38 protein-coding genes (1 of these 38 running past the window's edge) are annotated in these 57,671 nt (G+C 44.3%); 22 read left to right on the forward strand and 16 right to left on the reverse strand.

The window, feature by feature from the left end; genetic code table 11:
- Positions 1 to 365: IS110 family transposase (locus L5M71_RS17610; protein WP_263220674.1), on the reverse strand; the 365-nt coding region annotated here is incomplete at its 3' end.
- 137 nt (positions 366 to 502) lie between these two features.
- On the reverse strand, positions 503 to 709 hold the full coding sequence (locus L5M71_RS17615; protein WP_219233616.1) for a helix-turn-helix domain-containing protein: 207 nt from the start codon (positions 707 to 709) through the stop codon (positions 503 to 505).
- 131 nt (positions 710 to 840) lie between these two features.
- Between L5M71_RS17615 and L5M71_RS17620 the strand changes: the two genes are divergently transcribed.
- The 3 genes from L5M71_RS17620 to L5M71_RS17630 all read left to right on the forward strand — a co-directional run bounded on the left by L5M71_RS17620 (position 841) and on the right by L5M71_RS17630 (position 4,824).
- A complete protein-coding gene (locus tag L5M71_RS17620; protein WP_263203809.1) occupies positions 841 to 1,380 on the forward strand; it encodes a response regulator in 540 nt (179 codons plus the stop codon).
- Between the two features lie 4 nt (positions 1,381 to 1,384).
- Entirely contained in the window at positions 1,385 to 2,800 is a 1,416-nt protein-coding gene (locus tag L5M71_RS17625; RefSeq protein ID WP_263209150.1) for a DEAD/DEAH box helicase, read from the forward strand.
- 332 nt (positions 2,801 to 3,132) lie between these two features.
- A complete protein-coding gene (locus L5M71_RS17630; RefSeq protein WP_263203811.1) occupies positions 3,133 to 4,824 on the forward strand; it encodes a KAP family NTPase in 1,692 nt (563 codons plus the stop codon).
- A 588-nt stretch (positions 4,825 to 5,412) separates the two neighbouring features.
- Here the strand turns inward: L5M71_RS17630 and L5M71_RS17640 are convergent.
- Complete coding sequence (locus L5M71_RS17640) at positions 5,413 to 6,519, reverse strand: PIN domain-containing protein (RefSeq protein WP_263203812.1); 1,107 nt, start codon at positions 6,517 to 6,519, stop codon at positions 5,413 to 5,415.
- Positions 6,520 to 6,831: 312 nt separating this feature from the next.
- On the reverse strand, positions 6,832 to 7,425 hold the full coding sequence (locus tag L5M71_RS17645) for a DUF6988 family protein (protein WP_263209152.1): 594 nt from the start codon (positions 7,423 to 7,425) through the stop codon (positions 6,832 to 6,834).
- A 170-nt stretch (positions 7,426 to 7,595) separates the two neighbouring features.
- Between L5M71_RS17645 and L5M71_RS17650 the strand changes: the two genes are divergently transcribed.
- Complete coding sequence (locus L5M71_RS17650) at positions 7,596 to 8,486, forward strand: tyrosine-type recombinase/integrase (RefSeq protein ID WP_263209155.1); 891 nt, start codon at positions 7,596 to 7,598, stop codon at positions 8,484 to 8,486.
- Positions 8,483 to 9,568 (forward strand): IS91 family transposase, encoded by a 1,086-nt coding sequence (locus tag L5M71_RS17655; protein WP_263209157.1) that lies wholly within the window; start codon positions 8,483 to 8,485, stop codon positions 9,566 to 9,568. Before L5M71_RS17650 ends, L5M71_RS17655 begins: the two co-directional genes overlap by 4 nt.
- Positions 9,569 to 9,827: 259 nt before the next feature.
- Here L5M71_RS17655 and L5M71_RS17660 read toward each other — a convergent pair whose 3' ends face one another.
- The 5 genes from L5M71_RS17660 to L5M71_RS17680 form a co-directional block, all read right to left on the reverse strand.
- A complete protein-coding gene (locus tag L5M71_RS17660; RefSeq protein ID WP_263209159.1) occupies positions 9,828 to 10,589 on the reverse strand; it encodes a DUF1883 domain-containing protein in 762 nt (253 codons plus the stop codon).
- Positions 10,590 to 10,825: 236 nt separating this feature from the next.
- Entirely contained in the window at positions 10,826 to 11,650 is an 825-nt protein-coding gene (locus tag L5M71_RS17665; RefSeq protein WP_263209161.1) for a hypothetical protein, read from the reverse strand.
- Between the two features lie 163 nt (positions 11,651 to 11,813).
- Positions 11,814 to 12,203 carry an H-NS family nucleoid-associated regulatory protein gene (locus tag L5M71_RS17670; RefSeq protein WP_263209163.1) on the reverse strand — a complete coding sequence of 130 codons (390 nt, stop codon included), beginning with the start codon at positions 12,201 to 12,203 and terminating at the stop codon, positions 11,814 to 11,816.
- A gap of 581 nt (positions 12,204 to 12,784) precedes the next feature.
- Positions 12,785 to 16,732: an NACHT domain-containing protein gene (locus L5M71_RS17675; RefSeq protein WP_263209166.1), complete on the reverse strand. Its 3,948-nt coding sequence runs from the start codon at positions 16,730 to 16,732 to the stop codon at positions 12,785 to 12,787.
- Positions 16,733 to 17,402: 670 nt separating this feature from the next.
- Entirely contained in the window at positions 17,403 to 17,660 is a 258-nt protein-coding gene (locus L5M71_RS17680) for a hypothetical protein (protein WP_263209168.1), read from the reverse strand.
- Between the two features lie 460 nt (positions 17,661 to 18,120).
- Here L5M71_RS17680 and gloA point away from each other — a divergent pair, with 460 nt between their 5' ends.
- Entirely contained in the window at positions 18,121 to 18,531 is a 411-nt protein-coding gene (gene gloA, locus L5M71_RS17685) for a lactoylglutathione lyase (RefSeq protein ID WP_006087315.1), read from the forward strand.
- Between the two features lie 158 nt (positions 18,532 to 18,689).
- Here the strand turns inward: gloA and msrQ are convergent, their stop codons facing one another.
- Together msrQ and msrP are read right to left on the reverse strand one after the other, a co-directional pair.
- Positions 18,690 to 19,352 carry a protein-methionine-sulfoxide reductase heme-binding subunit MsrQ gene (gene msrQ / locus L5M71_RS17690; RefSeq protein ID WP_105252441.1) on the reverse strand — a complete coding sequence of 221 codons (663 nt, stop codon included), beginning with the start codon at positions 19,350 to 19,352 and terminating at the stop codon, positions 18,690 to 18,692.
- Between the two features lie 46 nt (positions 19,353 to 19,398).
- On the reverse strand, positions 19,399 to 20,433 hold the full coding sequence (gene msrP, locus L5M71_RS17695) for a protein-methionine-sulfoxide reductase catalytic subunit MsrP (protein WP_263209170.1): 1,035 nt from the start codon (positions 20,431 to 20,433) through the stop codon (positions 19,399 to 19,401).
- A gap of 253 nt (positions 20,434 to 20,686) precedes the next feature.
- Between msrP and rmuC the strand changes: the two genes are divergently transcribed.
- From rmuC to L5M71_RS17745, 10 genes are all read left to right on the forward strand, one after another.
- The gene (rmuC, locus tag L5M71_RS17700) at positions 20,687 to 22,261 is read left to right on the forward strand and encodes a DNA recombination protein RmuC (protein WP_113939637.1); all 1,575 of its coding nucleotides are present in this window, start codon (positions 20,687 to 20,689) and stop codon (positions 22,259 to 22,261) included.
- Between the two features lie 81 nt (positions 22,262 to 22,342).
- Positions 22,343 to 24,268 (forward strand): transglycosylase SLT domain-containing protein, encoded by a 1,926-nt coding sequence (locus L5M71_RS17705; RefSeq protein ID WP_263209172.1) that lies wholly within the window; start codon positions 22,343 to 22,345, stop codon positions 24,266 to 24,268.
- Between the two features lie 239 nt (positions 24,269 to 24,507).
- Positions 24,508 to 25,212 carry an EAL domain-containing protein gene (locus L5M71_RS17710; protein WP_131524978.1) on the forward strand — a complete coding sequence of 235 codons (705 nt, stop codon included), beginning with the start codon at positions 24,508 to 24,510 and terminating at the stop codon, positions 25,210 to 25,212.
- Positions 25,213 to 25,397: 185 nt separating this feature from the next.
- The gene (locus L5M71_RS17715; RefSeq protein ID WP_028760026.1) at positions 25,398 to 26,309 is read left to right on the forward strand and encodes an AAA family ATPase; all 912 of its coding nucleotides are present in this window, start codon (positions 25,398 to 25,400) and stop codon (positions 26,307 to 26,309) included.
- Positions 26,310 to 26,380: 71 nt separating this feature from the next.
- Positions 26,381 to 27,487, forward strand: coding sequence for a DUF58 domain-containing protein (locus L5M71_RS17720; RefSeq protein ID WP_263209174.1), 1,107 nt, complete (start codon positions 26,381 to 26,383; stop codon positions 27,485 to 27,487).
- Complete coding sequence (locus tag L5M71_RS17725) at positions 27,484 to 29,655, forward strand: DUF3488 and DUF4129 domain-containing transglutaminase family protein (protein WP_263209176.1); 2,172 nt, start codon at positions 27,484 to 27,486, stop codon at positions 29,653 to 29,655. Before L5M71_RS17720 ends, L5M71_RS17725 begins: the two co-directional genes overlap by 4 nt.
- Before the next feature lie 155 nt (positions 29,656 to 29,810).
- The gene (recC, locus tag L5M71_RS17730) at positions 29,811 to 33,626 is read left to right on the forward strand and encodes an exodeoxyribonuclease V subunit gamma (protein ID WP_263209178.1); all 3,816 of its coding nucleotides are present in this window, start codon (positions 29,811 to 29,813) and stop codon (positions 33,624 to 33,626) included.
- A complete protein-coding gene (gene recB / locus L5M71_RS17735) occupies positions 33,623 to 37,411 on the forward strand; it encodes an exodeoxyribonuclease V subunit beta (protein WP_263209181.1) in 3,789 nt (1,262 codons plus the stop codon). The genes recC and recB overlap by 4 nt, the downstream gene beginning before the upstream one ends.
- Positions 37,408 to 39,606, forward strand: coding sequence for an exodeoxyribonuclease V subunit alpha (gene recD / locus L5M71_RS17740; RefSeq protein WP_263209183.1), 2,199 nt, complete (start codon positions 37,408 to 37,410; stop codon positions 39,604 to 39,606). The genes recB and recD overlap by 4 nt, the downstream gene beginning before the upstream one ends.
- 95 nt (positions 39,607 to 39,701) lie before the next feature.
- Positions 39,702 to 40,097: a hypothetical protein gene (locus tag L5M71_RS17745; RefSeq protein ID WP_263209185.1), complete on the forward strand. Its 396-nt coding sequence runs from the start codon at positions 39,702 to 39,704 to the stop codon at positions 40,095 to 40,097.
- A 164-nt stretch (positions 40,098 to 40,261) separates the two neighbouring features.
- Here the strand turns inward: L5M71_RS17745 and L5M71_RS17750 are convergent, their stop codons facing one another.
- Positions 40,262 to 40,732 carry a GNAT family N-acetyltransferase gene (locus L5M71_RS17750; RefSeq protein ID WP_263145773.1) on the reverse strand — a complete coding sequence of 157 codons (471 nt, stop codon included), beginning with the start codon at positions 40,730 to 40,732 and terminating at the stop codon, positions 40,262 to 40,264.
- Between the two features lie 321 nt (positions 40,733 to 41,053).
- Here L5M71_RS17750 and L5M71_RS17755 point away from each other — a divergent pair, with 321 nt between their 5' ends.
- Positions 41,054 to 42,067, forward strand: coding sequence for a D-alanine--D-alanine ligase (locus tag L5M71_RS17755; RefSeq protein ID WP_168825124.1), 1,014 nt, complete (start codon positions 41,054 to 41,056; stop codon positions 42,065 to 42,067).
- Positions 42,068 to 42,269: 202 nt separating this feature from the next.
- Here the strand turns inward: L5M71_RS17755 and L5M71_RS17760 are convergent, their stop codons facing one another.
- From L5M71_RS17760 to L5M71_RS17775, 4 genes are all read right to left on the reverse strand, one after another.
- On the reverse strand, positions 42,270 to 44,534 hold the full coding sequence (locus L5M71_RS17760; RefSeq protein ID WP_263209187.1) for an EAL domain-containing protein: 2,265 nt from the start codon (positions 44,532 to 44,534) through the stop codon (positions 42,270 to 42,272).
- Positions 44,535 to 44,682: 148 nt separating this feature from the next.
- Positions 44,683 to 45,897 (reverse strand): RsmB/NOP family class I SAM-dependent RNA methyltransferase, encoded by a 1,215-nt coding sequence (locus L5M71_RS17765; RefSeq protein ID WP_113939628.1) that lies wholly within the window; start codon positions 45,895 to 45,897, stop codon positions 44,683 to 44,685.
- A gap of 143 nt (positions 45,898 to 46,040) precedes the next feature.
- On the reverse strand, positions 46,041 to 47,312 hold the full coding sequence (locus L5M71_RS17770) for a sugar MFS transporter (protein WP_263209189.1): 1,272 nt from the start codon (positions 47,310 to 47,312) through the stop codon (positions 46,041 to 46,043).
- Between the two features lie 141 nt (positions 47,313 to 47,453).
- Complete coding sequence (locus L5M71_RS17775) at positions 47,454 to 49,076, reverse strand: alpha-glucosidase family protein (protein ID WP_263209191.1); 1,623 nt, start codon at positions 49,074 to 49,076, stop codon at positions 47,454 to 47,456.
- Positions 49,077 to 49,571: 495 nt separating this feature from the next.
- Here L5M71_RS17775 and L5M71_RS17780 point away from each other — a divergent pair, with 495 nt between their 5' ends.
- The 5 genes from L5M71_RS17780 to L5M71_RS17800 form a co-directional block, all read left to right on the forward strand.
- Positions 49,572 to 52,394 carry a TonB-dependent receptor gene (locus tag L5M71_RS17780; protein WP_263209194.1) on the forward strand — a complete coding sequence of 941 codons (2,823 nt, stop codon included), beginning with the start codon at positions 49,572 to 49,574 and terminating at the stop codon, positions 52,392 to 52,394.
- Between the two features lie 120 nt (positions 52,395 to 52,514).
- Positions 52,515 to 54,755, forward strand: a complete 2,241-nt coding sequence (locus L5M71_RS17785) for a glycoside hydrolase family 13 protein (RefSeq protein WP_263182254.1) — start codon at positions 52,515 to 52,517, stop codon at positions 54,753 to 54,755.
- Positions 54,752 to 56,923 carry an alpha-amylase family protein gene (locus L5M71_RS17790; protein WP_263209196.1) on the forward strand — a complete coding sequence of 724 codons (2,172 nt, stop codon included), beginning with the start codon at positions 54,752 to 54,754 and terminating at the stop codon, positions 56,921 to 56,923. Before L5M71_RS17785 ends, L5M71_RS17790 begins: the two co-directional genes overlap by 4 nt.
- Positions 56,924 to 57,066: 143 nt before the next feature.
- Positions 57,067 to 57,450, forward strand: a complete 384-nt coding sequence (locus L5M71_RS17795) for a VOC family protein (RefSeq protein WP_113939623.1) — start codon at positions 57,067 to 57,069, stop codon at positions 57,448 to 57,450.
- A gap of 185 nt (positions 57,451 to 57,635) precedes the next feature.
- On the forward strand, positions 57,636 to 57,671 hold the beginning of the coding sequence (locus L5M71_RS17800) for a hypothetical protein (protein WP_263209198.1). 174 nt of this gene lie beyond the right edge of the window; 36 of the gene's 210 nt are visible here — the first part of the coding sequence; its start codon is at positions 57,636 to 57,638; the stop codon falls past the right edge of the window.

Here is a 57,671-nt window from a genome sequence, read left to right on the forward strand (position 1 = left end):
TAATGTCTAATGTCTTGTTGCTCAACAGTTTTAACTGGAACCATGTGGATATTAGGTCTGAAAACCGCTTCGCATATAGCGAGGGCATCGTTGGCATCATTCTTTTGGTTTGCAACAAATGGCTTAACATGTTGAGCAGGGATCAATTGCACTTGATAACCAAGAGCTTGAAATTGTCTTCCCCAGTAATGCGCCGTACCACAGGCCTCCATAGCAATAAGRCTACCTTCGGGGAATTGTCTAATTTTATCGAGCAGCTTGTTTCTGTTAACCTTTTTGTTASTCATGACWGAGTTATCCATAAGACAAACACAAACTTGAAAAACATTTTTGGCTAAATCGATACCAATAACTTTAATATCCATGATGGAAACCTCCAGAACTATTTGTCAGCTTCAAGCTTGGCATAATACTGCAAGCTTAGGTGCTGAGGCGTCCATCACATCACTACAAGCAGAGCTGAAGCGGCAATTCTCACTTGGCAGGAATCATTTAGATGTGTCTATGGCAAGAGTGCCCTTATGTCACAACTCAAGGCTTCCGCCAACTGATATGCCTTTTCGAGCGTGATGTTTACCTCTCCACGCTCTATTCGCCCCATATAACTGCGGTCTATCTCAGTTAGTAGCGCAATTTTTTCTTGGGAAATGCCTCGCCGTTTACGTTCTTCTCGTAATTTAGCCCCAAATTGGATTGCTAAGTCTTTCATTTTTCATCTCGTTAAAGAGAAAGACTATCCAAAGTTGCGGCTTATAATGCCACGGATTATAATCCGCATTTTGAAAGCAATGCTCTTCTAATGCCTAGTTGGAGCACTAAACAGCCTCTTGCGAGAACGTCATGTCTAAAGTCTCAATCAAAATATGCCCTACTTTGCATACCATTCTCCAGGACGAGAGCTTCAACAATTTTCAAATTAAGAGTTTACGCGACGCTTATCTTGCTGCTTCGACTAGCGGTATAACGGTCAGTAAAACCTACAATTTCACTTATCAACAGGTCCACAGACTCGTGAAAAAGGGGCTCTTAGATAAAAATGTAGACCCACAGTCGAAGGAAACGACTTATCAAAAGACAACGAACTTTTTTCAAGCGAATTTCATCCTGCAAAGCGCAAAAAAATCCGAAGCCGTACAGGTAACACCTACAAATAGGGAAAAGCATAATACTATTAAACAATTAGAAGAGCGGCTCAAGCAGTCAGAAATCGATTTACTTACGAGCATAGGTGAGTCGGAAGAGTATATGCGCTTATACCAATCCTTTCCTGAAATGAAAGCTCATCTCGAATCACAGTATTTGTTGGCTCGTGAAACGAGCTCAAAACTGCTAGGTCAAATCAAAGCGATTAAATCAGCTATTACCCATCAGCAAAAGTAACTCCATGCAACTTAGACAATGGCAATCTGAGTGCGTCAAACGCGCTCTAAGGCACTTTTATGGTGCTCACAGACATTTCCTTTGCTTAGCAACACCTGGTGCAGGCAAATCAATTATGGCCGCCGAAGTTGCTGCGAGACTATTTGAGGATGGTCTAATCGATTTTGTGTTGTGCTTCTCTCCATCAGTGAATATCTCTCAAGGGATGAAACAGACATTTTCCAATCGTCTGGAGTGCCGATTTGATGGCGTGATAGGTTCAGTTGGTTGCTCTTATACTTATCAGGGGATGTTGGCTTTTAAAGAGGATTTCTGGCAATTACTGAGAAGGAATAGAGTTCTCGTTGTCTTTGATGAGATCCATCATTGTGCAGGTAGATCTCTTGAAGATGCAAACGTATGGGGGGAAGAAATCCTACTCAACATACAGGCCCAAGCGCAGTACACCCTAGCGTTAACGGGCACGCCTTGGCGCTCGGACCAAGCACCGATTGTTTTATCTCGATACACAGATCCAGATAACCTAATTCAATGTGACTATGTTTATGGCCTTAAGGAAGCAGTTGCCGATGGTGTATGCCGCAGCCCTCACATTGTACTAATTGATAACGACAAAATTTTAGTTACAGATGAAGAAAACGAAACAAAGACTTATGGCTCTTTGGATGAGTTATTGAAAAGCTCATCAATCCCTTATCAGTCGATCATCGAGAATCATGAGGCGATTCAACATATCTTAGCGTTAGCAACAAACAAGTTAAGAGCCATAAAACAGTCCAACCCTAATGCCGCCGGACTTATTGTTGCTTCATCTGTATCACACGCTGCGGATATCTTGAACACACTCAAAACAGAGTTTAATGAAACAGCTCAGATAGTTACCTACAAAGAGGATGATCCATCTGCCAAGATAAATGAATTCAGAAACAGCACAACTAACTGGATCGTGAGTGTAGGTATGATAAGTGAGGGGACTGATATCCCTCGCCTACAGGTTTGTTGCCACCTTAGTCGAGTAAAAACTGAGCTTTACTTTAGACAGGTTTTAGGTCGTATTTTACGCACTAATGCTTCGCTTAATCAGCAAGCTTGGCTATACACCTTTGCTGAACCAAAACTTGTAGAATTTGCCAGTCGTATAGCAGAAGAAATACCTGATATCCCAGTGATATTTAGCGAGCCAATTGAGATAAAGCTCAAACAAGAGTTACCCGAACCCCTTGATATGACAGTGAAAGCGATGTCACCTTCTAACAGCAATATTCTCAATACTGGCAGGCTGTCAATCGATACACAGACACAATCGTATTCTATAGAGCTTTTATCGCGGGATATTTTAGGTACACCAACATCATTATCATTTGAACTTTTAGGTGGTTTTAGAGAAAAAGTTGTCTCAACTTTTAACTCACCGTTTTAAGTCATAACATCTGAATTATAGTTCAACCACTTTTCTCGACACTTTGAGTTTTATGGTGACACCATAAAGTTCAAAGTGATTCACAACTAGAAAGCTTTTGGACAAAAACACGTTAGAGTATCCCCTCTATCACGAGTCACTTAGATGAGAAAATATATCTCAATTTATCTAATTCGCTCCGACCACTTTATCTTATGACTTTAAAAAATTTGACAGCCAAGTACATACTTTGGTTCGCAACAATAATTAAGTGATTGTTTTTTTGTAACTCAAATAAGCAGTTTGTAGTATTGTGTCATAGAAATTGCTTTTTGAATTGAATAGAGGTTTGTATGACATCGGAAGTTAAGCTTGATTGGTCAGAGCCGAAGAAAATTGAGCTGGGCGATGGTAAGTTTGAATCCTTGCCAGCCGATAAACTACAGCGTCAGGAGTATGCAGATTTCATTGCAGACTTTCTTTCAAAGCAAGGGTTCGAAGAAGCATCTGGAGATAAGAAAAACTATGTACTAAATCTTAATGCGGAATGGGGTTCTGGAAAAACGTACTTTCTTCGTAGGCTATCTGAAGACTTAAAGGTACATCACCCTGTTGTTTATTTGGATGCTTGGAAGCAAGACTATTCGGAAGATCCATTGATGACAGTTGTTTCTTCAATGATTAGCCAACTCAAAAGCCAAGCAAGATTAACTGGTGTCGATGAGAACACATTTGAAGCCCCTAAAAAGCTATTGGGGCTATTGAAAGCTGCTGCACCCAGTATTGTAGGGGCTTTTGTAAAAAGGTATGGCGGATTTGATCCTATTGAGCTTTGGGAGAATAGTCAAACTGAGGACGTACCACCAAAATCTACTGCTGATGCTGGTTCGAACAAAGTGGATATGAGTGCAACAGCTTCTCAAATGGTTAAGGAACTACTTCGCCAACATGAGGATAAATCTGAGGCGATTGAAAGCATTAAACTTAATGTAGAAAACTGGGTTGAAGCAGTAGTTGGATTGGACACGGCTAGAGATGATTACAATAGAAAGTATCCAGCATTTGTATTTATTGATGAATTAGACCGCTGTAGACCTAGTTATGCGGTAGAAATGCTGGAAGTTATTAAGCATATATTTGATATTGCAGGTGTTGTTTTTATCGTCGCCACAGATACTGCGCAATTACAGCATGCAGTTAAAGCCATCTACGGAGAAGGATTTGATGCTAGAACATATTTAAGTCGTTTCTTTAATAGCAGGTTTACTCTAAAGCAGCCTACTATAGATAGTCTGATTTATGCCCACTGTGATTGTGAAAAACTTTCAGGACAATACATAAAACAAAATCGTATTGTTGTATGGCCTGAGTGTGAGAGCTACGAGCATAATATAAGTAATATCAATTCTGTAATTTCATGTTTTGGTCTTCCAGCTAGAACCATAATTCAGATAACAGACAGGATTATTGCTATTTTAGGCCATATGAAAAGCGGTAGTAAGGTTGACTTATTGATGTTGACAGCACTTATGAGCCTTAGAGAAAAGAATGAAGATGTGTATGAAGCAGTAATCTCTTATAAGTTTGGACTTAGCAAATGGTCAGATGGTAATAGGGTTAAGCTAAATAGATATTTAACTCAGAACTATGACTTTAAAAATAGAAATATCATGCTTAATGTGGATTCTAATGTGCCTTACGACTCTCTACTTGATCAAAGCCTAACTCAGTACCCTGATGCTGTATATAAAGCTAATTTGTCGCATTATATGAAAGATATTTTCAGCATATATTTAAAATCTGTGGAATCCGGTTATACCGGCAATGGGGGGATAGGGCGTCACCTTTCGACAAACATACCACTTAAAGAGAAGTTAGCTCAAAAGGTATGTACTTATCCAGCTAACAGGAACTCACATGAAGATGAAGATACTTCAAATGCGTGGTTAGATTTCTACCATAGTCTGTACAAACTCGAAGATGTCGATATTACCTATTATCAAAATTTAATAGAGTTAGCTTCTGCTCTTGAGTGGGATGACTAGCAATAATTTCGGTCAATTATAACCACTATCAACTAACCTAACCTTATGCGCCAGATGTGAGTAAGTAGCTGAACAATAATTACATTGTTAAAAAAGAGACCTCTAAGCATTACTTCTTTTAATCATTACAGAACTAAAAAAGCGATGGGATCAGGTCTTGTATTTTGCACCTCACATTAGATGAGGTATGACAAAAGCTACTAAATAGGACATGAACAAACTTTGACTCTAACTTGTAGTAGATTATCAAACTTGGCCACAAAATTGGAGTTTTAGGCATGAGGAAAAGTAAGTCAATTTGCAGGGTTTGAAATTGGGTTCAATTCCACTCATTCTCACTTTGGGGCAAAAGTGCGTTAGCCCAAAGCCTGCGTAAAATGATGGTATTCACCAACACGGATTGGGACAAAAGTGAGCTAAGTTTTTTCTCTAATTCGTGGAGTTCGGATTAAAATATCTATGGGTTAACACCACATTAAGGTGTGAGCAACGCAATGCCCAAGTTTCTGCATACCACCTTAAATACTAAATGCAACGCATAGTAAAAATGCCACGCGTTGCGAATAGCTCTTAAATGCTTTATTAGCTTTATTTAAGCCAAACTTCATCAATATCGATTTGTTCAACTTCTTCGGTTGTTAGATTAATTACCCCACTCCCTGTGAAGTATGTCCTCGGATATCTGAACACGTTCGTAATTTCTTCATAAACTTCAGCATTGATAAACACATCGTTTATACCAGTCTTATTTATAATATATTCACTAGTGTTCAATGTGAACTCCAAGGTACAACGCCTTAGGTTAAAAGAGTATTCAAACGCTACCTTGTCATCTTCTATTTTGAAACACCTGTAAATTGACGGATCTTCCATCCCTTCCCAAACATCAAATCGTGAAGATTTCATAACATCCAGATAATCAGTTTTCCAGCCTGAAACTGAGAAAATTTCTCTTATTTGACTAATTTCTAGATTATTCATAAAACTAATAGCAAAGTTCTCGAATTCTTCTTCAATTACCTCGCCATATCTCTCTTCTAGACCATTACTATCTTCATGTACAAAGCCATGCAGATCTTCATTTACATTCTCACCGATAAACTGCTTTAATGACGTATATACTTTAAACTTATTACTCAAGTTTAACTCTGCCAAGTCATCCGATAAGTCTTGGTGTAGTGAAAAACTCTCGCCATTTTTGACGAAGAAATCTGACGAATTATTCGTTATTAAAATTATGTCATCTGATACAGAATGTTCGGATACATAATTTATTAGTGAATGCCAAATTACTGCATCACGATAACCTTTTTCATTTTCTCTAAATGGTCTTTTCGCAAGAATAGCTTTCTGTACTAACTTTTCATTGTTTACACTTTCGCATGAAATTGTTTCAAAATTAGGAAAGTAGCCACGAACAATAGCCCCAAAGTCATAAGGCTCAATTGGAAGCTGGCTCATATCAATTGTGAAATTCGATTCTGTAAACTGTCCTACTTTACTTGCTAAATTATTCAGATCTTTTTTTGTCTTTTCTAATTCGACCCTAAACTTATTCTCAGTTTCTTTTATTACAACGTCAGAAACAAGCAACATACAGTCAGTATTAAGTACGTAATTAGAAAGAAGCTGAAAATGTGCCGCTCTAAGCATCCAATTATTAAAAAATATATTTGTATCAATAAAAATTTTCATAACAACTCTTTTAAAAAACGTTTCCACAAAAAATTGATGGAAATGAATTTACTTTGGCAGAATAAGTCAGGCTTGTAGTTGGCCATAACAATTTACTGTAGGTGAATAATATCTATTAGACCACAGGCATCGATATGCCACAAGCTCAAAAAAAACCAGCCAGCTTTAATTATGAAAAAAGTTGAAATGTCATTTCGGGAGAAATTCTACAGCCTCAACGCCCCAATCAATTGAGCATCCCGTTATGACCAAAGCTTTAGAATGATTTTAAATACAACCGCTAATGTTAACTGCGTCAATTGCACTGGTTTGCTATGGTTGTTTTTCGATGATATTAAAGTACTTTTCAAAAAAAGTGAGTGATAATTCTGGCTGTTCAATAATGATACATAAATCTAGTATGGATAGCAGTGATAACTTACTGGATTCAGCTAAAAACCAAATTGAGTGTTCCGAAAAGTTACGACCGGTGACTTCATTACCTTGAGTACGAGTTGCAATTTGGAAAAAACCACCGTGAGTATAGTCATTCATAGCTTTCCATTTTCCCTCTTTGTAACGCTTTAGTTCTCCATTTTGATAGCCTTTTGTGGTCTCAACTTCGCTTATCAATGTGTTAACTTTTAATTCTAAGTTCTCACCATCGATAAACTTTCCTATATCAGCATCAGTAGCGCATCGCAGAAACCACAAGCCTCGAAGCATCGCTTCAAATTGGCAACGGAGAAGAGCAAAAGATGACCCAAGCAAGTTATATTTAGCCAAAGTTAAGATTGATTGATGGTGCTCTAAACTCAAATGTAACAATCCCATAGCAACACGTCGCCTTGGATTGGGTTCATAACTAACTCCATCAAGTTGAACCTGATAATAAGTAGACCAACTTTCAAATTCTTCAATTTTCATAAATATCCAACGTCTCAAGCAGAGGCGCCAGCATTGCTGGCATTCTGCTGCCTTGACTTGTTGAACGAAGCCGCTTTGCGGCAGGAACAAGATAAAGCCATCCTTTTGCCCCTCATCCTAAATACTTGCTAGACGCGACCTGCTTCGGTCGCAAACCTAGGAGTATCATCATGGACATTCACGAACAACAACGCTTTGATTTACTTTATGAACAACATCTTACCAACTTAACCTTGCAAGGCAAGCGGCCTGCAACCATTGATGCCTATAGCCGAGCTATACGCCGTATTGCGGCATATTTTGACTGCTGCCCCGATACCCTGACCTCCGATGATTTAAAGCGCTATTTTGCCGACTTAATTGCCTCACATTCATGGAGCACCGTCAAACTCGACCGCAACGGCTTGCAGTTTTTCTACTTTCACGTCCTCAATAAATCTTGGCAGTGGCTTAATATTGTTAAGCCTCCACAGGTGAAACACCTGCCCGATATCCTCACGCCCTGCGAGGTCGCGATAGTTATCAGCCTCACGCGCCAGCTGCGTTATCAGGTCTGTTTCTTAACCCTGTACAGCATGGGATTGCGCCTTGGTGAAGCGATTTCATTACAGGTCGGGGATATTGATGCAGGACTCATGCAGGTGCATATCCGTGATGCTAAAGGTGGCAAGGATAGACTGGTGCCTTTACCTCAACGCACCTTGTTAGCCTTACGCTATTATTGGCGCACCCACCGTCATCCTCACTGGCTATTTCCGGGTAAAGATAATCAACCTGATTCACTCATGGACAGAGGCGGGCTTCAAAAAGCCATGAAGCAAGTCATTTTAGAGTGCAACATTCATAAAGCCATCAGCCCGCACAGTCTACGCCACAGTTATGCCACCCATTTACTGGAGCAAGGACTCGATTTGCGCTCAGTGCAAACACTGCTCGGCCACCATAGCCTGAATACCACCGCCCGTTACACGCGGCTCACTGATATCACCCGTAAAAATACCTGTGAGGCGATTAACCAACTGACCAACGGCTTAGCTTTGAGGTGGGAGTGTGGGTTATGAGCCAGTTTATCGATATTTTACGCCAACATCTGGCGGATTTTCGGCGGCGTTATGCCCATCAAATCACCCCAGAAATACATGCTGCTATCCATGCCATGCTCAGCTGTCGTTGCAACACGGCGAGGGTGAGTTGCTGGGATTGTCAAACCTGCGAGCAACAGCTTGAGTTTCCGCTCTCTTGCGGTCATCGCAGTTGCCCACAGTGCCAACATGGCACAACATGTGACTGGCTGAGTAAACAACAAGCCAAGTTATTACCGGTGAATTATTTTATGGTGACCTTTACCTTGCCGTTTGAATTAAGAGCCATAGCGAAGTCGCAACCCGAGCCGTTCTATCACGCCATGTTTACCGTGGCAGCGAGTGTACTCAAAGACTTTGCCGCACGCTCCCCTAAGCTCAGTGGTGACATCGGCTTCACCGGCGTACTGCATACTCACAGTCGGCGCAGAGACTACCATCCACATCTGCACTTCATTATCCCAGCAGGGAGCTACCACTCAGGCAAGCGGCAATGGCGCAAGTGTCAAACCCATTACTTATTTAACGCCTTTAATCTTGCCAAGGTGTGGCGAGCACGTTTACTGGCTTATCTGAGTGACACGCTTCAGCTTAAACTGCCACATCAATCCCACTCGAAATGGGTGGTCGATTGTCAGTTCGTGGGTAAAGGCGAACCTGCACTGCAATATCTGTCGCGCTACCTTTATCGGGGCGTTTTACCCGACAGCAGTATTTGTCGTCATGTCGATAATCAGGTGAGCTTTACCTATCAAGACAGTCAGACTCGCTGCCAACAAGTACGCAGCTTGCCCGCGGTCGAATTTCTGTGGTTGATATTACAACATGTGTTACCCAAAGGATTACGGCGAGTACGAGACTATGGCTTACTGCGAGGCAATGCCAAAAAGCTACGGCAACAAATCCAACTGATGTTGGCTGTCGCAGGTGCAGTGTTCCCCATGTTACCTGAGGTCAAACGTACCTTAGCCGTGCGCTATTGCCCTTGCTGCCATCAAGCTATGCATTTTATGGGTGTTCATATGCGTCATCGACCGACAGGCGCTAATATCACCGCCTAAGGCGAGAAGTATAAGGATAACGGGTTAACCAAACTGAATGAGGACTCGATAACAGCTTGATGAACAAGTGATAAAAATATTAGCTCGTTCGCTAAGGGCGGGTCATGTCTGCAAAAAAGTCTCTTTCAAAGTACGACCTTAGCACCCTCAAATTCTCAATCAGCTATTTGCATAATAAAGTGTCAACAATCAACATCGGGCTTGTTCAACACTTGGGATAAGGTCGCGGCTACGCGCGGCCTATCCTTATTTGTTATGTTTATGATTTAATAAGCTCTGCAATTTCTATAGCAATCTCCTCAATGGTGTGAGTTGCCGTACTTCGAGCAACTTTATCTGCAATCGATGGGCTAAAATCTACTACTTGTTGTTTTGTTATGTTGTGCCAAATCGGTAATAAGACTTGCTCACCTGACACTGTTCTAGTAACAATTCCATCAAGCTCATAGTTGGTCCAGCCTTTCTTTATAAATGAAGGCGATAGAACAACAAGCCCTACTTTACTATTTGCTAGACCTTTATCTATTTTTTGCCTCAGACTATCCCCAATTCTAAGTGTCATTTCGTCATACCACACATTCAGCCCTTGAACTATGAGAGCATCTGCTAGAGGGCGAACAAAATCATCTTTATCTTCAGATGCGTGTGAAATAAAAACGTCATGAGTTTCTTCACCAGATTCTGTTGGCGGTGGAATATTGTCACGAACTAAGCTTGGAACTTCCGATAGAGGTCGATCTTGAATCGTAGGTAGTGCACCTGGAAGTATTTGTACAGATGCCTTAGTACTTCCTTTCAATCCTTGCATATCAATTGCAACATGCCAGTGACCAGAATTTGGGATTTGTAGTCTCAATGGCGATTTTTTTGCTAAGCCACCTATATAGCTGTGCCGTCTTCCATTTTTATAATTGCTGAAATCAGAACTATTCATTAAGCGAACGTTAGCGCCACTAGTCAAAGTAACCTCAACAATTTCACCTGCTTTCCTTTGACCTAAATCATTATGAATGAATTGCAATTTTGATTACTCCTAATAGGACATAACGTATGATTGGTACGCATGCGCGTTTACCTCATTAAACCAGTAAAAACGCGCATAATTAATTACTTGTAATAAAAGGAACTTATCAGCTTTTTATCAAATACACCATGCTGAAAAATACGCATACACATTTTCCAAACCTAGCAATCAGAGGAGATGGTCATTAGCTTTAGTGACGGAATTTTCTAGGGTTCCGGTGTAGAGCCCCTGATTTAAGCTGGGAGTTTAATCAGCCGATTTATATCATGGCACCAATAGGCTGATCTGCTCTCAGTGACAATTGCATAGTTCAGCATTGATATACCGTCAGCGGAAGTCATATCTACCGGAAATTTTTCTGGCAGCAAGACGGTACTTGGGTTGATAAGTACAAAATGAAAGGGCGGTTCATCTGGAAGTGCTATTTCCAAATCAGATAAGCGGTGAACCATCCAGCGTATGTTCTTTAGCCCCAAGCTGACACATTCATAATCACACCACACTTTATGGCTATTAACTTCATGATCTTCTAGGGCAGGCACCGATAGTCGGCCTCCTTTCTTCTCTAAATGTTCTCGAATATATTGAGGTATATCTGCCTCTCGCTGATCAGTTTTTGCAATCCACTCTGAGATAATTTCCGGAGGGAATTGAGGTTCTGGGATACCATAAATCTTGTGAACTTCTCTGCTGCTACGGAGATAATTTGGACGAACTTTCCAAGAGGCTAGAAAATTTGAAATCGCAATACAGTCATCTTTTGATAAATGATCAACTCCAGAAGCTACACTCTCACGAACTGCATAAAACTTTGTCTCTATCGCGGTAAATATTTCTTCCATTCTGGTGTTCCATGCGCGGAGAGAAATTGCGTAATCGTCGTTCCTTTCGTATTTTATCAATTCAACATGTGCAAAGGGTTTAACTACTCTGTATATCTTGTTTTCTTTAGTTGAAAAATGCCTCATCAAGCCATTTGGCAAAAAATGTTGCCTGAAGGTTATCTCAAATGGATTGCCTTTAATTATTCCAAAATCATGAGCTTTTGTCTTTCCCATTATATATCTCTAGAATTGAACTGAACCTGCGATATACTACACTTAGTGTCATTACTAAAATTAGGTCAACTTAGAAAAAACTTAACGGTTCAATCAGTTACGTTAAAAATCGTTTTGGGGCAGAACAGACTTTCATCAGTCTGTTCTGTTAGAGACGAGGAATTTAGATTAAAAAGTCTTCGATTGAACGGCCATTTTCAATCTGTTGTTTGAAAACAGTTGGCATTCTACCTTGCCCTGTCCAAGTGACAGTTTCGCCCTCAACTACGATTGAATATTTAGCTGGACGTGGTGCTCTTGTGCTTTTTACTTTAGCAGTAACACCGCCAAGATCATCAAGTGATAAACCAGCTGACTCAATCATCTTCTGAAGTTCTGCAATTTTAGCGATACGCTCAGCATTTGCTTCAGCTTCAGCATTCGCTTCTTCTTCTCTTTCAACAACGATCTTGCCTAACTTTTCGTACACATCTTTTAGTTCAGCAACAGATAACTCTTTAACAGAAGCTTTTAAACGACGAGCATGAGTTAAGATCTCTAAAAATTCAGACATTGTATTTCCCTAATAAGTTTGTATCGCAACAATATAGCTGATTTTCAATTTGTAATGAATACACAAAGAGATTCAAATTAATAGAAGTAAAGTGCAATTTTCGCGAGTTATAGCGCTTAATCGACGTATTTTGCGCATTATCGTGACAAACTTGTCTCAAACTCATCTTATGCAGAGAATATGCATAAATAGTCACATATCTATCAGTCTTTATTGTTTCACTCTTAATCAGCAGAGAAAATGCGATAGCATGACTGAATAGTAAGTAACTCGTTTTGGGACAAAATCACTTAGAGTATTGATTCTAGTTAACCTGTCTTGGATTAGAAAAAGTACCTTTATCATGCAAAGTACAAAACCTCCCCCCCCGAAGCCCGCTTCATTTCAACACCTTATGATAAGTAAGGTTAAACGGAAAAATGTACTGCATTTTAGCAGCTTTGTTTCCTAATAGTGAAATCCAATGTTTTTAGGGTTTGAATCAAAATAACATTCTGATTACAGATAAACGACTGACTATGAAACAAAGGTTTTAAGCGACATACTGGCGCTCAGGAAGCACTCTGTAGTTATTTGTGCTTTTAGGAAACAAAGCCCTTTATAGCGACTCCAATAGATACAATAATTACTCCTACGATGATTTTCCCTAAAAAACTTTCGTGCCATTTACTAGCTTTAATCGGATCAGGGATATTTTCAGTTTTATTGCTGTCTTGAGTAATTTTTATATCCTTATTGTTGTCGCCTATAACAGAATTAGATACTGGTCCGTTGAAGTTATTACTCACATTATTCTCGATTTTAGTCAAAAGTACGGTTGATTCTACACCAAGGTTTAATTCCTGAGAATACTTATTAAAAGCGGTTTCTGTCATAGCTTCTTTATCTGCATCCTCTATCACTCGCTGTAAAGCTAAATGCTCTATCCATGACCTTCTGTAAGGGACATCATTCCACATCTTAGCAATATCCATCAAAGCTTTATAAGTTTCTTCACCTGGGATTTCTTTCAATGAATTAAATAGGTCATTTCTAGCATCTTGAGCATCGTCTCTTGATGTCGGTGAATAACACTCCCCGTTTGTCCTATCTATATCATCTTCTTCCCGTATGTATAGATGCATCAATTTATATAACTCCATAGTTGAAGTAACTGTATGATGTGACTTCCTGCCACTCAACTCGTCATAACTACGCTTATTAGATAGCTCAGAAAGTACGGATATAGCTAAGTTAGTAGCATCTTCATTAGTTTGTTTTTTTAGCTCCGCACTTAATAGTGGTACACCTTTTACTGCATCCGAACTAACTAATATAGCCCACCACATGCCTTTAAGGTTGTCGAAATTATTATTAATTTTATACTCAGACAAGCTAGCAAGCTGTTCATTGGATATATATTTTGATGCAGTCAATATGCGTAAAACATTTTTGTTAACTTGATAACTTTGGTTGTTTAAATCAGATATAAGGTCAAACAAAGGCCGAGATAATGTTTCAAACAAGTAATGACCATTTACTAGCATTTGCCCTAAAACGTAACGACCTGAATCAGGCTCTCCACTATTAGTTAGCAACCACTGAGTTTCTTGCATTAATATTGATGAAACTAACAAAGGGTGAGCTATAAATAACTTCTCAAACCAGCTTGGTAACGCGTTCATTTCACAAAGAGCTAACTTCACAGCTTGCTTTACTTCTATTTCAGATAAAGACGCCTCCCAATTATCAATAGTCTCATTTTCAATACCGACACCACTTAACGCGAAGATAAAACCATAAGTAGCAGAGCTTAAATCATTTCCCTCTGACTTTAATAACGGTGCATTATAAGAGCGCCAATAAGAAATTGAAGCGTTTTTATACGCTAAAGCAACCTCGCCTCCAAAATCAGGAGTCAACAACTCCCAATTTAAGCAACACCAGTGATTGTTATCTTTAGATTTGTTCCTTATACAGTTAAATAAATAACTTTGAAAACCATTTATCTGCCCCGTCACAGCATGCCTTATATCTAAGATAATTTCAGGCTTAGCTTTTATTGAGAAAACACTTTCAATAAAGTTATTCTTTCTTAACTCTTCTTTTTCTTCACGCTGCTTTGAAAATTTTTCCTGTTGAGCTTCGTGTTCTTTATGCCACTCTTCTTTTACAGGGTTTAAGAACCCCTTTAAAAGAGCAACACCACCATCAAACTCATAGGATGCACTATTAAGTTTTTCAAGATCTTCTGAAGCTAGACCATTTTCTTTTGCTAACGCCCACGCCAACGAAAAGGCGATACACTTGTCATCTCTAATCGACTTAGACATAACCCATTTTATTGCCTGCTGAAAGTCATCGTAGTTAAACCCCCAAAACTCCTGATAAACACGAACTTGAAACCACATATCAACGGACTTAGGGTTTGGGGATTGTTTATTCTCCTCTTCTACCCTGCTCCTTTTTTTAGCTACATCGTGCCAAAAAAGTTGATAGTTAAGTTCCTTCCAGTTTTTAACAGCTTCGGGAATCTTTTCCTCGTGTTGACTATAGCTGCCGCACTTATGGTAGACCTGAGCTCTTGATATGAGTTCAAGTACGTTAGTTGATAAATGTGATATTTCTTTTAATTTAATGACCCTAAGTAAAGCTACCTCTACACAGCCAAATAACCATTCATATCGCTCAGATACTAAACACATATAGTGCTCGGCATATGGCTTAGTATCAATCATGCCAAACAATGAGTCTATTACAGTTAAAATAGAGTCAAAGTTTAATCGTTCGATATAGTTTTCAACTGATGACTGTATAGCTCGATAGCTGTATTGATTGGGCTTGACGATACAAGGTAATATTCCTAACAATTCCTTTGTTTCTAATTGATTCCCGTATTCATCAAGTATCAAACAAGCTAGAGATTCATTATTAGTATCTAAAAAATCGGCAAGTAATTCACTTGCATTAGCCTTAATCACATCTGGCCTCGCCACTTTCTTTAATAGCCTTACAGCTAAAGTTTTAGATAACACATCCATTTCAACTGCTTTTGATATTTCACATGCTACATCCTCACACTCTTTGGCTTCAACACATAAAGCCATTTGCAACAATATTTGCCTTAATTGTTTATTGCTTGAGTATCGTTCCAATAGACTATGAAATATGCTCCCCATATCAGGGTGACTGAACCTAGCAATAGCATTAGCGTCAAATGAAATAAATGAATCATCTGTTGCGCCAATCATCTCACAGAACTTTTCAAGTAAAGTTTGACGCTGTTCTATTGGTAACTTAGAAGGGTCCCCCTCTTCTATAAATACTTCCGGCGATATATTTGCCACTACTTCAGCAAAGCTATCGTTCATAAGAGCATACCACGACAATATGGGCTTTAATGTCTGTATAGGAACTTCTATACCGTAAGTAGTACTATAAAATAAAGAACGAAGCTTATTGTCGCTACCTTTACTCGCATACTTTATTGACACCCATTGAGCAGTTAAATACTCCCTTAAGAGTCTATTTGCAAAGCTGACAGTGCCATATGCAGAAGGCTCAAATACAGCTCGATTAAGCAATGTAGTGATTTCATCATTAGTCCAATCAGGAAGGACTTGATGAATATTGAGAACATCATGATAAACCTTTGCGTCAGGAACAGAAATTTTAGACTTTTTACCAAAAGTTAATGCCGCCGCAATCTCTTGTACACCTTTAAGGACTTTTGATAAAGATAAATCACACTTATCACGACCGACCTCTATTAACTCTAGCTTAATAGTTAGCAGGTTTTGCAATAACTCGGAGCGAGAACCAATTCTTTGATTTTTTTTCCAAAACTCAACTACCGATAGCAAATCTAATGGTTTTCTAGTAAAAAACTCAGCTTCTTTGCCTTTTACCTCCTCCATAAAGATATCAATATTTTCAATACCTTTCTCTAGAGAAAAGATACGAATTTGTTCATAACTTAAGTCGGAAAAAGAATATACCTTAAAAGAGGAGTTAGACTTATCATCATGATTTTTAAGTGATAACAAGTTTTCAACAAATTCAAAATCAGTTTTTGGCCGCCAAGCTGAACCTCTGGATGTTATGAATATTTTTGCTCTACTTATTCCTTTGTTTATCTTTTTGCTAAAGCAGCGAAGTGCTTTTTGGAAGTCTTTTTCATTTGCAATTTTTGCCTCATCAACTGAGTCTAAAAAAAAGTAACCATATTCTTGACCTGACAACCAAGTATCAAAAAGAGATATATCTCCAAACTCAAAAGCACCTTCAAAGTTATCCTTTATGTCTTCAATTTTTATGAAAAATGAACACTTTTTCTCTGCTGAGAGTTTCTTAGCTTGCTCTCTTATTTCAACAGTTTTACCTGAACCAGCCTCAGCCAAAATAATTATTCGGTCTTTATTTAATAAGTCATCCCAAGAATCTCCATTTTTTGTTCCAAGAGAATAAAAATCCGAAAGATCTTTCTCATCACTTAAAGATGTTGGTATTTCATTAAACAGCCGGTTAAGTTCTATATAAGAGTTAGACATACAAGTAAAGTCAAAGTTGTTAGTACAGAAAACTTACCACATTTTAGACAGTTAGCACATATGGCTTCTTAAAAACGCAATATATTATTTATCTTGGCGGTATGCTAATAAGTCATTCACGTCTGCTGACGGACAAGAAAAAAGATAGAACAGACATAACTTTTAGGTTGAACGTGGCCCTTTTGCATTAGCTTTTCTATAGTCAGGCCTTAACTCCCCTTGTTTATCTTTTGAACAGCGAAAATCATTTTGGGGCATCGTCGAAATAACTTCAGCCTATCCATCGCCAAGCGAGAGTTCAGCCATAAATTGAAGTTCAAATCAGTCTACGGAATCGGTGTCGATTCACATCCTTTCAGCAGGGTGATGGTTTTCACGCAGTGAAGCCATCGCCTTGCTAAGCCTTCAGGGAAGAAATCTTATAGAGTGCTCGTTCTAATTTGCTACTCTTTTTGTAAAGAATAACGGGCTTAAGTTTTTAAACATTTTGCTCGTTACAGCGCTTTGTTTACAAAACTTACATTTTTCGTAAAGGATGATTGTGACTGAGATGGAATTTAACCCCTTATATAAGCCACCTCACTCACTCACCCACCAAAGAGAATGCATTTTTAGTAAATATAATGCTACTTTAAAGAAAAAATTTATCCTGAAGATTAACCCAAACAAGTTAGCCTTGGCATTTCTTCTCGAGCAAGCAGACTAACTCTTCATATTTTGGCCCTTGCCCAAATTGCGGCAAGGCCACTGCAAAAACCACAAGTCCAAAGGCCATATAAATGGCGAACTCATTGACCCACAAACCAGATATAGTCAGCACAGTACCCAGCACAACTAATGCAATAACAGCTAACCGCACTTTCTGCGCCATCTGTACTTTTCGCTTGGCCGACGCAATTAATGCTATTTCAGTTTCGCTAAACAACATCTTCAAATCCTTGTTAAGTTTTACATGCATTAAATCACAGACAAACAAAAAGCCGCAATAGCGGCTTTTTTGCTTAACTTGGAACTGGGTTAACTCAAACTTGTATTAGTCGTTAAAACATTGAAACAAAGAACGCACTGAAAAATAAAGCAATAACAACTGTGGTGCCTAAAGCCATTTTAAGTTCGGTGTTCATCATTCACTCTCCTAGTTGGTATGGCTACATTATTATCAACCCAGTGATAAAAACCCATGTTTGTCTCCGTGTTTTGTGAGCGATAGCCAATTTATCGGCAATTTTCTCTTCTAAATCCTGAAAATCCCTCTTACAGACAATCATTTCCCTATCCTAAGCGTTAATCTTGGTCAAGCGCTGTAAAAACAATGGCTGACATTTATCGAGGTCCATCTACGGATTTTTGGTATACTCCACCCCGTAATCTATTTAGAGAGAGGACCTATGTCGCAACTATTACATACTATGATCCGCGTCGGTAACTTAGAACGCAGTATTGCTTTTTATACTGAAGTGCTCGGCATGAAACTACTTCGCACCTCTGAAAATCCAGAGTACAAATATTCTTTAGCTTTCGTGGGTTACGGTGAAGAATCCACAGGCCAAGCCGTGGTTGAACTCACCTATAACTGGGGCACTGACAAATACGATTTAGGCACAGGCTTTGGCCACTTAGCGATTGGTGATGAAGATATCTACGCCCGTTGCGCAGCGATTGCCGCAGCCGGTGGCAAAGTGACTCGTGCCCCTGGTCCTGTCGCAGGTGGGACCACTGAGATTGCCTTTGTTGAAGATCCAGACGGTTATAAAATTGAGTTTATTCAAATGAAATCAGCGACTCAAGGTTTAGGTTAAGTCCTGCCTACTGGCCCCGAAAAGTAGCTGAGCAAGACTATTTATTCAGCGAAAAATGCCGGATCTTCATTCGGCATTTTTGTTTTTATACTTTAGATCTCACGTTAGCCACAAAGAAACATAAATCAAGCCAGTGATTTACTGCTCGCGCCATGCGTCTAAACCGACTTTATCGAAGCTTTATCTTGTGTCAGCTTTCGCTCGGTTTTGTTCGCCACTTTCCGGCTGAAATGACGTTTAAACCAAGGCGTACGCCACAGCAGCAACACACTAAAACCTACGATATAGAGACTTGGCTCGATGATTTCCGATTTTACCGACCAGTAAAAATGGATTGGCGCTAATATCGCGACTAAATACACCCCATTATGCAAGGTCTGCCAACGACGCCCCATCTTACGCATCAAGGCTTTAAACGAAGTGATCGCCAAAGCGGTGACGATAAGATAAGCCACTGCGCCGACTAAAATATACGGCCGTTTTACTACCTCGCTAAACAGTAATTCCCAAGCAAACAACAGATCTAAACTAAAAAAGGCCAATATATGCAAGGTGGCATAGGCAAACACATATAAACCCACTAAACGGCGGGTCTGCATCAACAGCCCTTGCTTGGTCAACTTGGCAATCGGTGAGATCAGCAAGGTCGCCGCTAGTGCATTTAATGCGCCTATGCCTGTGTAGTGAATAATGTGCTGCACGGGATCGCCACCCGCACGGCCAAGCACCACTGTAAGCACAAGGTAGACGATGGGCACTAAACCCAACAAATGAAATAACGCTTTTAGCCAAAACAAGTGCTTAGCGGTTAATCTCAACATAGCTTGTCCCCGTTTAATGGCGAATATCCAAACAACAAACCAATCATCAATAGTATTTCCTCAGATCCATGCCGTCATACAATGAAGCCACAAACTCGCCGTAACCGTTGAACGGCTGGGTATCGATGCGGGTTGCTGAAAACAATCCCCCCTCGCCGATACGACGCTCTGTGGCCTGCGACCAGCGCGGATGATCCACTGCCGGATTAACGTTGGCATAAAATCCATACTCGTGTGAGGCAAGCTGATTCCAGCTGGTCGGCGGTTGTTTATCCATGACGCGAATTCGCACGATTGATTTAATACTCTTAAAGCCGTATTTCCACGGCACCACTAAGCGAATGGGCGCACCGTTCTGCGGTGGCAAGGTTTTACCGTACAAACCCACAGACATTAAGGTTAAATCGTTCATAGCTTCTGCTATCGTGAGGCCTTCAACATAGGGATAATGAATACCTCCACCCATTAATCGGCTCTTCTGCCCCGGCATTTGCTCGGGATCAAAAGCGGTTTCGAAGGCGACATACTTGCCCTTACTGGTGACGCCAACCTTTTTTAATAACGCCGCCAGCGGGAACCCCACCCAAGGGATCACCATAGACCAAGCTTCAACGCAGCGCAGGCGATAGTTACGCTCCTCAAGCGGGAACATTTTAGTCAGATCATTAAAATCTAAGGTCATGGGCCGTTCAACTTCACCTTCGATACGCAGTTGCCAAGGATCGACTTTAAAGCCTTGGGCATTATTGAAGGGATCTTGCTTATCCGTACCAAATTCGTAGAAATTATTATGCTGCGTCACTTTATCAAATGGGGTTAACACATCGGCGTCACCGTACTGCTTATTGGATTGAAACGTCAGTGGCGTAGTGATAAATGAGGACTTAGGTTGATCGCCAAATAGATCGAATAATCCAGCCTGCACATAACCGGGCACGCTGGCACCGATAGCACCGAGTCCCATGGCTTTTACAATTTGCCGACGCGAGCGAAATACCGCTTCGGGCGTCACTTGGTTGTCTTGCATGTGCCACTGCGCTTTTTTAAGAATACCTGGGGTAAAACGGGAATTTTTAGCCAATTGACACCTCTACCATCCAATGATTAAAGTCACCGAGTTGCGATAAAAACCTTCTCTGGCGCTCGTCTGTATCGCTCACTCTTATATAGACAGGTAAAAGCCAGAAAAACTTTCCACCCGCGAATAAATTCACCTTAAACGTATAAGACTTGCTCATTCAAGCATTAAGCGCAGATATAGTTGATTAAAGGGCTTGAAGCCAGTTGGGGGGCATGCGAACCTAAGCGCCAAAGCTAAAGGAGTGCTATTGATCATGCCATTTTCTCAATCTTTTTCTGTCGCCGAAATCATCGGCCTTCTCGCCATTGCCTTCTTAGGCCTGTTAATCGGTGCTCTGCTCAATCAAAAACTCACCCGCCAACGCTGGCAACTACACAAAGACCAACTTGAGCAAGAAATGCGTCAAGTAAATGAAGATGCAGAATTATCCTTAGCACAACAGCAAATTTTGGTCGATGACAAAGAAGCGCAATTACGTCAATACCAGCAACGCCTTGAGCTCAAAATTGAACAACTGGGCAAAGCCGAGGCCTTAGCCGAACGCGTGCCCACCTTAGAGCAGCAATTAAATGATAGCCAGCGCCGTCAGTTAGAGATCCAATTAGCCCTGTCGAAATCCAATGCCATGCAGCAAACCATTCAAGCCAAGGCCGATGCCCAGCAAGAATCGCTGCAGGATAAAATTGCCAGCTTAGAATCGGCCGAAGTGCGTTTACAAACCCAATTTGAAAACCTCGCAAACCGTATTTTTGAAGAACGTAGCGAAAACTTTAAGCACCAAAATGCCAGCCAACTCGAAGGCGTACTTGGGCCATTAAAACAACAGCTTGAAGGATTCAGACAGCAAATTCGTGAATCCTACACCCACGAACAATCCGAGCGCAGCGCCCTCAAACATCAGCTTGAGCACTTAAGGGAGCTCAACCTTAAGATGAGCCAAGATGCTATCAACCTGACCAAAGCGCTCAAGGGTGATAACAAGCAGCAAGGTAACTGGGGTGAAGTGATCCTCGATCGCGTACTGCAAGAAAGCGGCCTACGTGAAGGCCATGAGTACCATACTCAGCAAGATCTCAAGGATGATAGCGGTAAACGCTTTAAGCCGGATGTGATTGTGCATCTGCCAGAAAATAAGGATGTGGTCATCGATGCTAAGATGTCGTTGGTCAGTTATGAGCGCTACTTCAACAGTGAAGATCCGGCACTGCGCCAACAGGCGATTAACGAGCATGTCATTTCAATTCGCAGTCACATTAAAGGCTTAAGTCAAAAGGATTATCAACATCTACATGGGCTTAAGAGTCTCGATTATGTGTTGATGTTTATTCCTATCGAACCGGCATTTTTACTGGCATTGGAGCATGATCCTAGCCTAGTCAATTTTGCCCTTGAGCAGAATATCATGCTCGTTAGTCCAACGAATTTGTTGGTGGCCCTGCGCACAATTAACAATATTTGGCGCTACGAATATCAAAATCAACACGCACAAACCATTGCAAAACAAGCGGGTCGAATTTACGACAAGTTATGTGGTTATATTGAAGACATGGAAAAACTCGGCCGCGCCTTAGATAATGCGGAGAAAACCTATCACAGTGCAATGAACAAGCTGTCATCGGGCAAAGGCAATCTAGTGCGTCAAGCCCATTTGATGCAACAGCTCGGGGTCGATACCAGCAAACAACTGGATAAAATGCTGCTAGAAAAAGCGCTCAATGAAGCCCAGGACGATAACGACACTCAGGATGACGACGCTGAACTTAATCTGTCGCATACCCGAGATCCTAAGGACACAGAACTCGAGCCTGTCGAGTGCAATGATAGATAACAAGAATTGAACACCCATTAATTACCTCAAATCGATACGGACATGTCGATTGATACCTTGATGCCCGGAGGCAAATGCTCCATGTGCAAAGCAGTTATAAATGTGGTTATATCCAGTGCAATATTGCTCGCAGGCGCATTGAATGCCCCTGCTGCACTTGCGTTAACGTCAACGCAGAAAACCTTTCTTGAGGCTGAAAAAGCCCTGAAGAAGCAAGATTATGCAACCTATAAACCCCTACGGGCAAAACTAGGTAATTATCCGCTCGCGATTTATTTAGATCATGATATCGACATAGGTGCTCTTAATGCCTTACAGGGTTATGCAGCTAAAGCCTTGATTGAAAAATATGAAACCACACCCATGTACAATAGGTTGCGGTCTAAATATTTAAACAATGCTGGTAGCCAAAAACGCTGGAATGATTATCTTGCGATCACCCCAGAAGCGCCTACCGACATCCGCCTGCAGTGTTATTACTATGAGGCGAAACTCGCCAAGGGCGATCTAAAAACGGCTTATGCGGCCGCACAATCACTTTGGGTATTTGGGGGTTCGCGACCAAAGGAATGTGATCCTCTTTTCAACACATGGACCAAAGCGGGCAAACGCACACAAGATGTCGTATGGGCGCGAATGATGCTGAGTTTCGAGGCTGGCGAAACGAGTTTACTGAGTTATTTATCGCAAAAAATCACCACCCATAGTAACGAAGCTAAGCGTTTAGTCGCTGTCTATAAAGATCCCAATAGCCTGCGCCATACCGAAAAGTTTAAAGATAAAAATCCCATTGTCGGTGACATAGTTGCCGCAGGATTAAAACGCCTTGCCCGTAAGGATCTCGACCAAGCCATTAATTTGTATGAACGGTATCAAAAGGCCCATCGTTTTACCCCAGAACAAGCGCAGCAGCTGGATAAATACCTTGTTCGCCGCATTTTAATTGAACAAGATGATAACTATAAAAACTATGTCGACAATGTGCTCACTGAGCTGAAAAATGACGACTTATTTGAGCGCCGTTTAAGATGGGCTATCCGCGATCACGACATGCGCAGTATTGCCCGTTACTTGAACCTACTCCAACCAGAAACCTTGGCAAAGGAACGTTGGCAATACTGGCTTTATCGCACCAATGCCAAAGAAGCGCCTGAAAGCGCCATAAAAGCGCTCGCGACAATCAGTAATGAACGTAATTTTTACGGTTTTGCTGCTGCGCAGTTCTTAAATAAACCAGTATCACTCAATCAAAGCCCTGAGCCTGTTGTTGATGCCAGCAGCCAAAAGTTAACAGATGATCTGGGTTTTGTGCGCGTGCAAGAGCTGATGGCGCTGGACCGTTATTTCGATGCTCGCTATGAATGGATGTCACTACTAAAACGCAGTGACAATACGATGCGAGCACGCTATGGACGCTATGCCCATGAACAGGGCTGGTACGATTTTGGGGTTGAAGCCAGTATTCAAGGTAAGTTGTGGGATGATATTCCTCTACGCTTCCCTATGGCACACCAAGCCGGTTTTGAGCACGCCAGCAAAAAGCATAGGGTTAACATCGATGAGATCCGTGCGATTAGCCGCCGCGAAAGTGCATTCTATCTTTATGCGACCTCGGGCGTAGGTGCCCGTGGTCTAATGCAAATTATGCCTGCCACGGCCAAAGCTACCGCCAAAAAACACGGGGCCAGATATAGCGATCCAAAGGATCTCTACAGCGCAGAGCTTAACCTCAATCTTGGTAGCGCTTACTATGCCCAGCTATTGAAAGAGTTTAACCAAAACCGCATCCTCGCCACGGCGGCCTATAACGCGGGTCCCTCTCGCGTGCGTCGCTGGTTATCAAACTCTGATGGCAAACTCGATGCCATGGGCTTTATCGAGGCTATTCCCTTTACTGAAACCCGTGAATATGTTCAAGCCGTCCTCAGCTATCGATTGATTTATGAGGCGCAAAAGCAAAAAGCACAGCCATTATTCAGCGAAGCTGAGCTTAAGTTTGCTTACTAACTCGTGACATGAAAAGGAACTCGATACTCAGCCGCATCGAGTTCCTACTTTTCAGCATACCCTAGGGTAAAGCTCATGCTTTAACCACCAAAAATTCTAAATGTTATTCTCTAAATTCAAATAATTAGCAAAGCGAATAATTATTCAGCAATCACGCCGTTTTATCGAAAACTTGTTTGCACTGAAGGGCGTTAAATGCGAATAATTAGTATTAAAGCATTAAGAATCCCATTACACCCATGATTAACCTTAGTTCGTTAACCCTTAGCTGCGAATACCAACCCTTTGTCAATCCTCATACTTTAGCCATCGACGGCTATGAAGCCTTAGCACGCTTTTACTTGCCTAATGGTGATGCGGTTGCACCTAATATTGTGTTCGAGCAATTGCATGAATCCACAGAAATACTCGCTGCAGTTGAATATCAAGCCAAGGCATTTCAACTCATCCATGCGCCGAGTCAGCAGCGAATTTTTATCAATGTTGATCCCCACGCCGTCGATGGACCACATACCGCCAAGCTCATTCGTTTGCTGTCCCACTATGAACGAGTCACGGTCGAGATCATCGAAAACACCTGCATTAACGATGCTCAGCTGGCCAGTCAATTATTCACTCAATTTAAACAAGCTAAGATACATGTGGCGCTGGATGATATTGGTGCGCCCCACTCCATGCTCAGTGTCGATCTGATGATGAACGTGGATTATCTTAAGTTTGACCGCCATTGGTTAACGCACATAACACACCCCGAGGGAGCCCAATTATTAATTGCATTGGTCAACTTTGCCAAAAAGACCCACAAACAGTGCATTTTAGAAGGCATAGAAACTGAAGCTCACTTAGCCTTTGCGCGGGATATCGGTGTCGACTTTGTCCAAGGCTTTTTGTTTAAATCCTGGTTTATTCGCCCCACCAGCAGCCAAGTACTGTGCCTTACGTAAGATCAGGCTAAAACGGTTTACATTCGCGCCACCAGCCCACTCAAGACCAAACCTAATGCTGTCGAGTAATTGATTTAGCACTAGAAATGCCACTGGATATACGGGCGATGATCCGCCATAGTGATAACGCACATCAGCTTGCAAATGCACCTTAAGCACACTTCCAAATGTATTAGGAGTCGCCCGTGGCACAATCTGGGATCAGCGAATTACTACAACAACTCGAACAAGTATTGCTGGGCAAGCCTAGGCAAATTCGTCTCGCTTTAGCCTGTATTCTCGCCCGTGGGCACCTGTTGATTGAAGACTTACCCGGTATGGGTAAAACCAGTATTTCCCATGGTATAGCCCAAAGCTTAGGTTTGAGCTATCAGCGGATCCAATTCACCAGTGACATGCTGCCTGCCGACATTCTCGGCGTATCGATTTTTGATAAACATCAAGCACAATTTATCTTTCATCCTGGACCAATTTTTAAGCAGATGATTTTGGCCGATGAAATTAATCGCGCCAGCCCTAAGACACAAAGCGCTTTACTCGAAGCGATGGCCGAACAACAAATTTCCGTCGATGGCATCACCCACAGATTGCCCAATCCTTTCTTTGTAATCGCGACTCAAAATCCCACCGATCAATCCGGTACATTTTCGCTACCAGAATCGCAGCTCGACAGGTTTATGATGCGTCTTTCTATTGGTTATCCAAGCCACGATGCTGAACTCGCTATGCTTAAGAGCAATCATAACCACTTAACCTTAGATCAATTGCCCCAATGCCTGACACCGATGGCCTTAATGCAACTGCAAGAGCAGTGCGACAAGGTCAGCGCTTCCGATGCCTTACTCAATTATATTCTGGCCTTAGTGAGTTTTTCCCGTAGCCAAAGTGATAGCGTGGGGTTATCACCCCGTGCCACCAAAGCGCTATTACAAGCGGCTAAGGCATGGGCCTTTTTAGAAGGTCGACATTATTTAGTCCCCGAAGATGTGCAAGCGGTATTTTGTTGTGTAGCGGAGCATAGACTCAGAACCAGTAGCCAATTACAGGGTGAAGCCCTATCTGAGCGAATTCTCGCCAGCGTTAACCCTATTATGTAGCAAGATACTGTAATGAGAAGATATCGCTAAAGTATGCAGTTAACGCATTAAACCAAGGAAATGACTGAGAAGTGAAACGACTGATACTCCCGACTTTCATTCCGACGTTAGTCCCGATTTGGCAACGTTGGTTAGCAAGACGCTTGCCACCGAGTCCCGAAATAACCTTAAGCCATCGCAGCATTTTTATTCTGCCGAGCGGTTTTGGGTTAGTTTGGCTTGGTCTGGTTTTACTTTTATATCTATTCGGCACTAACTATCAAAATAACTTAGTCATTGGCCTCAGCATCTTACTCCTAAGCCTCTTTAATACCTGCATTCTCTACAGTTACAAAAATCTGGCTGGCTTACATTTACGGGCCACGACGCCGCCCGAAGTCTATGCGGGCGAAACCTTAACCTTTCCCGTCCTCATCAGCACGCACCATAGTGGCCATAACATCCAGCTTAACTATCCGCATAATCGCACTTATACGGTGCAGAACCTTGGTACAGATGAACAACAAGCGCTCGTGCCCTTCGAGTATCATCAGCGGGGTCAAGTGTCACCGGGGCGGCTCAAAATTGAATCCTTCTATCCCTTAGGGCTTTGCCGCGCCTGGTCGCATGTGGATTTAGCCATTAGTCACTTAGTTTTTGCCCAGCCGATTGAAGCGCCGCTGCAGCTTGAGTCTGATCATACTCAGTCTGAGCAAGATCCCCTGCTACTGGCGGGTAAACATGTGTCAGGCATCGATGAGTTTAAAGGACTTAAACCCCATGTGCTCGGCGAGTCCCTCAAACAAGTGGCGTGGAAACAGTGGGCGCAGGGTCGAGGCATGCTGACTAAAGAATTCCAGCAGCCCCAAGGTGATCCCGTCTGGTTAAGGCTCAGACCCGATGCCAAACGCCTCGAAACCCAATTGAGTCAGCTAAGCTGGCAAGTCAATAAACTCACGCAACTTGAGCAGTATTTTGGCTTACATCTGCAAAACCCAATGGGAGACGATGTCTTGATCCCGCCCGCGATAGGCAATCACCACAGGATCGCCTGTCAAAAAGCCATTGCCTTATATCCACAATTAGCGCCTTCAACGGCGAAGCCCCCATATCAGTCATCAGTCGCTAATCAGCCACAAAAAACGAATCAAGCTCCCCGCAAGCAGCATCATATCCCTACTTCGAGGGAGCAAGTATGAAGTTAGCGGCCAATAGCACGACACCGCAAATCGGCGACAATATTAGCCGCCAGACACTTTTTTGGTTATTGATCACCAATATTGCGGTATTAAGCCCACTATTTGATAAAACCACGCCTTGGACTTTGGGCATTTGCGCTATCTGTTTGCTGTGGCGTGTGGGGATTTATGTCGGCAAAGTGGCAAAACCACCGCGTTTTTTGGTGACCAGTCTTGCAATCGGCGCCGCAACCACACTGGCACTCGTTTCAAAGGAAATAGGCTTACTCAATGCGCTAGTGAATCTGCTGCTGTTAGGTTATGCCTTAAAATACATTGAAATGCGTAATCAAAGGGATGTGCGCGTTGTCGTCCTCGCGGGCTATTTTATTATCGCGCTGACCTTTATCGACCATCAATCCCTGCTTAATACCGCACACTTGCTCGTGGTGACGTTGATCAATACCTGCGTGCTCGTGACTTTGTATCAAGATAAGCAATCCTTAAAACACACGGCTTGGCAAGGTGGCAAATTTTTACTCCAGAGCCTTCCCCTCGCGCTGCTGTTATTTTTAGTGTTACCGCGTCTTGCACCGCTCTGGTTAGTGCCCAACATGAAAGAAGCGCAAACGGGCTTGTCCGATAGTCTGGCGATTGGTGATATAGGTAAGCTCACCCGTTCGACTGAACTTGCCTTTAGGGCGAGTTTTACCAATGCAACGCCCATTAATGCCGAGTTATATTGGCGCGCCCTCGTGATGGAGCACTATGATGGTGTCACTTGGCGCCAAGACGCGGGGATTAAACAGTTGCAAAAAGATGCGCTGCTGTTTCCTCCCTCACGGCCCAGCCCAGCATTGATGGTCAATAATCCTGATCCCATGAGTGATCCCATCAGTAAAAGTCCTGCTCCGATAAGCAGTGAAGATCAAGAGACCGCATTAAGTAAGCAAGATAAGCATAGTATTCGTTATCAAGTGATTGCTGAGCCGAGCCACCAGCCGTGGTTATTTGGTCTCGATGTGGCCTATAGCCAAGATGATAACGTGGTCAATATGCCCGACTATCGGCTGTTGGCGCTGCGCAATATCGATCAGCGAATGAGTTATCAAGTGGAGTCTTGGCCTAAGGCGAAGATGGACCTCAAGCTATCGGCGCGGCAAAGGCAGATTAACCTCGAACTGCCGAGCCAAAATAATCCACGCACTTTGGCGTTAGCTGAGCAGTTTAAGACTCAGTATCCCGCGCCTAAGCCACGACTATGGGCCATGATGGGCCACTTTAATAGTGAGCCTTTTTTCTACACTCTCACGCCGCCTCCCCTTGGGCCGCAGCAAGTAGATGATTTCTTATTTGAAAACAAAGCCGGTTTTTGCGTGCACTATGCCGCAGCCTTCATTTTTATGGCGCGGGCCACAGGTTTACCCGCACGTATGGTCACAGGCTATCAGGGTGGGGAATATAATCCGCAAGCGGGTTACTACAGTGTGTATCAATATATGGCCCACGCATGGGCTGAGGTTTGGCTCGAAGATAAAGGTTGGGTGCGTTTCGACCCCACCGCTATGGTGGCGCCCGATCGTATCGAGCAAGGTTTCGACGCCCAATTTGATCCCGAGCAGAGTTACCTGCAGGAAAGCCCTTTTAGTAGCTTACGATTTAAATCCATGCCTTGGCTCAATGAGTTAAGACAACGTTTTGCCAGCATAGATTATTACTGGAGCGTGTGGGTACTGGGTTTTAACCAAGAGAAGCAAAATCAAGTGCTCAGTGGCATTTTAGGCGATGTGACTCACACTAAAATCGCGGTCTTTATGGGGCTCTGTATCAGCCTTATCGTGCTCTATATTGCCTACAGTGCGGGCTTATTACATTTTAGAGTTCAAGGCGATCCCATTAGTACTCGTTATCAACAGCTCTGTAATCGTCTCGCACACCATGGCATTAAGCGCAAAGACAGTGATGGACCAAATCAATTTGCGCAGCAGATTATTGAGGAATACCAACACAGTACACCAAAGCTTTGCACGCTGTTCCAAACCTTGACACAAAGTTATGTGGCGCTGAAGTACCAAGATTTACCGGCTAAAGACTATCAAGCGCATTTAACCGCATTTAAAGCGGCGGCGAAGCAACTCAACTGGTTATTGCTCAGAGCCAAAGTGAAAGATAAATTCAATCTAGCCTAGCATTTGTAAACTGAACATTAGCCGGCCAAGTTTCATCAATTCAAGGCTCAGTAAACACCTAAAATTGCGAGTTAACTCCACAGAAGCAGCAATAGTGTTGAATCTTATAAATCAAACACATAGAATTGTTTTACTGTCATCATGCCGAGTTGCACATGCTAAAGTTAATCCAGTCCAATCAGATGGAAGTGCTCTGCGCCCATTTAGCCGCTTACCTGACCCAACCCCTTGCTTTTGCACGTCTACTGAGTAACGAGCATATTCTGGTGCAGAGTCCTGGCATGTCGACTTGGCTGCGCCTCGAAATCGCCAAACAGAATGGAATTGCCGCCGCATTGGAATTCCCGCTGCCATCGAGCTTTACCTGGCAGTTGTGCCATGACTTATTGCCCAATGTGCCCAAGGATAACGCCTTCACTAAGGCGGCAATGACGTGGAAGCTGATGCAACTCTTACCGCGCATGTTGCAAAATGACGCCTTTGGGCCATTGAGACACTATCTAAGTCATCAGCAATCCAGCACAAATGCCGCCGACACGAATGAACAGCACAACACGAGTGATATGACGGCTGACGACATTAAGCTGTACCAACTCTGTGGCCGGATTGCCGATATCTTCGACCAATACTTAGTGTATCGCCCCGATTGGATTTTAGCGTGGGAGCAAAACGAGCAGCCCGACTCACTCACCAAGCCGCTGAATGAAGACCAATGCTGGCAACCCATTTTATGGCGCGCGCTCATTGCCTTTAACCGTGATGAGCTTAATCAAAGCCATTACCACAGGGCCAACCTGCACAGTGACTTAATTGCCGCGCTGAATCATCCCGACACGTCACTCGCCAAATTGCCACAACGCCTATTTGTGTTTGGCATTTCCTCAATGGCGCCGCAAACCCTTGAAGTGCTTTACCATCTGGCAGGCCGTATCGATGTGATCGTGCTGGGTTTAAGTCCGTGTCAGCACTATTGGGGCGACATTGTTGATCCCCGTAATCGGGCTCGCATAGCGGTGCAATATGCGGGTAAACGCCAATTAGCCGAACTGTGGGAAGATAAACTCGAAGTGGGCAATCCGCTGCTTGCCAATAACGGCAAGATGGGCCGTGAATTACTCGATATGCTGCTTGAGCTCCCCGCCGAACACTGCGACTTTGGCGATGATGTGTATTGTGAACCCTGTGACGATCCCAACTCGCCACATAGTCACGCCAGCATGCTCCACGGCGTGCAATACGATATTTTAGAGATGCAAACCTTAGACAGAGTGCTAGGGCCAGATGCCGAGCTGTACCAAAATGTCGAGAACAGACGCCTACTAAAGCGCGACGATGAATCCATTCGAGTCAAGAGTTGTCACAGCCCACTGCGGGAAATCGAAACCCTACACGATCACTTGCTTGAGTTGCTCAGCAATGATATCGACCTGACGCCTAAAGACATAGTGGTGATGATGCCCGATGTCGCCGCCTACGCGCCCTATATCGATGCCGTCTTCTCGGCGAAGCAAGGCCTGCATTACATTCCCTACGCCATTGCCGATCGCGGCGCAGCGCAGGAATCACCGCTCATCAATAGCTTTTTAAATTTACTAGGGATTAATCAGAGTCGCTTCGGTCTGACCGACATTTTGAGCATACTCGAAGTGCCCGCCATTTTGCGCCGTTTCCAACTCGATGACGATGAATTGCAACTGATCCGCCGCTGGTTAGATGAAGCGGGCGTACGCTGGGGTCGCGATGAACAAAGCCGCCTTAAACAAGGTGTGCCAGCGTTTGAGCAAAACTCTTGGGCCTTTGGTATTAAAAGGCTGATTTTAGGTTACGCCTTGAGTGACGATGCGCCGCTCTACCAAGACCATCTTGTCGTCACTGGCATCGAAGGCCAATCGGCGCAGGCGTTAGGTAAGCTACTCAATTTTATTGAAGTGCTCGATGAAACGGCGCAAATACTCGCCCTGCCACAAGTGGGCGCACAGCGTTTAGCGGAATTAACTGAGCTACTGGATGCCTTCTACGACACAGATGAAGACGAGCGCGAACAATTACAGGAAATCCGCGATGCCATTGCCGCCCTAGAGCAAGAATTACTGTCGGCGGGCAAGCCCTTTGATACAAAAACGTTGGATACAAGCCCGTTAGCGCCGCTAGCCCAAGAGAACAAAAGCGGACTGAGCCTCAGTATTGAAGTGCTGCAACAGTGGTTTAATCAACGCTTAACCGAATCTCGGGTCGGCCAGCGTTATCTTGCGGGGAGCGTGAACTTTTGCACCTTGATGCCGATGCGCTCGATTCCTTTTAAGGTCGTGTGTTTACTCGGCATGAACGATGGGGTTTATCCTAGGGTTCAACATCCCGTCGGCTTTGATTTAATGGCGCATTTCGGCGCCCGTAAAGGCGATCGCTCCCGCCGCCTCGATGACAGATATTTGTTTTTAGAAGCCTTATTGTCGGCGCGGGAACAACTGTATATCAGCTATATTGGCCGCAGCGAACGGGATAACTCTGAGCGTATCGCCTCTATGCTCGTCTCTGAACTGATTGAATATTGTCAGCTGTGCTATCTACCTGAAACGCTATTGGCTCAATCGCAAAACGCTTCAAGCCCCATAGACCCAGAGGATGCCGAAAAAGCCCTCTATAACGCAATTGTCAGCCACCAGCCGCTGCAACCCTTTGATCCCAAGTTGTATCAAGCCACAGTAAAAAATGATGACAAAGATGGCTCAAACATAGATGGATCAAGCAGAACCCAAAATAACTCGGGCATAGGCCAAAGTTACAGCCTGCAATGGTGTCCGCCCAATGCGGACGCTGCGGGCACACATGCGGGCCGCTTTATCGGCGTGCAAACTCGCATCATGCTCGAAGCGGATGAACAAGACTCAGTGCCAGATACAGAGGCACAGCCCGCTTCTGTGCACGAACAGCAGCAAAGCAAGCAAGTGGATGTGTCGGCCCTGATCCGTTTCTTTCGAAATCCAGCGCAGTACTTCTTCAACCGTACGTTAAAAGTCGATCTCAGCCTTAATATTCAGGCCGATGATAATGACGAGCCCTTTAGCTTGAATGCCCTAGAGCGCTATATGTTGCAGGCCCAGTTACTCGACGATGCCATAGGCCAAGGCCTAACTGAGCCCGATATTGAACTGATTAAACGCCTCAAAGCCAGTGGCACTTTGCCCATGCAGCCCTTCGATGATTTGCTACTGCGCCAATATCAGCATGATATTAAACCTTTGATTGGCAGAACCTTGTTCCTCAAGGGAGAACAAGCCAGCAGTCACGCCGATATTAAACTCGTGTTTGACTTGCCCATCACGGCGGGTAACTCCCAGCAAGTGTTACTGCAAGGCCGTATTGATGACATAAGTCCTAAGGGATTAGTCAATTACCGCCCTGGTAGCGCCCACGGCCGCGATGTGCTGAGGTTGTACCTTCGCCACCTGTGTTTAATGGCAATGGGCCACACACATGCAAGCTATCTACTCGACATGGGGCACTTCCACGCCTTGGCTCCAATCACTGCTGAGCGCGCCCATGTGTTACTGGCCGATTTGTTGGTGTTGTTTTACCAAGGCCAACAACACCCACTATGTTTTATGCCGCGCACGTCACTGGCCTACGTCAGCTGCGAGGGTGAGCACGATGAGCGTTTGCAGCAAGCGTTACCCGAATGGTTAGATGAGCAGAGTCAATTGGGTGAAGCTGCTTTTGGAGAAGGAAATGAGCCCCATTACCAGCGATTATTCAGCTTCCCGCGGGATTTCTCTGAGGATAGCTTTGGCGCATTAGCCGAGCGTATCTATCGCCCTATGGTGAGTTTATATCTCAAAGACACGCTGGCTCAGCTTGAGGAATTTGCGCTAAACGATGGCATGAGCCAAGGCCCTGCTAATGAACACGCGACTGACACACAAGCTCTCGCACCACATTTGAACCGCAATAGCGCACAGGGAGAGCAAGCATGAGTGAACAAATGCCGTTGAACACGCAAGCCTTACAGTCTGCACCACAAGCGCTTGATCCTCTCACTCTGCCCTTTGGCGGTAGTCGTCTTATTGAGGCCAGCGCTGGCACAGGTAAAACCTACACGATTTCAGGTCTTTACTTACGCTTATTGCTTGGTGATGGCATTCCTGCGCCGCTCACCTGCGAACAAATTCTCGTAGTCACCTTCACCAATGCGGCCACCGAAGAGTTAAGAGATCGTATTCGCCGGCGTATTCAAGTCGCCTTTAAGTGCTTCTTAGGGCTAACGATTGCCGATCCCTTTGTACAGGCGTTGTATGACAACACCCCAGAGAGTGAACGCGCCATTGCCTTGAGACGGTTCGATCTCGCCCTTAAATCCCTCGATGAAGCGGCGATTTTTACCATTCACGGTTTCTGTCAGCGAATTTTATCGGATCTCGCCTTTGAGTCTTCCTTACTGTTCGAATCGGACTTTACCTTGGACGACAGCGAATTTTTGCACCATGCCGTGCGGGATTTTTGGCGTGAGGCCTGTTATCCGCTGCCCGATTACTTAGCGCAAATCATTGCCAAGGAATTTGGCGAGCCCGATGGTTTAGTCAAACAGTTGCGACCGCTCCTTGGCGCCAGTCAAGCAAAGCCTCTGAAACCCGCGCTTAAGTTTGATGCCTTAGCCCTGTCACTACGCCAAAGTTTAGAGCGCTTTAAATTAGCTTGGCCAAGGGGACGCGATGGCTTATTGGCATTGCTACACAGTTTGCCACTCAACGGCACCCGCTTTGGCAAAGCAACGGATAAGTACCCCAAGCTCGCCGCCATGTTCGATGCATTAGATAACTGGCTCGCCTTCGGTCATGGGTTGCCGCCGCTGAAAGAGTTAGAAGCCTTATCGCTGTCTGAGTTAAAACTCAACAAGGGCGGCGTCATCCCAAGTGTGAGCGAAGCACCGCTGATGGATCATATGGAGCAACTCGCCACATTGATTGCCGCCATTAAACCAGCATTTTTATATAGCGCGAAACTCGGCATAAGCGAGCGATTTGCCCAGCAAAAACAACAAAAAAATGTGCTGACCCCAGATGACTTACTCACGACATTAGCGAGCGCGTTAAACGCCAATAATGAAACCTTGCCCAAAGCCGTAGCGACACGTTTCCCCGTCGCGCTTATCGATGAATTCCAAGATACCGATCCGCTGCAATTTGCGATCTTCTCTGGCATCTACCAAGGCCGCTACTCGTTTGAGCAGCAAGGTGTAGATACTACAGAGAACAAGCTCAGCCTGTTGATGATTGGCGATCCTAAGCAAGCCATTTATGCCTTTCGCGGCGCCGATATCCATACCTATATTGAGGCCCGTCATCATACGCAGGCCCACTATCATCTGGATACCAACTACCGCTCAAGCGCAAACATGGTCGCTGGGGTTAACCATCTGTTTAGCCAGCATCACGATCCTTTTATCAGTCAGTCGATCCCCTTTGATAGCGTGAAAACGCCCAGCAGTGCTAAAGGGAAAATCCTCACTGAAAAAACCGCAAACCCCGCCGCCTTAAGATTAAGACTCTTAAGCGAAAGCGCAGAAAACGGCCTCAACAAAACCACCGCCAGACACTTGCTCGCCGAAGATGCAGCAGCGGAGATCACCCGTTTACTGACAGATGCCGCCAATGGCGAATGCAACAGCCCGAAAGGAGCTTTGATCGCTAAAGACATCGCTATCTTAGTGCGGGATCGCAACGAAGCGGCGGTGATGAAAACCGCATTGAGTAAACGCCACATAGGCGCAGTGTTTTTAAGTCGTGACAGTGTGTTCGATACCCTTGAAGCGCAGGAAATGGCGTTAATTTTGCGCTCTCTAGCGAATCCTAAGGATGAACGGGCATTGCGAAGCGCCCTAGCCACGGCATTATTAGGCTACAGCGCCGAGCAAATTCATGCCTTTAACCAAGATGAAGAACACAGACAGCTGTTATTAGAGCAGTTTTTTAACTTGCACCAAGTGTGGCAAAAACGCGGCATCATGCCCGCGCTATTAAGCCTAGCCAATAGCACTAAGCTGATTGACCGTTTACTGCACACCGCCAGTACGCAAACCGATGCACAGGAGCAAGATGCCACCAACGGCGAGCGCCGCCTGACGGATTTTCGCCACCTCGCCGAGCTATTACAGCAAAAAGCCACCGAGCTTGATGGTATTAGCGCCCTGCTCAATTGGTATGAACAGCAACTGATTGATAACACGGGCACCGATGAACAGCAGCTGCGCCTTGAAAGCGAGCAGAATCTAGTGCAGATCGTTACTATCCATAAGAGTAAGGGCCTTGAGTACCCCGTGTGTTTTGTGCCCTTTGTCAGCCTAGCCCGCGACAATCGCCGCCGCCCGACGCCTATGCTGTACCACAGAACCAACGATGCAGGTGAGCAAGAGCTAGTATGGGATATCGAAGGCACGGATGAGGGTTGGGAGCGCGCCAAACAAGAAACCTTGGCCGAAGACTTGCGCCTGTTATATGTGGCGCTCACTCGGCCTGTGTATTTGTGTTACTTGTATATCGCCAATCACAGTCGTCAGCTTAAAAATGGCCTTAAAAGTCAGCTGCATGAAACCGCCATCGGCTATCTACTCGGCATAGGCGACTCAGAATGTGACTTTGCCCGTATCTGCAATGCAGCGCAGCAGCTCGCACAAGATGTGGAAGCCATAAGTATTAATAAGGTGCCCGATGACATAGACGAGCGGCCATTGCCCTCAATCCAAGACGTAGCACAAATACTGAGCGCGAAAACCTTAACCCGCCAATACTGCACGCCGTGGCGAGTCGGCAGTTATTCAGGCCTAGTTAAAAATACCAGCCATGGCAAAGCCGCTCCGGGCGCCGATGATGAAGCATTAGGCACGCTTGAATATATGGCTGCGCAAACACTCTCTATTCCTGATGAGGCAAGCCATGAGCTGCAGGATGGCATGCTCAATCGCTTTAACTTTGAGCGCGGCGCCAATGCCGGTAGCTTTATGCATTTAGTGTTAGAAGAGATTGATTTTACGCAGGCAGAAATCGACTTACCGCTGCAATTGCCTAAAGCCATGCTGCAATACGGTATCGCGCCCGAATGGCAAACAGTATTACATACTTGGTATTTGGATGTACTGCATGCACCGCTCTGCGCGATACCGCACGCCTTAGAGTCGCAAGTCACGGGGCATGTAAGCGCCGTCAAACCTGCTCATCCAGATCTGTGCTTAGCCAAATTATCGCCGCAGAATACCTTAGTCGAAATGGAGTTTTATTTACCCTTAAGCGAACTTAAAGATACTGAGCTCAATGCGCTACTGCAGCAGTTTGGCTATGAGTCGACACTTAAGTTTGATGATCTCAAGGGCATGCTCAAAGGCTTTATCGATTTAACCTTTGAATACCAAGGTCAATATTATATCGCCGACTATAAGTCGAATCATTTAGGCGACAACATCAATGCCTATCATCAGAGCGCGCTGCAAAGCGCAATAACCGATCACAGGTACGATTTGCAGTACATTCTCTATTCATTGGCGCTACACAGGTATTTGAGTTTACGCCTGCCAAGTTATGACTACGACAGCCACATAGGCGGTTGTTATTACTTGTTCTTACGGGGAATGTCGGCTCAATATCCCGGCTATGGTATTTATTACGACAAGCCGCCGAAGGCACTTATTCTCGCGCTAGATTCACTTTTTAATGACAATTTATTTCACAGCAAATTGGCTCGTGCAATCGATACAGGAGTCACGGCATGATGCGCTCAACCCAAGGGCTAAATGCACATTCACTCACAGCGGCGAAATGGATAGACCATGGCGCAATTCAGCTTACAGCGCCGCTGCCAGAGCTGTTAAAACAGTGGGAGCAAGAACGACTGCTCACACCGCTCGATCGGCATTTCGCACTCGAAATAAGTCTCTTACATCCAAGCGACAGCCAACAACCCTTATTTATTTTGCTATGTGCGCTATTAAGCCAGCAATTATCTTCACAGCACAGTTGCCTAGTGCTAGCCCATATTGTGCCACTCAATCCCATGGCCGAACAAAATAGCCATTGTAAAATCACCTTAAGCCTCGAAGCACTCACAGAGACCTTACAAACTTTTGATGCTGTCGGCCAAGCAGGCAGTAACAAACCGCTTATTTTTGATAATGGCAGACTCTATTTACAACGTTATCATCAATTTGAAACCTCAGTCGCCGCCTCATTAATCCGCTTGTCCGGAAGCGTATCTAGGCAATTATCTGAAGAAGCAAGCCACCAAGAGCAACCGCAAATCGCTAAGTTGAGGTCACTGTTAGATCAACTGTTCCCTGCCAATGTGCTCGCGCCCCATGCACTCACTACCAATGTACTAACTAACAGTGAAGACACAGCACCCATTGATTGGCAAAAGGTCGCCACGGCCACAGCGCTGGGTAAAAAACTGTCGGTGATCACTGGCGGCCCAGGGACGGGGAAAACCACCACTGTAACTAAACTTTTGTTATTGCTACAAATGGAATCACAGCAGGAAATCCGTTTAGTCGCGCCAACGGGAAAAGCGGCGGCTCGCTTAAGCGAATCAATCAAAGCCTCAAAAGCGCGTCTGGCGAAGGAACTCAGCGCCCATGCTAATGTTATTGATGAAGCTCGCAATAGAAATAGCCAAGACTTTTTAACGGCACTTGGGCGTATTCCAGAGGAAGCATCAACCTTACACAGACTGCTTGGGGTGATCCCCAATTCGCCGCACTTTCGCCACCATCAAGGTAATCCGCTTAGGCTCGACTTATTGATTGTCGACGAAGCCTCTATGGTCGATTTGCCCATGATGTATAAACTGCTCAGCGCACTGCCTGAGCACGCCAGTTTGATTTTACTCGGCGATCAAGACCAACTCGCCTCGGTTGAGGCGGGTGCTGTGCTCGCCGATATTTGTGCGGGCCTTAAAATACCAGTTGTTCCCAATAACCTTGCGCAAAATAACATAGCGTCAAACAGCCCTGCTCTGTGGCAAATGCGCTATTCCAAAGAACAAGCCCAGCGTCTGAGTGCTTTAACGGGTTTTGAGTTAACGCCCTATACCAGCGACGCCCCTAAACTTGGCGATAGCTTATGTATGCTAATGCACAGCCACAGATTTAAAGGCGATGCGGGGATTGGACTGCTCTCCAGTGCCGTCAATCGCGCAGATCTTCAAGGCATTTTGCAGGTATGGCAACAGGGACCTGCAGAATTGAGCTGGTTAGAACACAGTATGGTCGTAAGCCAAACCCAAGCCAAAGTGAGCGAGCCTGCTAATAATGTGGGACTCAATTCACTTCTGGAGCAAGCCTGCCAGCAATATGGCGCTTATCTCGGTGCCTTGAATAGCCATGCAAGTAATAGTGATTTAAGCAAGCATCCAAGCACAGCAGACATCATTGAACGCTTTAACCAGTACCGTATTCTATGTGCTATGCGCTCGGGCGATTATGGGGTTGAAGGCATCAATCAGTATGTGACTCAAGCACTGGCCAATGCCAAGCTGATTAAACCGCTACAGGAGTTTTATCTGGGTCGGCCAATTATCATCCAAAGCAATGACTATAACTTAGGCCTGTTTAACGGTGATATCGGATTGATTTTGCAGGATGAAGATAAACCCGAACGTTTAATGGCGCACTTCATCAAGGCCGATGGCAGCCTGTTAAAAGTCTTGCCAGCCCGTTTGCCCAGCCATGAAACCTGTTATGCCATGACAGTACACAAAAGCCAAGGCAGCGAATTTAGCCGTGTGGCCTTAGTATTGCCGCCGAGCCCCAGCCTAGCCCAATGGCAACTGCTGACCAAAGAGTTGGTCTACACCGCCATCACCCGCGCTAAAGTCCACTTTACCTGCTTAGGCACCCAGCACGTATTCGAGCGGGCCAGTAGCCAAGCAACCCAACGCGCATCGGGTCTTGCCGACCGCCTTTGGGGGTGAATGAAGCTTTGTGGTCAATGGGGAACACTTTAGGAACTACATTTTAAGATATGACTTTTAGATTTACTCTAACCATGAAACTAAGGATTTAAACATTGATTAAAAAGGACATTATTATACTTAAGGATCTACAAGCCGTTATTGCCTTGTTTGACGCCATAGCACCAGATGCCGCTTTACCTAAACGTTATTATGAAAAAACCCGCTATATCCAGTGGTCAGTATTTAAAGACATGCAGGTATATGCACTCGACTTTGAGCCCTATTTAACGATTAGCCAGCGTTGTAATATGACGTATTTTGGCATACATCAAAGTACGCGACGTTTATACCTAGCACAGTGTAATGATGCTGGACACGCACCGCGCTGGGAAGCGAGACCAGTGACCTTAGCGCAACTGATGGATGTAGAGTTAATGGTAAATTTACATAAAAATCATGCCTATAACTTAGGGCTAAACATCTGTTTTGATCTGAACTACTTACTCTGAGCTTTGGTATTAATGTACAAATTCGGATGACTAAATATCGGCTGTGGGCCAGGCAATATCAGTTGCTAAAATCAATTTGAAATTATCAATGTCACCCGCAACGTTTTTCCGGTACCCGAAGGCACAAGGACAACGGATCTGTTTATGCTCGCTCGAGCCAAGAATTAGCCGTTTTGTTCGCTCAACACTAAGCTGTAGCGAAAGGACGTTTTGGTAAACCCTATACTTTCATAGTATTGCTGTGTGGCAATGCGCTGCATCGATGTAGTGAGTTCGAGTAACTGGCAATTCTCTTGCTTTCCCCTTTCTTTCGCAAAGGCAATCAACTGAGAGCCAACGCCCTGACCCCGCATGTCGGCATCCACCACAATTGCGGTTATACGACAGATACGACTCAAGGCGGGGAAATAATCAAAGAACATCAAGGCCATCACAGCGACAACTTGCATGTCACCCTGCGCATTATGTTGCTCATACACCAGTAATTCATCACTGCGGCACAAAGAATCATGCTGATATTGGCTTAACGTCTGGGCTAAAGCAGCATGGGGCAAAGAATAACCGAGTTGCTCAAGTAATACCTGCACACTATCTGTATCCTGTAAGCGGGCTAACCGAATGTTTTTATTCACCATGAGATACCATGCTGTAATCTGCCTAAAGTCAATGTCACTCGTACTGGGTTGCACAGTTTAGATGACGGTGACGAAGCAATAGTCCAACGACATTGCCATCTCACGCCACAAAAATCAAAATAAACCCGACAAAGGCACTACCCCATATTTGCAATGCGATGTAATGCGTTAAAATTCACCACTTAATAGCCATCAGTCAGCAAAACCTTGCACTCATAGGGGCAAGAAAACTAAGATGACAGCGGCTGTACTATAGGATGATATTCGTATTGCCACAGGCCGATGTCATCCGATTTTGCTCACTTTGAGGAATCACTCACAATGTCTAAGATCAACCTGCTTTTGCTGTGCGGCGGCGGAAGTGCCGAACACGATATTTCACTCATGTCGGCCAATTATTTTGAAACCTCACTGGCAAAATCCGAGCAGTTTTGTGTATTGCGAGTCGAACTGGATAAATTTGGTCAATACCGCACCGCTGCGGGTGATGATTGTGAACTGACCAATAGCCGTGAAATTCGCTTCCGCGATGAGAGCAAAGCCCCATGGCCGGTCGATTACGTCATTCCCTGCATTCATGGCTATCCCGGCGAAACAGGTGACATTCAATCCTATTTTAACCTAATCCAACTGCCCTATTTTGGCTGTGAGTCCGAGGCTAGCAGTAACTGCTTTAATAAGATCACCGCTAAAATGTGGTTCTCGGCCTTAGGTATTCCGAATACTCCGTATATTTTTCTAAACCAATTCGATGATGCAGCAATAGAGCAAACCCAAGCCGCATTAGCACTATGGGGATCCATCTTCGTCAAAGCGGCCTCACAGGGTTCCTCTGTTGGTTGTTATAAAGTCGATGACAGCGATAAAGTCGCTGGCGTGCTTAAAGATGCTTTCGGCTATGCGCCCTATGTTATCGTTGAAAAAACCATTAAAGCCCGTGAGTTAGAAGTCGCAGTATACGAGTACAACGGTGAAGTGGTGGCGACAGTACCAGGTGAAATCATCTGTGATACCAACACCTTCTACACCTTCGATGAGAAATACGCCAAAAACAGTAAAGCACGCACCGATGTGGTGGCACAGCATGTGTCAGCTGAGATCAGTGAACAAATCCGCGCCTATGCAATCAAGGCTTTTAAAGGTATGAAATTGCGTCACCTGTCGCGCATCGACTTTTTCTTAACCGCGGACAATGAAATTTTACTAAATGAAATCAATACCTTCCCAGGTTCCACGCCGATTTCTATGTTCCCCAAAATGCTGCAGAATCACGGTCATGACTTTACTGAATACTTGAGTCTAGTGATTAACAGCCAGATAACCGCTAAATCTTAGCGCTCGCCACCTGACTCAATGTGAACGCAGAGACTCAGTACAGCACCTGTTTCCAGTAATAAAAAGAGCGCCTCGGCGCTCTTTTTATTACATTTCAATGCATTATATCTAAAACTTGAATTCTTACCTTACATCTAAACCCAATATTAAAATCAGACTGTCACTGATTAAGCCGCCCTCACATCTAGGTCAAACATCAAGGTTAAACGTCAAAACCCTTATGTAGCTCAGCTTGCTTTGCCAACAGGGCAAAGAATGCAGCTTTGGGCATAGGCTTATAAAATAAATAGCCTTGAATTTCTTGAATATGATTTGCCATTACAAATTTTAGCTGGGACTCAGTTTCTACCCCTTCTGCCGTCACAGTTAAATCTAACGCATGGCTTAAACGCACTATGGCCTCCACCAACGCTTCGTGACGTTTGCCTTCATCTAATCTGTCGATAAAGCTCTTATCGATTTTAATTTGATCGATAGGGAAATTAGCTAAATAAGATAGAGATGAGTAACCCGTCCCAAAGTCATCCAAGGAAATTTTAATCCCTTTAACTCGCAAACCATTAAGTACATCAATAAGATACGTATGCTGCTTCATCAGCAAAGATTCAGTGATCTCAAGGGTTAATCTGTCATAGGGGAAATCTGTCACCTCAAGTTGCTCGGTAATCGCAGCAAAGGACTCCACAAAGGCATCTTGTAGTTCATGGGACCAAAACTCAAAGGTCGAGACATTCACCGATAAATTAATGGGCCAATTTCGCTCATGCATCTCTAAAATAGTCTGCATAGCACCAAGGCGAACATCTCGACCAATATCAACAATTAAACCACTGTTCTCAGCGATGGGAATAAATTCATCGGGTGGAATAAACGTTCCCTCATGCTGCCAGCGCAGCAGCACTTCAGCACGGACAATCAGTCCAGTGGTCGCATTGACTATGGGTTGGTAATAAAGCTCGAAGGTATGCTGATCTAATGCCTGCTTAAGCTGATTATGAAGGCTAGCAACACGCTCGGCATTTAGCTGCATTTGTTCAGTAAAAAAATGATATCGGTTGCGACCATTTGCCTTAGAAATATACATGGCCTGATCGGCACAATTTAACAACTGTTCAAGATCGAGGGCATCTTCAGGAAAACGTGCAATCCCTATACTTACCGAGCTATAAACGCCTTTTCCATCGGCTAGCACATAATGTTTTGCCACATTTTTGTTAATTGTATCAGCAATTTGTGCCAACTCTTTCTGGTTAACAACCCCAGGTAATAGCAAGGCAAACTCATCCCCTCCTAAGCGTGCAAACACCATAGTGTCATCGACACACTCGCTGATCTGTTTAACCACTTGCACTAACAGTGCATCACCTTTGTCATGGCCATGGGTGTCGTTGACTTGCTTAAAGTTATCTAAATCCATCAACATAAAACTAAAGCCGGGTGTCAAACTATCGGAGGTAATTAACGCTTGGATCTGCTTGAATAACGCATTGCGGTTAGCAAGTCCGGTAAGAGAGTCATTATTGGCCTGATACTTAATCAGCTGCGCCGCTTTCTTACGTTCACTAATGTCTGAAAATAGCCATGCAAAACAGGGTTGCTGACCATTGGACTCTCGGAAGGTTGTGACGATAAGGTCAAGATAAAACTCCTCGCCATTTCCCCTAAGACCCACCAACTCACCCTGCCACATTCTGTCCTGAGCTAAATGCTCAAATAACCCCACTAATTCATTAGATTGGGATGATGCTAAAAAAATCTTAGGATGAAAATTAGCGATATCAGTATCTTGAGGGATAACTATATGTCTGAACGCAGGATTAGCATAGAGAACTGCATCGTCAGAATTGGAAATAACCAGAGCAAGGGGTAGTCGGTCAAAAATTTTCACAGCTAAATGCTGAAATTCCATTGCACGACTGCGTTCAATGGCTAAACTCGCCAGTCTTGCCGCCTCTGAAATGAGTTCTAAATCCTGCTCTGTCGGTGACTTTATCGTATCATAATACATGGCAAATGTGCCTAGCACTTTACCATGAGTATCTTTGATAGGTTCTGACCAGCAAGATTTAAGACCTGCACGCAATGGCAGTTCTTTATAATTAACCCAGTAAGGATGTTGGGCGATATCTTCAACGATGACACGCTGCGCATAATAGGCTGCCGTGCCACAAGAACCCACGTTGGGGCCAATTTCGACACCATTAATGGCTTGATTGTAACTGTTGGGTAAATTGGGGGCCGCACCTAATAACAAACGTTTACCGTCAACACTGAGCAGTAACACAGACCCTCTGGTTCCTACTTTTTGAGCTTCGATTTTTAAGACTAAGGCGTGCAAGATTTCATGTAGCGGTGCGCCATTGAGCAGCATAGAAAGAATACTGCTATAACAAGCTATGCTGACATTGTGGGCGAGTTTAACGTCTGCATGATCGAGCAGATCTGGAAGGTTAACGCCGTACGCCATAATTTCCTTAAGAGCAAAGTTGCAATATAAATACTGATTAACAATGTTAAATATTTATAACTTATAAGAAATTCTAGGCACTAATGTTAATTAAGTAAACCCTTTACCTGCGAGGTAAAAGGTTTACTTTAGTCTAAAAAGCAATGCTTTATTCTTGAATACGTTCAAGTTTGGCAAGGTAAAAGCCATCAAAGCCGCTATCGGCTGGGCTGATACTTTCATCCTCAATCAGGCGAAAGTTGGGGTTCTCGGCTAAAAACGCATCCACTTGACCGCGGTTCTCGCAAGGGAAGATAGAACAAGTCGCATAGACGACTATGCCACCGACTTTGACCATGCGGCTATAACTGTTCAAAATGTGTTTTTGCAGTTCCATTAACACGGGTAAACGCTCTACGGTATCACGCCATTTTGCATCGGGATTACGCTTTAATACACCCAAACCAGAGCAAGGCACATCAAGCAATACTCTATCGGCACTGAGCTTTAAGCGTTTAATGGTTTTACTGCTGGCGATAACACGGGTTTCGACATTGTGTGCCCCATTACGACGGGCACGCTCTTTGAGTTTGTCGAGTTTCCATTGCTCCACATCCATGGCCAACAAGCGTCCTTTACCCTGCATTTGCGCAGCTATGTGTAAGGTTTTACCGCCCGCACCCGCGCAAGCATCAATAACTTTCATGCCTGGCTTAGCATCAAGCGCCGCAGCTACGCGCTGAGAGCCCGCATCCTGCTGCTCGAATAAGCCATCTTTAAAGCTTTGGGTACGGAACAAGGCTGAATCGGAGGTCACTTCAAGGGCTGAATCGACCCCATCAACACAGAGCGTGCTCACAAACTCGGCGGCAAGCTTAGCGGCCAGTTCATCACGATTCACCTTAAGGCCGTTAGCGCGTAAAAAACGTTTCGGCGCAGTACTTAACGCGGCGCGCTCTTTTTCCCAAGACTCACCTAGTTGCTCACGGCCCATAACATCGAGCCACTCAGGGCAACCGTCCCACAATACAGGCTTAGTTTTCGCTTGCTCGATACGCTCAGCTAAACGCACCTCATCAACTTGCAGCGAATATTGCATTTTAGGCAATTCAAGCCCATGGAATAAATGCCAAGCATTAAGCAATTTAGAGCCAAAACGCTCCATCTCATCTGGGCTGATTTCCGCCAGATAACAATATAAATTTAAACGACGTAGGATATCACCCGTCGTTAATGCGATACGCGCCTGCTCGGCGGGTACTAATTGCAACCCAGAAAAATGCTGAGAATAGGCCCGATCTAAGGGTTTTCCTTGGCTCAGCACCATAGTTAAGATACTGATCACTAATTCGTTCGAGCTGGCAGAAAGCGGAGAATTCAACATTTAAAAGGTCACCATGAATGATAAAACCGGAGGATCATAGGAGGTCAGGCCCTAATACGCAAGCGCGCTGGCGCCGAGTTAAGGTTAAAGCCATAAAAAAAGCGATCCTAAGATCGCTTTTTTGCCACAGTCAGTTTAATCCATTACATTTTTGAGCCTTTAGCCCCGTAGAACAGGATAAACCCATAACAAATCACGGGCAGAATAAAGGCGAGCTGAACGCCAAGATTATCCGCTAACATGCCCTGGAATAAAGGCAAAATCGCGCCGCCCACAATCGCCAAACACAGAATGCCACTGCCCTGTGAAGTGTGTGGACCTAAATCACGAAGCGCTAAGCTGAAGATCGTTGGGAACATAATCGAGTTAAATAACCCCACCCCAAGGATTGCCCACATAGCAATGCTGCCACTGGTTGTCATCGCTGCAACCACAAGTAGCGCCGCCATAAAAGCATTAAATGCAAGTACTGAGCCTGCTGGTACTTTTTGCATCACCACAGAGCCAATGAAACGTCCCACCATAGCGCCGCCCCAATAATAGGCGATGTAATGGGCGGCTTCAGCTTCTGGCATACCCGCTATATGGCTTTCACCTAAGAAGCTAACTAAAAAGCTACCGATAGACACTTCTGCGCCGACATACACGAAAATACCCACAGCGCCGAGCACTAAGTGCTTACTTTGTAAGGCACTGGTTTTGCCTAGATGGGTCTGAACTTCACCTTGAACACTTTCATCATGCTCACGGATCACAGGTAAATCTAACTTCGCAAAAATCAGCGCTAAAATTGCCAAGGCGCCAGAAAGTAACAGGTATGGCAGTTTAACCACTTCTGCTTCAGCGCTCGCTTGGGCTAAATCGCCTGATACTGAACTGGCGACAGAAAGAATTAACATAGCACCAAAAAACGGCGCAACCGTTGTGCCTAAGGCGTTGAACGCTTGCGTTAAATTCAAACGACTCGACGCAGTTTCGCGACTGCCTAAGGCATTGACATAAGGATTGGCTGCCACTTGCAGGATTGTGATGCCTGATGCCAAAACAAATAATGCACCGAGGAACAAGTTGTAAGTAGCGAGGGCCGCCGCAGGATAAAACAGCGCACAACCAATACTTGCAATCACGAGACCTGTAACAATTCCCTTTTGATAACCCAGCTTTTTCACTAAGTTACCCGCAGGGATTGAGACTAGAAAATAAGCACCGAAGAAACAAAACTGGATCAACATGGCTTGAGTATAATTCAGTGAAAACACCGCTTTAAGATGCGGGATCAGAATATCGTTCAAGCAGGTGATAAAACCCCACATAAAAAACAGTGAAGTCAATGAGATCAAGGCAAAACGATAACTGCCCGACCCATTTTCGCCAGTGCTGCTCATGTAGCTACCGGTATTAATTGATGACGCCATAGTTATTCTCTCTGTATGTTTTTATTATCAGGAACTAATTAAGGTTACATTCCCCATGGTGCCCGTGGGCGGGTTTATATCGAACTGTGAGCTTGGGATCCCGTATCTATAACACTTCAACCGAATAAAAATGAATCATTTTCACTTTAACATTGCATAAAAGCTGGTAAATGCCGAAAACTTCAGCTGATTGTGTTCTATTTGTGCGGGTTTAAGGCCGTGTCCCGTCAATATTTCACTAAATTTAAACTGTGATAAATCCAACTCAACATCGGTATCGCCTAAGTTGAATCCGACGAATATTTTGAGCTCACCTAAGGTGCGGATAAAGGCCAAGATGGGCTCGTTGGTATCCACAAATTGAATATCGCCTTCAACCAGCACTGGGTGTAATTTACGCCAAGCAAGAAAACGTCGATAACCGTTAAGCATGGAATCTGCATCTGATTCTTGTACATCCACAGCTAACGCTTGATGCTCAGGGGCGATCGGCAACCAAGGCGAAACCTCACTAAAACCGCTAAAATCGGCGCCTTGCTGCCACGGCATTGGCGTACGGCAACCATCACGGCCTTTAAACATAGGCCAGAAGGTTTTGCCAAAGGGATCTTGCAACTCATGGTATTCAATCGGCGCTTCGGTTAAACCGAGTTCTTCACCTTGATAACTACACACACTACCGCGCAGTGAACTTAGCATGGCATTGAGCATTTTGACCATGTCTGAATTCTGTTTGCCCTGCCCCCAACGGCTCGCCACGCGCTGCACATCATGATTACCGATAGCCCAACAAGGCCAGCCATCACCTATGCTCGCTTCTAACGCTTCTACAGTTTGGCGAATATAACTTGCGCTGTAATCATCAGTCAGCAGCTCAAAACTGTATGCCATATGCAGGCGATCTTCGCCCTTAGTGTAGGCTGCCATTACAGCCAAAGAATCTTCGGCAGAGACTTCGCCTAAGGTCACCGCTCCTGGATAGCGATTGATGAGCTTTCGTAAATCTTCGATAAACGCAATGGTTTGCGGACGGTCATTATTGTAGTAATGATATTGATAGGCGTAAGGGTTATCTTCACTGAAACCTCGGCCCTGACGTTTATCCTTAGGCTTTGCCGGATTATCCCTGAGCTGTTCATCGTGATAACAGAAGGTAATGGCATCTAAGCGGAAGCCATCTACCCCCTTTTTAAGCCAAAATTCAACGTTATCCAGCACAGCTTGGCGCACTTCGGGATGATGGAAATTAATATCGGGCTGACTACGCAGGAAGTTATGTAAATAGTATTGCTGTCTGCGCGGTTCCCACTCCCAAGCACAACCGCCAAAAATCGCGAGCCAGTTGTTAGGCGCTGTACCGTCTTTCTTAGGATCTGCCCATACATACCAATCCGCCTTGGGATTCGAACGGTTTTCGCGGCTCTCGATAAACCACGCATGTTGGTCCGAGGTATGACTTAATACTTGATCAATAATGACCTTAATACCTAAACCGTGGGCTTTTTCAATCAATTCATCGAAATCATGCATAGTGCCAAAAAGAGAGTCAACTTCGCGGTAATCACTGATGTCGTAGCCAAAATCTGCCATAGGAGATTTAAAGAAAGGTGAAATCCAGATGGCGTCGACATTGAGACTCGCAATGTAATCCAGCTTTATGATAATGCCGCGTAAATCCCCGACGCCGTCACCATTGGTATCTAAAAGGCTACGCGGATAAATTTGGTAAATCACAGCACCACGCCACCACGTTAACTCACTCATTGTTGCCCCTTTATCATTATTCTACAGCGAACTTTCCCTAACACACTCAAGCAAACAGTTATCGTTTTGTTACTGCAGAGTAAAGTCATCGCGGCTTATTTTGTGTTACCGAGCATACGTGAAGAGGGAAATAAGGTTCAATACACCTGCATACGTATGCAGAAGATGCAGCCAATAGTCACATGGCATCACAATGGAATTTACTTTTTATTAACAGTCACTTGATTACAAAATAAAATCATTTTATTCCCTGAGTTCACCCTCTATCACAGTCTATTCTTAACTCTGCTAGGTATTGAATACGTATGCACTCTGTTGTTCAGCTAAGAAACTCGGGAGTAGTATCTTCACCGTTGCATAACAATTTGGTCATAAACGCAGCACTTATGCAGTCAATTAAGCGCCCATATACCAAAAAAAGGCCGCAAAAATAACGCGGTGATAACGATAAAACGCTCTACAAAGCGATAAAGCGACTCCAAGGGGAAGAGAGATATGATGCGATTTAAACCCAGTTTGCTAACCTTAGCGCTCATCGCCGCAGGTGCCAGTATGCACTCCTATGCGGCAGATGAAGTGACCACAGATAAGGAAGCAAAAGCAAAAGAAGCTGCTATTGAGGTTATTGAAGTTAAAGGCTTTAGAACCAGTGTCATCAAATCACTAAATGATAAACGCTTTGGAGATACCGTCTCTGAATCGATTTCAGCAGATGATCTTGGCGCCCTTCCCGATCAGTCAATCGCTGATGCACTGACTCGCTTACCAGGCGTGACTGCAGTGCGCACTGGTGGACAAGCAAGCGGCCTCAATATTCGAGGTCTTGATGGTGATTTCGTCTTTGCAACGCTTAATGGACACGAACAAGTGACAACGGGCGGTAAACGCGCGATTGAGTTTGACCAATATCCATCCGAATTAATTAGTCAAGCCGCCGTCTATAAAACACCAAAAGCCTCGCTGATTGAAGGTGGTGTCGCCGGTACGGTAGAATTAAAAACCGCAGATCCCTTAAAAAGCGACAAAGACCAATCATTTAATATCAATGCTCGCGGCAGTTTTAATGACAGAGCGGATGAGATTTCCGATGCCGATCAATATGGCAACCGTCTTAGCTTTGCCTATCAAGGCAAATTCCTTGAAGATACACTCGGTGTGGCGCTAGGCTATGCCCATTTGTACCAACCTTATGTTGCCAGTCAATTCATTGGTTTACGTTTCAACGACGATAAAAAAGATGTCAATGGCGACGGTGCTGCCGAATCAATCAGTGAAGGTTTTGAGTTACAGCAAAAAGGCGGTGATGATACACGTGATGGTTATATGGCGGCTATCCATTGGCAACCAACAGACAATCTCAGTATAAAAAGTGATTTATTCCATTCAAAATTCACTTCCGAAAACTTTGCCCGAGGCTTTCGCGTTAAGTCATTAAAAAACGGTACTATTAGTGATGCGGTTGTCGAAAATGGTTCTATGACAGGCGGAACGGTATCAACTGATGGTACTGATAACTTTGCCGTTTTTGTTATCAATGATAACGACTCAAAATATTCAGAACTGACATCAGGCTCAGTCAATATTGAGTGGAACAATGGCGGCGCATTAACTGTCGCAGGTGATGTGAGCTATTCAAAAGCCGATGGTGAGTTCGTCAACGGCGGCACTCGTGCAGTTTTATATGATGATATAGGTAATGAAGTACGCTCAGCCGAATCAATTAATTATCAACTACATGGTTTAAGCCCAGCCGATGTCAGTTTTTCAAACGACTATACCAATACCGCGACCTTGGGTTTAAAAGAAGTGGGTATGTGGCCATACGATCAACAAAATGATCTTGTCGCCTACAAGTTAGACTTTAACTATGCATTAGATTCTGGTTTCTTAACTTCAATTGATTTTGGTCTGCGCTACTCAGAACGTGAGTTTAATGCGCAACGTTCACAAGCCGGTTATGGTTTTGAATTTGGTAAAAACCCAACTAACCAGCCGGTGCTTCAAATGAACACTGACATGACAAATGTCGTCAACTTTGGCGGTGAATTATCAGGCTACCCTAACTTCCTTTCCGTTGATTTCAACAAAGCCATTGAGCTGGTTAACGCGCAGTTAGCGGCAACAGGACAATCCCCTTTCACCCCGACAGCAAATTGGTCTAATAACTGGACCATGATCCAAAGCGGTTCGGTCAATGAAGATGTATTAGCTGGCTATGTCCAAGGTAATCTCGAGTTTGACTTAGGCGATATGAAAGTCACGGGTAACGTGGGCGTGCGTGTTGTTCAAACAGATCAAAGCAGTAAAGGTCTACAACAAGTTGGCTATGGTCTAGGTGAAGCGATTACTGATGAACTTGGCGTGATCAGTACCGATTATATCCGTAACGAGATAGGTAAAACCTATACCGATTATTTACCGTCACTCAACTTAACTTTCCACCTCACTGAAAATGATCAACTGCGCTTTGCTGCAGCCTCTGTGATGTCACGTCCTCCAATCGACAAGCTAAAGTCAGGCATGGGATCTTGGTATGACGATTCTGCTACTCCGGGATACAAAAAGTACAATGCTTGGGGTAACACCAGTCCTCTACTCGATCCGTTCTATGCCGATCAATACGACTTATCTTACGAGCACTATTTTGAAGATTCTGAAGGTGCGGTTGTCGTAGCCTTGTTCTACAAAGATATTAAATCCTTTATCAACAATTTTACAATCCAACCATTTGATTTTGAAGGTAATGGATTTATCGTCCCCGATACTATTATCGATAATGGTGTTGAATTCCCAGTAGTAAAAGATGAAGGTCAATATCAAACTGCAATCAACAACGACAATGGCGGCTACATTCGTGGTGTTGAGTTAGGTTATACCCAAGTCTTTGATTTCCTACCATCGCCACTCAGCGGTCTTGGCTTCACTGGCAGCTACTCGTATTCAGACAGTGAAGTGGAATTTACCACAGATTTAAGTGGTTCAAACTTAACCATTCCATTACCAGGTTTATCAGAAAGCGTACTCAACACCACCTTGTTCTATACTCTGGACGGTTTCGATACTCGCGTCAGCATGAGATATCGTAGCAGCTATGTTTCAGAACAAGTGGCAGTTGAATCACAACTTGCTTTCTTCGATGCCGAAACGATTGTGGATTATCAAGCTTCATACGCTCTGGAAAATGGACTTAAGTTCTTATTCCAAATTAATAACTTAACTGATGAACCGAACAAAACCTATTTTGGTGAAGAACATCAGACAGGAACAATCCAATACTTCGGTAGACAGTACTTCCTAGGGTTAAGTTACTCTTTATAAACTACCCCAAATAAAGCCTGCTTCAATTAAGAAGCAGGCTTTTGCTTACGTAGATTTCAGCATTTCTAACATTCATCATGCCAGCACGTTTTACTTATTTCTCTTTAAAAGGCTTACATTATGATCCGTCAAAACCTAATGATTGCGCTTTATTTATGCTTGGTTTGCTCTTCATTTAATACGGCCTATGCAAACACCTTTGAGCCAGATATATCGACGGACGTTAAGCTTGAACCCGCTTTTTGGTGGGGGGGAATGCAGAATCCTGAGTTACAGCTGATGCTGTATAGCCGCGAACTTCCAAGCTTACCGCAGCAGATTAAGGTTGATATACAAGGAAAAGGCATCACACTTAAAAGCCTTGAGCACACTGATAACCCTCACTATCTGTTTATCAATTTAGATCTGAGCCAAGCTGCGCCGCAAACCTTTGAGCTAATAATTTCCAACACTGACTCGGCTTCAAAAGCCGACACGCCTCTTTATCGCCTGCCCTATACGTTGCAAGGGCGTGCTAAGGGCAGCCGTGAGCGCCAAGGATTTAGCAATAAGGATGTGATTTACCTTATCACGCCGGACCGATTCGCCAATGGCGACACGAGTAATGACAATCAAGCCGATATGTTAGAGCAAGTCGCAGCTAACTCTCCCAGTAATCTCAACTATCCCGATGCTCGCCATGGCGGCGATATAGCAGGGATCAGCCAGCACTTAGCATATCTGGCAAAACTTGGCGTGACTCAGTTATGGATCAATCCGCTGCTTGAGAATAATCAAGCCCAGTATTCATACCACGGTTACTCAATTACCAATTTATACCGCGTCGATCCCCGCTTTGGCAGCAACGAAGATTATAAAGCCTTAGTCGCTAAGGCTAACAAGCTTGGCCTAGGGGTGATTAAAGATGTTGTGGTGAATCATATCGGCTCTAACCATTGGTGGCTCAACGATTTACCTAGCCAAGACTGGCTCAATGACGCCACAAAAACGCAGCTACATAATCGCGAATCCAAGCCTAATTTGACTCAGTCTGCCGATACTAAATCCAGCGCTATCACATCCAGCGTTACCAGCCCCCGTTTCACCAGCCATAGGCGCACGACAGTGCAAGATCCCTACGCGGCGGCGCAAGATCATATTGATTTTGTCGACGGCTGGTTTACCGACACTATGCCAGATCTGAATCAAAGCAATCCAAAACTGGCAACCTATCTTATCCAAAACAGTATTTGGTGGGTCGAGTACGCAGGACTTTCGGGGATACGTGAAGATACTTACTCCTACGCCGACAAAGGGTTTCTCGCTAAATGGTCTAAGGCCGTAATGGCTGAGTACCCAAATTTTAATATTGTTGGCGAAGAATGGACCGCAAACCCCATCACAGTGTCCTATTGGCAAAAGGGCAAAATCAATGCCGATGGCTATACCTCAGATCTACCCAGTTTGATGGACTTCCCGCTATATGAAAAATTGATTGCCAGCCTTAATGAGCCAGAAAGCTGGGATACGGGTTTTATCAAGCTTTACGAGATGTTAGCCAACGATCTTGTGTATGCAGAACCTAGTAAGCTAGTGCTATTTGAAGGCAATCACGACACCAATCGTATCTTCAGTTTAGTGAAAGAAAATATAGACTTATACAAGATGGCCCTCACCTATGTGTTGACCGCCAAACGCATTCCGCAGCTGTTCTACGGTACAGAAGTGTTAATGACCAGCCCAACCGAGGGCCGTCACGATGGCGTTGTACGCAGTGATTTTCCCGGCGGGTTTGCCAACAGTGCCACGAATGCCTTTACCGGCCAAGGACTGAGTGAACCTCAACGACAAGCACAGCAATTTGTCCGTACCCTACTGAATTACCGTAAACAATCCCTTGCGCTGCAATCGGGCGATTTACTGCACTTTGTGCCGCAGGATGGTATCTATGTGCAATTTCGTTGCTTATTACATGTGCCATTATCAGCTGAACAGAAAGCCGAAGCGCTTAAGTCACTAACTCAACACAATTCTCAAGCCCAACACAATGCCTGCACTCAACCCTCGGCCGATAAAGTCATGGTGATTTATAATAAAAATGACAAAGCAGTCACGCTAGATGTAAACCGCTTTGCCAGTGTACTTGGCGATAACCGCGCCGCTACAGATATCATCAGTGGCAACACAGTTTCACTTAATCAAGCGCTAGCATTGCCCCACGCAGGTGTCACTATCCTTGAGCTTAAAGCCAGACCGCAGCTAAATACTGGCTTACCTAGCCGTCAAACCTCTAATCACATGAGTTACTCAGCTAGCGATTTAACTCCGGCTCAAACAACTCATCCAATCAAAAACTCAACCCTAAAAGGAATTCAGTCTTGAGCTTTTTATCGCCTATCGATTCCAGAGTGACTCAGTGCCCCCAAGCGGCGAAATTTCCCATAGTGGCTTTACTTATAACCCAAGCAGCGAAAGCCCCGCAGCGCCGACAGTCATCACTCAGCTTATGTTTAAACGCTCTATTCAGCGCCTCTTTATTAACTGCCTCGCTTTTTAGCTTCTCGACCAATGCAAATACATCGGCGCAGGCGCTTGATAATGAGTTACTGCCAAAGTCTGAGAGTGAGGTTATGACGCTAAAACCTGTGGTATATCAGATTTTTACTCGCCTTTATGGCAATAAAAATCCAAGCAATAAACCTTGGGGCACGATTGCCGACAATGGCGTCGGCAAGTTTAGTGATATCAATGATATTGCACTCAATAGCATCAAGGACCTAGGCGTTACCCATGTGTGGTACACGGGCGTTCCCCACCATGCATTGATTGGTGATTACAGCGCTATTGGCGTAAGTACTGATGATCCCGATGTGGTCAAAGGACGCGCGGGCTCACCCTACGCAGTCAAAGATTACTACAACGTCAACCCAGATCTGGCGGTCAATCCCGCCAACCGTTTAGCCGAGTTCGAAGCGCTCATTGCCCGTACCCATCACCACGGCTTAAAGGTGATTATCGATATCGTGCCAAACCATGTGGCGCGCCATTATCAATCCGTTAGTAAACCCCACGGCGTGCGTGATTTTGGCGAAGATGATGATACAAGTCTGGAATACGCCAAAAACAACAATTTCTATTATATCCTTGATAAAGTTGATGTTAATAATGGCTCGGAGGGGGCAAAGGGACAAGCACATGCCTTTGAAGTGCCAAGCTTACCCGCAGGACTTAAACCGCTGGGCGGAGAAGCTCACCCCTTAAGTGACGGCAAATTCAACGAATTTCCCGCAAAATGGACTGGCAATGGCTCACGCTTAGCCAAGCCCGATGCCAATGATTGGTACGAGACCGTTAAAATCAATTACGGCGTACGCCCCGATGGCACCTATGACTTCCCTCGCCTGCCAGCCAATTTCGCCACTTTAACGCAGGCGCAGCATTACGCTTTTTGGCAACAACACTTAGCTGAGCTCCCAAGCTCTTGGATTAAATTCAATCAGATTGCGCAGTACTGGCTAGCAAAAGGGGTCGATGGCTTTCGCTATGATATGGCCGAAATGGTACCAGTGGAGTTTTGGAGCTATCTCAACAGCCAGATAAAACACACAAATCCCGATGCCTTTATCTTGGCCGAGGTCTATAACCCCAAGCTGTATCGAGATTATATCCAACTTGGCAAAATGGATTATCTGTACGATAAGGTCGATCTTTACGACACCCTAAAAGCCGTGATGGCGGGTAAAACCAGCACAGCTAATATCGCGGCAGATCAGGAAAAAGTGCAGGATATTGAATCTCACATGCTGCACTTTTTAGAAAACCACGACGAGCAACGTATTGGTAATGCAGCATTTTTAGCATCGCTACACACAAATAAGCCCACGGCAACCCAAGCCGTTAATCCACACTATGCCCTACCCGCTATGGTAGTGTCGGCAACGATAGGCACTTCACCGACGTTAGTGTATTTTGGCCAAGAAGTGGGAGAAGCCGCCATCGACAACCCAGGATTTGGTCATGCATCACGCACCAGTATTTTTGACTATGTAGGCGTCCCTGCGCATCAGCGCTGGATGAACAATGGCAAGTTTGATGGTGGGCAATCAACCGTAAAGGAAGCCACTTTGCGGGCTTATTATCAAAAATTACTGAACCTAAGCACAGGTAAAAATGTACCTGCGCTCTTAGGAGAATATTACTCGCTCGATGCCGCCAACCGCAGCGCACAAACCGCCATAATGGATACTCATAGCAATGCAACGGGTTATGATGACAGCACTTTTGCCTTTGTGCGCTTTGAGGAAAATACGACCAATAAAACGGGCCAAAAACTGATTATTGTGAATAACTTTAATCAAACTCAAGCAAAGCCATTATCCCTTAAGCTACCAAAGCCACTTATCGACCAATGGCAGTTAACGGATGGGACCTATCCACTTAAGGATTTGCTGGAAGACAATAAAGCACAGTTGGTTGTCAAACAAGGGGAAGGACAAGTTCAGATGCAACTTGCACCGCTGTCTTCAGCCATATTCGAGCTGGAAGATTAAACGAGCAAAAAGCCTAGGTGAGCTAAAAAGTGAAATCGACCGATAGCGTCACGCTAAACTGTGACGCTATCTTTTTTTAACCGTTATACTCTCAAACCTTTCTATCTTATTTGATCACCCTTTAAAAATCACAAAGGAAAGCGATGTTACTCGGCATTCACCATGCTGCGATTATTTGCAGCGACTATCAAAAGTCCAAACACTTTTATGTAACCATTCTTGGCCTTACCGTGCTTGCAGAGCATTTCCGTGAGGCACGTAAGTCCTATAAACTTGATTTACAACTGGCCGATAAGAGTCAAATTGAGTTATTTTCATTCGATAATCCACCCAAACGACCAAGCTATCCCGAAGCCTGTGGACTTAGGCATCTCGCCTTTCGCGTAGCATCGATTGAAACCGCCATCGAACATCTTCATAGCCATCACATTACCGTTGAACCCGTCCGCATTGACGAATACACAGGCAGAAAATTCACCTTCTTTAGCGATCCCGACGGCTTACCCTTAGAGTTATATGAGCTATAGCACGAGTGAAATAAGGCATCATCGCAGCAATAAGATGAATAAAGCTTAATTACGCTAAGGGATGGTCAGCATTAGACTCAATAAAACAACGCAGCCGTTTAACCAATAGTTTAAGTAATCGATTGACTAATTTGGCACTGTGATAAGGTCAAAGCCTACCTAGGCTAACCATTGAGGAACTCAAGATGTTTGATAATCCAGCATTATTACTATGGAGTTTA

The sequence above is a fragment of the Shewanella sp. SW1 genome, from assembly GCF_025653545.1.
Taxonomy (GTDB): domain Bacteria; phylum Pseudomonadota; class Gammaproteobacteria; order Enterobacterales; family Shewanellaceae; genus Shewanella; species Shewanella oncorhynchi.

Excerpts from the sequence above, each read along its gene's own strand:
- L5M71_RS17675 (WP_263209166.1), bottom strand. The coding sequence starts at position 16,732 with ATGTCTAACTCTTATATAGAACTTAACCGGCTGTTTAATGAAATACCA.
- L5M71_RS17645 (WP_263209152.1), bottom strand. The coding sequence starts at position 7,425 with ATGAAAATTGAAGAATTTGAAAGTTGGTCTACTTATTATCAGGTTCAA.
- L5M71_RS17785 (WP_263182254.1), top strand. The coding sequence starts at position 52,515 with ATGATCCGTCAAAACCTAATGATTGCGCTTTATTTATGCTTGGTTTGC.
- L5M71_RS17795 (WP_113939623.1), top strand. The coding sequence starts at position 57,067 with ATGTTACTCGGCATTCACCATGCTGCGATTATTTGCAGCGACTATCAA.
- L5M71_RS17750 (WP_263145773.1), bottom strand. The coding sequence starts at position 40,732 with ATGGTGAATAAAAACATTCGGTTAGCCCGCTTACAGGATACAGATAGT.
- recC (WP_263209178.1), top strand. The coding sequence starts at position 29,811 with ATGCTAAAGTTAATCCAGTCCAATCAGATGGAAGTGCTCTGCGCCCAT.
- msrQ (WP_105252441.1), bottom strand. The coding sequence starts at position 19,352 with ATGTTGAGATTAACCGCTAAGCACTTGTTTTGGCTAAAAGCGTTATTT.
- L5M71_RS17725 (WP_263209176.1), top strand. The coding sequence starts at position 27,484 with ATGAAGTTAGCGGCCAATAGCACGACACCGCAAATCGGCGACAATATT.
- L5M71_RS17760 (WP_263209187.1), bottom strand. The coding sequence starts at position 44,534 with ATGGCGTACGGCGTTAACCTTCCAGATCTGCTCGATCATGCAGACGTT.
- L5M71_RS17655 (WP_263209157.1), top strand. The coding sequence starts at position 8,483 with ATGAGCCAGTTTATCGATATTTTACGCCAACATCTGGCGGATTTTCGG.
- rmuC (WP_113939637.1), top strand. The coding sequence starts at position 20,687 with ATGCCATTTTCTCAATCTTTTTCTGTCGCCGAAATCATCGGCCTTCTC.
- L5M71_RS17625 (WP_263209150.1), top strand. The coding sequence starts at position 1,385 with ATGCAACTTAGACAATGGCAATCTGAGTGCGTCAAACGCGCTCTAAGG.
- L5M71_RS17630 (WP_263203811.1), top strand. The coding sequence starts at position 3,133 with ATGACATCGGAAGTTAAGCTTGATTGGTCAGAGCCGAAGAAAATTGAG.
- L5M71_RS17640 (WP_263203812.1), bottom strand. The coding sequence starts at position 6,519 with ATGAAAATTTTTATTGATACAAATATATTTTTTAATAATTGGATGCTT.
- L5M71_RS17680 (WP_263209168.1), bottom strand. The coding sequence starts at position 17,660 with ATGTTGTTTAGCGAAACTGAAATAGCATTAATTGCGTCGGCCAAGCGA.
- L5M71_RS17615 (WP_219233616.1), bottom strand. The coding sequence starts at position 709 with ATGAAAGACTTAGCAATCCAATTTGGGGCTAAATTACGAGAAGAACGT.
- L5M71_RS17620 (WP_263203809.1), top strand. The coding sequence starts at position 841 with ATGTCTAAAGTCTCAATCAAAATATGCCCTACTTTGCATACCATTCTC.
- L5M71_RS17770 (WP_263209189.1), bottom strand. The coding sequence starts at position 47,312 with ATGGCGTCATCAATTAATACCGGTAGCTACATGAGCAGCACTGGCGAA.
- L5M71_RS17710 (WP_131524978.1), top strand. The coding sequence starts at position 24,508 with ATGATTAACCTTAGTTCGTTAACCCTTAGCTGCGAATACCAACCCTTT.
- L5M71_RS17665 (WP_263209161.1), bottom strand. The coding sequence starts at position 11,650 with ATGGGAAAGACAAAAGCTCATGATTTTGGAATAATTAAAGGCAATCCA.
- recD (WP_263209183.1), top strand. The coding sequence starts at position 37,408 with ATGATGCGCTCAACCCAAGGGCTAAATGCACATTCACTCACAGCGGCG.
- L5M71_RS17780 (WP_263209194.1), top strand. The coding sequence starts at position 49,572 with ATGATGCGATTTAAACCCAGTTTGCTAACCTTAGCGCTCATCGCCGCA.
- L5M71_RS17755 (WP_168825124.1), top strand. The coding sequence starts at position 41,054 with ATGTCTAAGATCAACCTGCTTTTGCTGTGCGGCGGCGGAAGTGCCGAA.
- recB (WP_263209181.1), top strand. The coding sequence starts at position 33,623 with ATGAGTGAACAAATGCCGTTGAACACGCAAGCCTTACAGTCTGCACCA.
- L5M71_RS17650 (WP_263209155.1), top strand. The coding sequence starts at position 7,596 with ATGGACATTCACGAACAACAACGCTTTGATTTACTTTATGAACAACAT.
- L5M71_RS17670 (WP_263209163.1), bottom strand. The coding sequence starts at position 12,203 with ATGTCTGAATTTTTAGAGATCTTAACTCATGCTCGTCGTTTAAAAGCT.
- gloA (WP_006087315.1), top strand. The coding sequence starts at position 18,121 with ATGTCGCAACTATTACATACTATGATCCGCGTCGGTAACTTAGAACGC.
- L5M71_RS17775 (WP_263209191.1), bottom strand. The coding sequence starts at position 49,076 with ATGAGTGAGTTAACGTGGTGGCGTGGTGCTGTGATTTACCAAATTTAT.
- L5M71_RS17765 (WP_113939628.1), bottom strand. The coding sequence starts at position 45,897 with ATGTTGAATTCTCCGCTTTCTGCCAGCTCGAACGAATTAGTGATCAGT.
- L5M71_RS17705 (WP_263209172.1), top strand. The coding sequence starts at position 22,343 with ATGTGCAAAGCAGTTATAAATGTGGTTATATCCAGTGCAATATTGCTC.